The organism is Streptomyces sp. AA4, assembly GCF_000158875.1.
GTDB lineage: Bacteria > Actinomycetota > Actinomycetes > Mycobacteriales > Pseudonocardiaceae > Amycolatopsis.
Genome location: NZ_GG657746.1, coordinates 3700115 through 3757478, shown reverse-complemented (window position 1 = coordinate 3757478; position 57364 = coordinate 3700115). Strand labels below are relative to the sequence as shown.

Genomic DNA, 57364 nt, shown 5'->3' with positions numbered 1-57364 from the left:
ACCGGCGGAACTGCTTCTCGACCTTCGTGGAAGACCACGTCGGACTTCGGCTCGTGGAGGAGCTGAATCTCGCCGACAACTTCATGTGGTCGAACGACTATCCGCACCACGAGGGAACCTGGCCCCACTCGGCCGAGGCCATCGAACGCGGGATGGCGTCGCTCAGCGAGACGACGCGGGCGAAGGTGCTCGGCCTGAACGCCGCGCGGATCTTCAAACTCGAGGTTCCCGAGTCATCCCGCCTCGCGGAGAGTGCCGGCGAGTAACTCAGTCCCCGGTACGTGCTGCGCCCCATTTCCGATCGCACGTACTCGTGGAGCCGCTGGTGGGCACGAGCCTCCCGCCGTGAGCCGCAGCGACTTGCGAAGTGCGGTCTTCCCGGCGACCCCGCCCGCGCTTCAGCGCGAAAGCCGCCGGTAGGCGCGCGCCGACAGCGGAACGAAGATCGCCAGCAGCACCGCGGGCCACCCGACCGCGAGCAGCAGCGGGTAGTCCGCGAGCGGGCCGGACGTGATACCGCTCGGGTTCCCGAACAGATCGCGGCAAGCAGCCGCCGTCGCCGACACGGGGTTCCACTGCGCGAGGAACCCCAGCCACGCGGGCATCGACTCCGGCGAGACGAACACCCCCGACAGGAACCCGACGGGCCAGACGAGGATCTGCACGGCCATCAGCGCTCCCTCGCCGCGGAGCGTCAGGCCCAGGTAGATCCCCAGCCAGAGCATCGCGAACCGCAGCCACAGCAGCAGCGCCGCGGCGGCCAGCACGGCTCCGGCCGATCCGCTGACCCGCCAGCCGATCAGCAGCCCGCCCGCCATGAGCACCGCGAGCTCGACGGCCGACCTGAGCAGGTCGGCCGCTGATCGTCCGAGCGGCACGGCGACGCCGGACATCGGCAGCGACCGGAAGCGGTCCGTGATCCCCTTCTTCGTTTCGTTCGTGATCGCGCCCATCGTCGCTTCGATCCCGAAAAGCATCGAGAGCGCGAGCATCCCGGGCAGGAGGTACGGCAGGTAGCCGCCGCCGCCGGGAAGACCGATCGCGCCGCCGAGCAGGAACCCGAACATCAGCAGCAGCATGATCGAGAACAAGATGCCGACGATCAGCGGCGACGGATCGCGCTGCCAGAGCTTGAGTTCGCGGAGGGTGATCACCCAGGCGTGCCTCAATGCGGTAGTCACCGGACGGCTCCTTCTCCGGCTGCGGCTTCGGAATCGGACGGCGGCGTCGGCGCCGCATCCCGTCTCGCGTGTTCGCGCGCGGTCAACGGCGGGCGAAGAGCCGGCGCGGCGGGGCGGCGCCGGGTGACGCGGCGGGCGTTCATCGCTTCGCCCCCGCCGACTCCGCCGACGGTTCGGTGAGGTGGAGGAACACCTCGTCGAGGGTCGGGCGGCGCAGGAGGATGTCGTCGACCTCGATGCCCGCCGCGTCCAGCTCGCGAACCGCGGAGATCAGATCCGCGGCGCGGTCCGCCGTCCCGCCTTCGACGACGAGCTGGAGCTGCTCCGGATCCGCGCGGCCGCCGAGGACCTCCTCCATCCGGGCAAGGTCCGCGGGCGTCCGCGCGGTGACGATCACGCGGTCGCCGCCGAGGTCGCCCTTGAGCTGAGCGGACGTCCCCTCGGCGATCACCCGGCCCGCGCCGAGGATGGCGATGCGGTCGGCGAGCTGGTCGGCCTCGTCGAGGTACTGGGTGGTGAGCAGCACGGTCGTGCCCGCGGCGGCCGCCCGGCGCACCGTCTCCCACACCTCGTTGCGCCCGCGCGGATCGAGGCCGGTCGTCGGTTCGTCGAGGAACAACAGCCGCGGCCGGGTCATCAGGCTCGCCGCGATGTCGAGACGCCGGCGCATCCCGCCCGAGTACGTCGACACTTTGCGGTCGGCGGCATCGGCCAGCCCGAACGCGTCGAGCTGCTCGCCGGCGCGCTGCCGGGCGGCCCGCTTGGAGAGGCCGTGCAGCCTCCCGAACAGCACGAGGTTCTCGCGGCCGAAAAGCTTGTCGTCGAGCGCCGTCGCCTGCCCGACGAGGCCGATCGCCTCCCTGACCCGGCGCGGCGACCGGCGGACGTCGTGGCCCGCGACCGTGACCTCCCCCTCGTCGTGGCGCGTGAGCGTCGCGAAGACGTTGACCGCCGTGGTCTTGCCCGCCCCGTTCGGGCCGAGCAGGGCGTGGATGGCTCCGGGCGCGATCTCGAGGTCGAGTCCGTCAAGGGCTTGGGTGTCGCCGTATCGCTTGCGGACTCCGCGAGCGACGAGTGTTGGCGTCGTCATCCCACTCCGATCCTGTACCGGCTGTTCGGTTTCGCAGTTCGGCTCCATCAGCCTCGGCCCGGGTCTTCCGCGGCTGTTCGTTCCTCACCGCCGGACCCTCGCGTCGACACTTCAGATAAAGATAGCAACTCGTGTTCCGGCGACCGGCCGGGCATCCGGCAGACCCGGTGCACCGCTTCGGTGTCGTCGTCAGCGTTTTCGGCCTGCGCGGGCAAGAACGTCGCGAGGAAAGCGGTCCTCAGTTGCCCGTCGGCGCCTGCACGACCGAAAACGCGCCGCCCCAAGGATCCTCGAGCACCGCGAGACGCCCGACATGGGTGTCCACCCGGCCCGCCGTCACCTTGCCGCCCGCTGCCTCGGCCTTGGCGGCGGTTTCCTCGACGGACCCCGTCGCGAAGCAGACGAGCCATCCCCGGGGCAGGCCGGACTCCCGCCCGCCCACGCCGCCGGCCGGACTGCCGTCGACGGCGAAGGTCGCGTGGCCTTCGCCGTCGGAAGCTTTGTCGAAGGTGTGCCCGAAGACCGCCGAGTAGAACTTCCGCGCGGACACCGGGTCTTCGAGGATCGCCTCGTTCCAGATCAGGGAGCCGGGCTCGTTGTAGAGCCGGACGCCGGTGCGCTCCCCTGCCTGCCACACGCCGAGGCCGCTGCCGTCGGAGTCCAAGGCGATCAGCATCTTGCCGATCGGGCCGAGGTCCATCGGCTCCACCACTACCGAACCGCCCGCCTGCCGGATGCGCTCGGCCGCGGCCTCGACGTCGTCGGCGGCGAGGTAGGTCGTCCACGCCGGCGAATCCTCCGGGGTCGACAGCGGGGCGAAACCGCACACCTGCTCGCCGTTCTTCGTCGCCAGGTGGTACGTGGCGAACTCGGCTCCGCTGTCTTCGAACTCCCAGCCGAACAGGCTCCCGTAGAAGTCCTCGGCGGCTTTGACGTCGGAAGCGCCGTAGTCGATCCAGCACGGGGTGCCGTTCGGCCACGGGGTGCTTCGTGTGGGCATCTTTCCTCCTCTTGTTCGCCATGCACGGGGCAGACAGTGCCCAGCCACCTTAGGGACGGCTGCCCGCTCTGGCAACTTGAGAAATATCTAGAATATTCTCGTCACCGGGCGCGCCGGCGCCACCGGATCCGGCTGTCCGGAAAAGCATCGAGGAATGCGTCGGAGCCCGGGATCGAAATCGGCGCCGCCGCGGGAAAGCGTCCGGCACGGCAAGGAGGAACGCGGTGGGCGAAATGGTCTCGATCCCGGCCGGAAGTTTCCTTCAGGGCAGCCCTCCGTGGGTCCTGCGCTGGCTGGACGAGTCCGATCAGCCGCTGCCGCCGGAATGGTTCGGCGACGAGACGCCGCAGGTCTCCCGCCGCCTCCCGCCCTACCGGATCGATCGCCGTCCCGTCACGGTCGCCGAATTCGCCGAGTTCGTCCGTGCCACCGGATACCGCACGGACGCCGAGTCCCGCGGGTACGGCATGCTGTACGACCGCGGCTGGACGGAACGCGAGGGGGTCGACTGGCGCGCGCCCGCCGGTCCCGGCTCCGGAACGGCGGGGCGCGAGAATCACCCGGTGGTGAACGTTTCCTGGGACGACGCCTCGGCGTACGCGGCGTGGACGGGCAAACGGCTGCCCACGGAGCCCGAATGGGAATACGCGGCGCGCGGCGCCGGGTTCCGGATCTGGCCGTGGGGGAATCGCTGGAATCCCGGCCTGGCCAACACGGCCGAGTACTACGGCGAGAAGATGACCACGTTGGCCGAGTGGCGGAAATGGTGGGCGACGGTCGGCGAGAGCCGCGCCGACCTGCCGTTGACGACTCCGGTCGGAGCTTTCTCCCCCGCGGGCGACAGCGTGTTCGGGTGCGCCGACATGGCCGGCAACGTGTACGAGTGGACGGCCACTGTGTCGGAGCCGTACGCCGACACGGCCCGTTTCGATCCGGCGATCCGCCCGGCGATGGGAAACTACCGCGTCATCCGCGGCGGTTCGTGGATGAACTTCCGTTATCAGGTGCGGTGTTGCGAACGCCTGCACGGCGATCCGCTCGGATGGTCGAACTTCGCGCTCGGTTTCCGGTGCGCGCACAGCGCCTGAACCCTCCGCCGCGCCGCCGGTGAAGCTCTCGCCGGGCGTCCGCGGGAAATCCCGGGGAACGAGCGCGCGGCCCGCTCCCCTCGCCCTCACACGCCGAAGTCTTTCCGGGATGCCTGGGCGAGCCGTCCGACGAGATCGTCCGGAATAGGCCGGCGCACCGAAAAAGTGACGCCGTTCTTGGTCGCCTTGAGGCCGGCCTCGGCGATGTCGTCGGAGAGCGCCGTGATGGCACCGGGCGCCACGTAGAGTCCGCATTGCCGGCTGAACGCCCCGTAACCCGCGACGATGGAGCCGTCCACCTCGAACCCGGGCATGTTGTACTTCATGACTTCCTGCGCGTCCGGAAGGGTTTTCGCGAGCTGCGCGCGCACCTGCTCCAGAAGCGGGCGGAGATCCTCCGGAGACTTGGCGATGTACGCGTCGTGATCCGACATGGTGCACGATTCCTCTCGGCCGACAGTGCTGTTCAACTGCTATTTCAGTGCCATTTCGCGAATTTCAGCGAGGCGGACGCCCTCCACTCTGGCGTGAACCAGCGTGACGCACAAGCCAGCGGGACCGTCGGCACCGGTGTCCTACCCGACCGGGGGCACCGAACACCTTCGCCCTCCGCGCCCGTCTTCGCTTATTCGCCTTGCCCGCCATCGCCACAAAGTCACTTAAGAATCATATGGTATTCTCGGCGTCGTCTCACGGCTGGGGGTTCGACGGAAGCCGCCGGTGGCCGGGCGGGCCGGGGCCAGCCGCGTCGAATCGGCGAAGCACTCGACGGGATCCTGTGATGACGAGCTTGAAACGGTTTCAGGACGGCAATTCCCGGCTGGCCGGCGGAGGTGCGCACGCCGAAGCGGGGCGCACCGGCGACCGGCCGGCGTTCGACGATTCCTCGGCGATCCGGAAGGTCGCCTGCGAGAGCTTGCTCATCATCGGCTGCGGACGCGCCACCGTCCTACAGAACGCCCACCCCGGGATCGCACAGGGCACCGAAGCGCACAGCAGTTTCGCCAGGAACCCTCTCCGCCGCCTCCACCACACGATGATCTTTCTGTACGGCGTGGTCTTCGGCACCCCCGAGGAGGCGAGCAGAGTAAGCCGCACCGTGGTCGCCCTGCACCGGAAAGTCGCCGGTCCGGGCTACTCCGCCGACGACCCGGCCTTGCAGGTCTGGGTCGCCGCGACCATGTACGACACTGCCATCACGCTCTACGAAGGCGCATTCGGTCCTCTCCCGCCCGCCGAGGCCGACGAGTGCTACCAGCAGTACAGCGCGCTCGCCACGGCGATCGGCTGCCCGCGCGAGGCATGGCCGGCGTCGCGGCAGGATTTCGCCTCGTACTGGCAGAGCATGATCGCCACCATGCGCATCGACGACGCGTCCCGCGAGATCGCGCGAGAGTTGCTCTACCCCTCGCGCTTGCCGGTCGCCTGGCGGATCGCCGTCCCCCTGCACCGTTTCGTCACCATCGGGCTGCTGCCGGAACCGATCAGGGACGGCCTCGGCTACTCGTGGACCCCAAGGAATGCCAGGATCCTGCGGTACGGGCTCCGGCTGCTCGCGGTGTTCTACCCGCGGCTGCCCCGGAAGCTCCGGCACGCGCCGATGAAGACCTACGTCGGCATCATCCGCCGCCGGGTCGGCGATCGCCGGAAACTCCGGACCTGAGCACGCTGCCCGACCTCGGCACAGGCGCCGTCCGAGGGAACAGCGTATTGCTGCCGCCCGGACGACGGTCGGGTCGACGAGGTTCTCGGCAACGGCGACGCCGAATCGACCGCTTTCGCTTTCCGGACGGGCAGAAGGTCGGTCACGACACGTCCGGGCGCACGGGATCAGCCCATCAGGCCGGTCAGCCGCGCCGCGACAGTCGCCGGCGTCGGGAGGGCGGCCACCTCCGCCCGCACCTCGGCCGTCGCCCGCTTGAAGGTGTCGTCGGCCAGCAGGCGGTTTAGCTGCTCCGCGGTGACCTCGGACGGAGTCGTCGAGATCCCGAGGCCCCGGTCCTGCACCGCGTCGCCCATGATCTTGCCGCCAGGGTCGCCTTCGCTGCGGACGACCATCTGCGGGACGCCGGCGTCGATTGCCGTCATGATCGAGCCGCCGCCGCCGTGGTGCACGACCGCGGCGCAGGTGCGGAACAGTTCGGTGTACGGGAACCACCCGTCCAGCGACCGCACGTTGGGCGGAACCGAGCCCAGCCGGTCGGTGACGTCCATGCCCAGCGCGATCACGAAGTCGGCGTCGACCTCCGCCGCCGCTTCGATCACCGGTTCGAGCGCGCCGAGGCCGTAGAACTCGGCCGAGAACCCCGATCCGAGCGTGACCGCCACCCGCGGCCTCGCGGGTTTGCCGGGCAGTTCGCTGCCCAGCACCCCGCCCCCGTTGTACGGCCGCCCGCCCAGGAACCATCCCTCGGCCGGCACGCTCAGCATGCTCGGCGGGATCACCTCGAGCGTCATCAGCGGCGGGCGCAGCTGCGGGATCTCGTACTTGGCGCACAGGTCGCCGAGCAGTGCCGCGGTGGCCGGATGCGTGTCGCCCGTGCTCAGGATCGCTATGTTTTGCTGTACCGAAGGAATGCCGAGCCGCGCGGCGACCATCGGCCCCACCGTGGCGGTCTGCTCGTAGACCACGAGATCGGGGCGCCACCGGTCGGCCAGCTCGACCGTGCCGGGAACCAGCGGGCGGTTGACGGCGGCGAACATCGGGGCGCGCGGCGCGATCGTCATCCCGGGGGCGAACGTGACGTTCCAGACGTTCGCGAAGAACGCGGGATCGTCCCGCAGGACCGCGCTGGTCACGGCGATCGAGTCGTAGCCGGGAGCCACGTCGACCACCGGAAGCCCCGCGGCCGCGGCGACCTGGCCGTGCTCGGCCAGCGCGACGAGCACCTCGTGGCCCGCCGCCCGGAACGCCTGGGCCAGCGGCACGACGGGCAGGAAGTGGCCGACAGCGGGCACGGAAGTGACCAGGATCCGCATGCGGTCAACCTAGCTCATCGCTTGACTAACGTATAGTGGGACGCTAGCTTTTTGCGAATGACAAAGGCGACGACGTGAGGCGGCCGGACCTCTCGGACCGGACGTTCGAGGCCGCCGTCGTCCATGACGCCGACGCCTCGCCCGATGCCGTCTTCCGTGCCTGGACCAGCGGGTTCGACGAGTGGTTCGCCGAACCGGGCGCCCTCTGGATGAAGGCCGAGCCGGGCGTCCCGTACTTCTTCGAGACCTTCCACCTGGGAGCACGGCACCCGCACTACGGGCGGATCCTCGCGCACGAGGCGAACCGGCTGCTCGAGATGACCTGGCTCAACGAGGCCGGCACGCACGGCGTGGAGACCGTGCTGCGGGTCGAGATCGCGCCGCGCGGCGACGGTTCCCGCCTGCGCCTGACCCACGCCGGTTTCCGCGACGAGAAGACGAGTGCCGAGCACGGCGAGGCGTGGGAGTTCCTGCTCCGCGACCGGCTCGACCCGTTGCTGGCCCGATCCCGCGAAGGGGACAAGATGACCGCCTCGGTACGGCAGCAGGAGTACGAGCTCCTCTTCGACGCCTTCGACCGCGACCACGACGGGCAGATCGGGCAGCTCGACCTCGACCTTCTCGTCCAGCGCTGGTGCGCGGCCCTGCAGGTGCCGCCCGGCCACCCGGCGTGGAACCAGATCACGCACAAGGCGAACCGGCTGTGGCAGGACCTGATCGGCCACTTCGACGAAAACGGCGACAAGCGGGTCAGCAAGCAGGAATGGGTGGATTCGCACGAGCAGCCCGGCTTCGTCGAAAAGGCCGCCGCGCCATGGGCGATCGGCGTTTTCGACATCGGCGACCCGGACCGCGAAGGCCGCGTCTCCCTGCAGAGGTGGATGACCTGCCAGACGGTGACCGGCTGGGACCAGGCGGAAAGCCTGGAGATGTTCCAGCAACTCGACGACGACCACGACGGCTACGTGCAGCGCGACAAGTTCGTCGCGTACATCGAGGAGTTCTACAGCACCACCGAGAACCGGTGGTGGTCCCAGCAGCGGGCCTGATGAACGCCGCCGACCAGTCCGCGCTGTTCCTCGTCTCGGAGGCGATGAGCTACACCTACGCGGCCGCCCTGCGGGCCGCCGCGGTTCTCGGAGTAGCCGACCACCTGGCGGACGACGCTCGCGACGCGGACACCCTCGCCGAGGCGACCGGGTGCGACGCCGCGGGGTTGCGCCGCGTCCTGCGCCTGCTCGTGGCCCGGGGCATCGTGTCGCCGGATGGCCCGGACCGCTTCCGGCTCACCGCCGCGGGCTCCGCGCTGCGCCGCGACGTCCCGGGGTCGGTCCGGGAGGCGATCCTGATGCTCACCGACGACATGTTCTGGCGGACAAGCCACGTCGTGGGCGACACGCTCCGGACGCGGTCGCCGTCGTTCGAGGCCGTCTTCGGCAGCACCGTAGACGACTACTTCGGCTCAGACCCCGCGAAGGCGGCCCTTTTCTACGCGGGGATGGAAGCCGTGTCCGCCGCCGAGAACCGCCTGATCGCCCGCGCTTGCGAATTGCCCGGCTCCGGCACGGTGGCGGACATCGGCGGCCGCTACGGCGGATTTCTGCACGCCGTGCTGGATGCCAATCCTTCGCTGCGGGGCATCCTGTTCGACCGGCCGGACGAGGTGGTCAAGCACCAGCCGCTCCGCGGGCGGGTCGAGGTCGTGGCGGGCGACTTCTTCGAGTCGGTTCCGCCGGCCGACGTGTACCTGCTGAAGCGGATCATCCACAATTGGGACGACGACCAGAGCGTGCGGATCCTCTCCACCTGCCGGCGGTCCCTCCGGCCGGGCGGACGGGTGCTCGTCATCGACGCGTTCGTGCCGCCGGGCGACGAACCGCACGACAGCAAAGCGATGGACTTCATGATGCTGGGCGCGCTCTCCGGGCGGGAGCGCACCGCGGCCGAACTCGAGCCGCTCGTCACCCGGGCGGGGTTGCGGCTGTCCCACGTCGTGCCCACCGGAACGCCGCTGTCCGTCGCGGTGACCGAGGCGACCGAGTGACGTAGACCGACGACCGGCGCGAGACCTATCCCCCGGCCATCGGCGCGATCAGGATGACGGTGCTGCCGGCAGGCACGACGGTCGCGGCGCGTTGCTTCCGGGGCACCAGCTGGTCGTTCACGGACACGTTGACGAACTGCAACGGCTGGCCGTCTGGCGCCAGCACCCGCTCCCGGCAGTCGGGGCGTTGTGCGACAAATCGCCGGAGGACGTCGTACAGCGGCCCCTCCTCGACCTCGAACTGTGAGCGCCGATCCGCCGTCCACACCGACGGGACCACTATCGTCACCACTGCGAACCTCCTCAGTCGTCGTGCGCCCGCTCGCCGCGTCGCGCCGGGAAGCGGAAGCCGTCGCACCGTCAGCCGACCCGGCTCATACTATAATTTTTTCTAGTTACCCGCACGGCCGTCCTCCCCTTGCCGAGCGACCGGCGCCTCCTCCTGCGACGCGCGAGGGTGCGCGGCGTCGCGACTCGCCGCGGCGTGCGGCAATTCGCCGACGGAGTTAGGGTGTCTCCGCAAGAGGAGTGAAATTCGATTCCGCCGGCAAACCACAACGCACGGAGAGGGCGGAAGCTTCTGTGCCGCTATTCGGGACAGAAGCCGGTCAGCCTCCCTGAAATCAGGCGGCTTTCCCGCTGTGCGGAAACTGCGGCAACTACCGGATAGACTAGTGGTCGCAGGTGGCTCAGGTGCGGTTATAGGCAGCGGAGGTGCGGCGTGACGAGCCGGCGGAGTTATCACCAGTACTGCGGCCTCGCGTCCGGGCTTGACGTCATCGGCGAGCGCTGGACCCTGCTCATCGTCCGCGAACTGCTCATGGGGCCGGCGCGGTACAGCGACATCCTGGCCAACCTGCCGGGGATCGGCACGAACCTGCTGGCAGAACGCTTGAAGTTCCTGGTCGCCAAGGGCGTCGCCCGCCAGGTGGACGTGCGGGGCACCGGCGCGCAGCTGGCCTACGGGCTGACCGAGGCGGGCGAGGAACTCCGGCCGCTGATTCTGGGGCTGGCGCGGTGGGGCATGGAGTTCGTCGGCGATCTCAGCCCCGAAGACACGGTGCGGCCGCACTGGGGTTTCCTCGCGGTCGAGGCCATGCTCGACCAGGAACGGGTGGCGCCGGACACCGCGGAGAGCTACGAGTTCCAGGTCGACGACGAGGTGTTCCACATCGAGACGGCGAACGGCCGGGCGCGTGCGGTGAAGGGCGAAGCGGACCGGCCTGCCATGCATGCCAAGACTGATGCCGCCACCTTCGTGCAGATCGGCGCGGGACGGCTGACGCCGCTGATGGCGATGGTGACCGGCCGGTTGACCCTGGAAGGCGACATGGACGCGGTCGTCCGATGCTGCGATCTGCTGGGTCTGGACGCCGGGACAGACGCCGCCGGCGCCGCCGCAGGAGCCCGATAGCGGTCTCGTCCCGCGCTGCCGATCAGGGTTCGCCTGCTGCGACCAGCGCCTTCTGTGTCACGCGAAACGGCCAGGCAGCGCCGCGGATACCGGAGACATTCGACCTCGCAGCGGCGCTTTCGGCATTCTCCCCGAGTCGAAACTGAGATTTTCGCTGCTTTCTCCGCTGCCGACGATCCGCGTCCTCGACCCGGACCTGGATTTCGAGGAGACGGCCAGGCCGCCGTTTGCCAGGTGGCTATTGGACGCCAACCCGAGAAACGCGGCGGATCCTGTGCGCGCGAATGGGCGGACGCCGCAGCAGCCGCCGCGTAAGGCATGAACGTCCCTGGCGAGCGGTGCAGCACGAGACGCGCCTCCCACCGTAAAGGGGCTTTGCGGCAGATTGCGAAACAGTCCCCGGGGAAGCGTTGAATGCCGATCCGGATCCGCATATCGGGCACGAGAATCGCTATCGCGAGGCGAGCGGAATAAATACCGGAAACGAACGCAACGGCATCAGCGCGAAACCGTGGTAACCGCATTGTCGAGGTCCGGATTAATGGGCATTTCCGATCAGTGAATGGCCCGTTCCTGCTTTTCCCAGTACGGTCGGCGCAACTCGCGTTTGAGCACTTTGCCGATCGCCGACAGCGGGAGCGCGTCGACGACCTCCATCGAGCGGGGCGCCTTGTACCCGGCGATCCGCCGAGCACAGAAGGAGCGCAGGTCCTCCAGGGACACGGCGGCGCCGGCGACGGGGACGACGACCGCGTGCACTCGCTCGCCCCACGTGTCGTCCGGCACCCCGATGACCGCGCACGCGGCCACGGCCGGGTGCGCGGCGAGGCAGTTCTCCACCTCGACGGAATACACGTTCTCGCCGCCGGAGATGATCATGTCCTTGAGGCGGTCGGTGAGGAAGAGGTAGCCCTCGTCGTCCATCCAGCCGACGTCGCCGGTGTGCATCCAGCCGTTGCGCAGCACCTCGGCGCTCTCCTCGGGGCGGTTCCAGTAGCCGAGCATCAGGTTGCCGCCGCGCACGACGATCTCGCCCACCTCGCCCCGCGGCAGCTCGGCGTCGGCCGCGTCGACGATCCGCACCTCGCAGTGCGGCGCTGCGCGGCCCACGGATTTGCGCCGTGCCGAGTCCTCGTGATCGGCGGGCCGCAGGACGGTGGCCGCGGGGGCCAGCTCGGTCATGCCGTAACCCTGGATGAACCGGGCGTTCGGCAGCGCCGTCATCGCGCGGGCGATCAGGGCGTCCGACATCGGCGAGGCGCCGTACATGACCCGCCGCACGCTGCTCAGGTCGAACTCCCCGATCCTCGGGTGGTCTACGATCATCTGGATCATCGTGGTCACCAGCGTCAGATCGGTCGCTTGATATTCCTGTACGGCCGCCGCCGCGGTCAGCGGGTCGTACGCGGCGGTCATCACCTGCGTCCAGCCGAGCACGCCGCTGAAGACCCAGGTGGTGAACGCGGCGAGGTGGAACATCGGCGACGCGTACACCAGGATCCCGCCGGGCGAGAAGTCCTCGGTGGCCAGCCAGCCCATGGCCGAGGTCAGCAGGTTGCCGTGGCTCAGCATGACGCCCTTGGACCGTCCGGTCGTGCCGCCGGTGAAGAACACGCCCGCGAGCTGGTCGCCGCCGCGACGGGCGTCCTCGATCGGCTCGTGGCCGGCGACGAGTTCCTCGAAGGCGTGCTGACCCTCGGGCGTGGGGCCGTCGCCGGAGTGGACGACGTGCGCGAGCCGGCCGTGCCCCGCCCGGATCGCGCCGGCGAGCCCGGCGAAGGCGTCGTCGGCCACCAGGATCCGGGCGTCGACCTCGGCCAGCGATTCGGCGATCTCCGCGACGCTCCACCGGCAGTTGACCGGGACGACGACGCCGCCCGCCCACAGCGTCGCGGCGGCGGACTCGTGGAAGCGGTCGGAGTTGGCGGACAGGATCGCGGCCCGGTCGCCGTCGCGGAGACCGAGTCCGCGGAAGGCGGCCGCGAGACGGGCGATCCGGTCGGCGGACTCGGCGTGCGTGCGCACGCGACCGGCGCAGACGGTGCCGATCTCGCCCGGCCGCTGCTGGACGACGCGGTGCAGGCCCTGGGTGAGATACATGGCGGCTCTCCGATCCGCCGGCACGTGCCGGACTCGAGCGTCACGATGTCTGTACTGCCCCCGACCGGAAAAAACGCTATCATAATCTTTAGCGACTGGAGGTCGGCGAAGGGCGCGGATGAGCCGGATAGCGGTGTGCGGCGGCAGTGTGATCGGGCTGGCGGCCGCCATGATGCTCGCGGCCGACGGGCACGAGGTCACCGTGCTGGAGGCCGACCCCGAGGGCGCGCCTGCCGAGGGGCCGGGAACGTGGGAGGCGTGGCGGCGGCGCGGAGTCGCCCAGTTCCGCCAGCCGCACAGCCTGCTGAGCCGGTTCCGCTTGGTGTGCGACGAGGAACTGCCCGGGCTCACCGATCGGCTGCGGGCCGCCGGATGCCTCCCCGTCGACTACGTGCGCCACGCGCCGCGGTCGATCGCCGAACGCGGTCCGCGCCCGGGAGACGAGCGCCTGCTGGCGGTCACCGGGCGGCGGCCGGTCGTGGAGTCCGTGGTGGCCGCCGCCGCGGCCGAGCACCGCGGCGTCGAGGTCCGCCGCGGCGTGCGGGTGGCGGGACTGCGTCTCGGCGCGGAGGTCGTGCCCGGCGTGCCTCACGTCACCGGAGTGCGCACCGAGGACGGTGCGGAGTTCCCGGCCGATCTGGTCGTCGACGCGATGGGCAGGCGCAGCCCGTCGGCCCGTTGGCTGTCCGCGGCCGGCGCACCGAATCCCCAAGTGGCGGAAGGGGATCGCGGATTCGTCTACTACACGCGGTATTTCACCGCGCCGCGGCGCCCGGAACGCCGCGGCCCGCCCCTGCAGCCGATGGGCAGCGTCTCGTTGCTCACGATCGACAGCGACAACGACACCTGGTCGGTCACCGTGTTCGGGCTCAGCGACGACGCGCCGCTGAAAAGCCTCCGGGATCCGGACGTCTTCACGCGCGTCGCGTCGCTCAACCCCCGGATCGCGCCCTTCCTGGACGCCACGCCGATCTCCGACGTGCTGGCGATGGCCGGGATCATGGACCGGCACCGCCGCTTCGCGGTCGACGGCCGGCCGGTGGCCACCGGATTCGCCGCCGTGGGCGACGCGTGGGCGTGCACCAACCCTTCCGCGGGCAGAGGGCTCGCGGTGGGGCTGCTGCACGCGCAGACGCTGCGCCGCGTCGTTCGCGACCGCTTGGACGATCCGGCGGCGTTCGCCGTCGAGTGGGACTCTCGCACCGAGCGGGACGTGGCGCCGTTCGTGCGCGATCAGTTCGACGCGGACGCGGTGCGGGTCGCCGAAATGGACGCTATCCGCCGCGGAAAGCCGCCGTTGCCCGCGGATTCGCCGACCGGGCGGCTGGCCGCCGCCGCCCGCTACGACCCTGACGCGTTCCGCGGTCTGCTCGAGATCTTCCTGTGCACCGCCCTGCCCGCGGAGGTGTTCGCCCGTCCCGGGATGGCCGAAGTCCTCGAGAAGGCCGGCGCGGAGGCGCGGCCGCACCGGGCGGCCGGGCCGGAGGACCGGGCGCGGCTCCTGGCCGCACTGGCGCCCTGACCGCCGGCCCGGCGCCGGGTCAGGTGTCCTCCGTGTTCATCGCGAAGACCTGGATGCGGTCGTTGGCCGGAATGGACACCAGGATCCGTGCCGCCCGCGCGTCGAGCAGGAGGTCGCCGCAGGTCTGGCCGGTGACCGCCAGCACGCCCTCCAGGTCGCCGCTGGCCGCGTTGAAGATCTGCACCCGGTCGTTGCCGGGGTCAGTCACCGCGAAGCTGGCGCCGGCGCGATCGGCGCTCACCGCTCCCGGCATCCGGAAGTTGCCCTCCTCGACGCCCTCGGTGCCGATGCTGCGCTCGAAGACGCCCCGCGCGTCGAAGATCTGGACGCGGTGGTTCCTGCCGTCGACCGCGGCGACGCGGTCGCCCTCGAGCACGGCGACGCCGATCTGGAAGCCGTTGAACTGGCCCTCGCCGTCGCCGTTCTCGCCGAACTGGAACAGGAACTCGCCCGCGGAGTCGAAGACCTGCACCACGCTGTTCCCGCCGTCGCCGACGAGAATCCGGCCCGCGGAGTCCACGGCGATGCCCGAGGGGGTGTTGAACGTGCCTTCGCCCCGGCCCAGGCCGCCGAACTCGAACTGGAACTCCCCGTCCGGCGAGAACACCTGGACCCGCTGGTTCCCGGGGTCCACCACGTGGATGCGGTCCTGCGCGTCGACTGCCAGCGAGGTGGGGATCGTGAGGAAGTGGAACTGGCCGCGGGCCGAACCCAGCTCCCCGAACGCGCGGACGAGATCGCCGTCCGGGCTGAGGACGAGGACGCGGTGGTTCCGCGTGTCGGAGACGAGGACGTTGCCCTTCGAGTCCTGGGCGAGGCCGATCGGGAAGTTGAAGTCGCTCTCGCCGAAGGCGTGCACCGTGCGCTTCCGGACGACCCCGAACTTCGCCGCGTACCGTCCGTCCGGCCGGAAAACCTGCACCCGGTCGTTGCCCGAGTCCGCGACCACGATGTTGTTCTCGCGGTCCACCGCGACGTGGAACGGATAGTTCAGCTCGCCGTCGCCGAGGCCGAGCGAGCCGAACTGGCGCAGATACCGGCCCGAGGAATCGAAGACCTGCACGCGGTTGTTCCCGGCGTCGGCCACGATGATCTCGTCGTCGGCGTTGACCGCCACGCCGAAGGGCCAGTTCAGCTCGCCGTCGCCGGTGCCCAGCGTCCCGAAGTGGGCGACGTGCGCGCCGGAGGAGTCGAAGATCTGGACGCGGTTGTTCCCCTGGTCGGCGACGATGATGCGGTCCTGGCTGTCGGTGGCCACGCCGATCGGCGACTTCAGCTCCCCGGCGTCCGCGCCCAACGGGCCGAAGCTGAAACGGAACTCGCCGTCGCGGTCGAAGACCTTGACCTGTCCGCGCGGGCGCTCCGGCTTCACATGCGGGTTGGCCCCGGCGTTGTCGGTCACGACGATGCGGTTCCGGCTGTCGGTCGCGATGCCGCACGGGCTGATGAAGTCCTGCTCCTCCCAGCCCGAGCCGCCGAACGTGGACAGGTGGTTGCCGTCGATGCCGAAGATCTTGATCACGTGCCCGTCGAGGACGAGCACGCGGCCGTCGGCGTCGACGGCGGAGTCGATGGGATAGCGCCACTCCGCACCGCCGCGACCGTCGGCGTCGCCCCGGAAGCCGCCGTCCTCGGTCCGCTGGCGGGTCTCGAGCCACAGCGGCGCCTGCGTCGGGCCGGGATTGGCGATGTTGTTGCGGAACGTGTACGGCGCCGCCTGCGCCGACCGCTCGCCGCCCGGCCGGAAGACCTGGACGTGCGGCGGCCGGGTGCAGCCCACGATCACCACGAGGTTGCCGTCCTGGTCGATCGAAAGTCCTTGCGGGTTGCGGAACTCTCCCGGTGCGCTGCGCCTTCGCATCTCGATCCCCTGACGTTTCGTAGTCGGGAGCACGCCGGGCGGGGTTGCCACGGCCGGCTTCCCGCCTGGGTATTTTACTATCATTTCCTATTGCGTCAAGGTTGGCCGGCGTTTCGCGCGCAGGTTGCCTCGCCCTGCTGCCAGGCCGGGAGATTCCCGGCGGCGCAACACCTCTCGGCGAGGACTTTACTGATGTATAGTGACCCGAGTGGCGGAATCGGCGTGCCGGATGTGCAGCGGGCCGGTCGAGGAGTTTCTCGACCTGGGGCTCCAGCCGATCTCGCAGCAGTACCGGGAGCCGGACGACACCTCCGACGAGTTCCGCTTCCGGCTCGCGGTCGGGCAGTGCGGCACGTGCACGCTGGTGCAGCAGCTCGACGAGGTTCCGCCCGAGCTGATGTTCCGGGCGGACTACCCGTTTCTCTCGTCCAGTTCGAGCCGGATGAGCCGGCATTTCCTCGGCGTGGCCGAGAACCTGCTCCGCACCGCGCTCGCCGGGCCCGATCCGTTCCTCGTCGAGATCGGCAGCAACGACGGGATAATCCTGCGCGCGGCACAGCGGGCCGGGGTGCGGCACCTGGGCTTCGAACCGTCCGGCGAGGTGGCGGACATCGCCGCCGCACAAGGCGTACGGGTCAGGAAGGAGTTCTTCGGCGAAGACTCCGCCCGGGAGGTCGCGGACGTCGACGGGAAAGCCGACGTGATCTTCGCGGCGAACACGGTGAGCCACATCCCGGACCTGGGCGAGGTCTTCCGCGGGGTGCACGCGCTGCTCGCGCCGGACGGCGTGTTCGTTTTCGAGGACCCGTATGCGGGAGACGTCGTGGAGAAGACGGCGTTCGACCAGATTTACGACGAGCACTTCTACCTGTTCTCGGCGCGGTCGGTGCGGGAAGCGGCGCGGCGGTTCGGCTTCGAATTGGTCGACGTGCGGCGGGTGCCCGTGCACGGTGGCGAGGTCCGGTACACCTTGGCTCGGAGCGGCCGCCGGCAGCCGTCGCCCGCGGTCGGCTCGCTTCTCGCCGACGAGGAGGCACGGAAGCTGACGGCGCCGGCGACGCTGGCCGGTTTCGCCGAGAGAGCTTCGGGGGTGCGGGAAAGGCTCGGCGCGGAACTGTCGGCGCTGCGGCGATCGGGCGCCCGGGTGGTCGGCTACGGCGCGACGGCGAAGAGCGCCACCCTCCTCAACTACTGCGGGATCGGCCCGGAGCTGCTGCCGTTCATCTGCGACTCGACGGCGGGCAAACAGGGCTTGGTGACGCCGGGGACGCACATCCCGGTGCGGCCGCCCGAAGAGTTCGCCCGGCCCTACCCGGACTACGCCCTGCTGCTCGCTTGGAACCACGCGGAGGAAATAGTGGCGAAGGAGCCGGGATTCCGGGAGAGCGGCGGCCGGTGGCTGGTTCATGTTCCCGAGGTGCGCCTGCTATGACCGAGCCGCTGATCGTGCTGCTCGGGGCGACGGGCGTGATCGGTTCCGCCGTGGCCGCGTCGCTTGCGGAACGGCCGGTGCGGGTGCGCGCGGCGAGCCGCCGGTCCGGGGACCTCCGGAACCCGGAAGAGCTTCGCAAGGCGGTGGACGGCGCGGATGCCGTCGTTTGCCTCCTCGCCGACCATCGTACGCCGTCGCTCGATTCCGGGGTGATGGCCGGACTTCTCGACGCCAAGCCGCCGGTCGTGATCTACGCGGGCACGGTCACGCAGGTCGGTGTGCCGCCGCGGAGCCTCCTGGACGGCACCGAGGAGGACAGGCCGGCCACCGCGTTCGAAAGGGACAAGCACGCGGCCGAACGTGCCCTCCTGCTGGCGACCGCGGAAGGCGCCGTGCGCGGGGTGTCCATCCGACTTCCCACGGTCTACGGGCACAGCGCCGCGAACGGCCGATTCGACAGCGGAGCGCTCACCTCTGTGCTCCGCCGCGCGATCGCGGGCGAGCCGTTGACCATGTGGCACGACGGAACCGTGCGGCGCGATCTGCTCCACGTGCGGGACGCCGCGGCGGCGGTGCTGGCGGCACTGGACCATGCCGACGAACTCGCCGGCCGGCACTGGCTCGCCGGCACTGGCGTGGGAACCCCGCTCGGCGACGCGTTCCGGACGGTCGCCGAGATCGTCGCCCGCCGGACGGACACCGCGCCGGTTCCGGTGGTCGCCGTGCCGCCGCCGCGCCCGTTGAGCGCCGCCGAGCTGGCGAGCATGGTCGTCGATCCCACGGCGTTCCAGGAGCGGACCGGGTGGGCGGCGCGGATGTCCGTCCGAACCGGTCTGGAGGAAACCGTCGCGGCGGCCCTGCCGTGAGCGAGTCGGCGCGTCGCGAACGGCGATCGGACGCACCTTCGCACTGCAGCGCAATGGTTTCCGGCCCCCTTGTTTCCCGCGAAACCGCGCCGGATACTGGATCGAACGTCTCGCGGCCCGAGCGACGGGGGCCGGGGCGCAGAGGAGGGCCTGTGCCGCAACGAGTCTGGGGATACCTGAACGAGTACGCCGCCGAACGGGACGACATTCTCGACGCGGTGGACACGGTTTTCCGTTCGGGGCAGCTCGTGCTCGGGGCCAGTGTCCGGGGGTTCGAGCGGGAATTCGCGGAATACCACGGAGTCCGGCATTGCGTCGGCGTCGACAACGGGACGAACGCGATCGCCCTCGCGCTGCGCGCCTGTGACGTCGGTCCGGGCGACGAGGTCGTCACGGTGTCCCATACCGCCGCGCCGACAGTGGTCGCGATCGACGCGGCCGGGGCGACTCCGGTGCTGGTGGACATCCGTGCCGACGGCACCTACCTGATGGACGCCGACCAGGTCGAGGCGTCGGTCACGCCGCGGACCCGGGCCATTGTCGCGGTGCACCTCTACGGGCAGTGCGCCGATCTGACGGCCCTGCGCGGGATCGCGGACCGGCACGGGCTGCGGCTGATCGAGGACTGCGCGCAGGCCCACGGCGCGCGCCGCGACGGGGCCCGGGCGGGCACTGTCGGCGATCTCGCAGCGTTTTCCTTCTACCCCACCAAAGTGCTCGGCGCCTATGGCGACGGCGGCGCGGTTCTCACCGACCTCGACGACCTGGCGGGCGCGCTGCGCAGGCTGCGCTATTACGGGATGGCCGATACCTATCACGTGGTGCGGACGCCGGGGTTCAACGCGCGACTCGACGAGGTCCAGGCGGAGATCCTGCGCCGCAAGCTGCGCAGGCTCGACGGCTACATCGCCGCCCGGCGCGCGATCGCCGCGCGCTACGACGCGGCGCTGGCCGGGGTCGAGGCGGTCCGCACGCCGGTCGTCGCGCCGGGCAACACGCACGTGTACTACCTGTACGTGGTCCGGCACCCCGAGCGGGACCGGATCCTCGCGCGGTTGAGCGACGAGGACATCGCCTTGACCGTCAGCTACCCCTGGCCGGTGCACCGGCAGACCGGGTTTCTCCGGCTGGGGTACCGGAAAGGCGATCTGCCGGTCGCCGAGCAGGCGGCGGAGGAGATCTTCTCGCTGCCGATGTACCCGTCGCTGCCGCCCGCCGACCAGGACCGCGTGCTCGACGCACTGCTGCGCGCGATCGGCTGACCGGACATGACGAGCGGAACGAGGGCACGCGCGGCGCCGCACCCGGACGACGTCGTCGATTCGCTGCCCGCTTTCCGCGCGTGGTGGGCGCAGCGGTGCGCGGCGAACCGGATCGACGTCGCCGAAGCGGCGCTCGATGACCTGGCCGGCTGGGAGTTCGAGCCGGACACCGGGAACCTCACGCACGTCAGCGGCCGGTTCTTCTCCGTCGCCGGGCTGGAAGGCGTCCGCGGCGGCGAGGTCGTCACGCGGCAGCCGGTCATCTGCCAGCCCGAGATCGGCATCCTGGGCATCCTCGTGGCCGAGCACCGCGGCGTCACCTACTGCCTCCTGCAGGCCAAGGCGGAACCGGGAAACTGCAACGGGGTGCAGCTCTCGCCTACCGTGCAGGCCACCCGCAGCAACTACACCCAGGTCCACGGCGGGCGCAGGCCGCCGTATCTGGAGCACTTCGCCGGGGTGGCGACGCGGCGGATCCGCGCCGACGCGATCCAATCCGAGCAAGGCTGCTGGTTCTGGCACAAAAGCAACCGGAACATGATCGTGCGCGCCGAGGAACCGGTCGCGGCCGAGCCGAATTTCGCCTGGCTGCCGCTGCGCCTGGTGCGGGCCCTGCTGACCGTGCCGAACCTGGTCAACATGGACACCCGCACGGTGCTGTCCGGCATGCCCGCCGACGTCCCCGAGATCCGGGCCGAGAGGGCCGCCGACCCGTTCCGCGCCGCACTGCTGCGGTCCTGGCGCGGGACACAGGCGCTGCACACCGAACGGGCCGTGCTGAGCTGGTTCGCCTCGGCGAAGGCGGAGTGCGACGAGCACGCCCGGACGATCCCGCTGAACGCGGTCGACGGGTGGCTGCGCGGCAGGCACGAAATCGTCGACCGGGAACGGTCGCGGTTCCGCGTCGTCGGGGTGCGCGTGCGGGCCGCCGACCGGGAAGTCGCCCGGTGGGCCCAGCCGATGCTGGAACCGTACGGCACCGGGGTGGCCACCCTCCTGGTCCGCGTGTTCGACGGGGTAGCGCACCTGCTGTTCCAGGCGAAGCCGGAGTTCGGGCTGCTTGACCGGGTCGAGCTGGCTCCGACCGTCCAGGCGCTGGCGACCGAGCCGATCCCGGACGCCGAACGGTCGTGGTGGCCCGGGCACGGCACGGTCCGGTTCGACACCGTGCTGTCCGAGGAGGGCGGCCGGTTCCGCAACGCGCTGACCCGGTACCGGATAGTCGAGGTGGGCCCGGAGGTGGCGCTGACGCCGTCGCCGCGGCATCGCTGGCTGGCCATGCACCAGGTGAGCGCGCTGATCCGACACGGCCACTACTTCAACGTCGAGGCGCGCACGCTGGTGTCGTGCCTCGGGACGCTGCTCGCCCGGGATCGCACGGGATGAGCGTGCGCAGGCCTTGAGGCACTTCAGCCGCGGCCGACCGCGAGGTAACCGTCATCGACGATTTTCTTCGCCTGATTCGCATACGAGGCCGGGTCGCTCGGCGCGAATGTCGCGAGGCCGTCGACGTAGCGGTTGAACATGCAGAAAGCCGCGGCGATCAACACCGTGTCATGGATCTCCAGGTCCGTCGCGCCAGCGGTCTTCGCGCTGAGGACGGCAGCCGCGTCGACCGAGCGCCCGCCCTCCCGCACCTGCGACGCGATCTTGAGCAACGCCTTCAGCTTGTCCGAGATCGATGCCCCATCGGCGTCCCGCGCCGCCGACTCGACCGCTTCCGCACCGCCGGCGAGCTGCGCCGCGGCCACCGCACCGTGCGCCGAGGCGCAGAAGAAGCACTCGTTGCCCCGCGAAACCACGGCGGCGATCAGCTCGCGCTCGCCGCGGCTCAGCGTGCTCGGCCCGCGCAGCAGCACCTCGGCGAGTTCGGAGAGCGGTTTCGCCGTCTCCGGGCGGAAGGCGAACAATCCCAGTATTCCGGGCTGTCCGGAGCCGAGCTCGATGTGCGCCATCCGCCCCTCCCGTCGCTCGGTTTGACGAATCCGCCGAAGTCACTCCTATAATCGATAGTGACTGGCGACGGTGAAGTCAAGGCCGAAGGGTGCCCGGCGATGATCGATCAGGAGGACCCGTTGCGCTTCCCGCTCTCCCCCGAACGCCCGGCCGAAGCGGTGCGGCCGCGCGAGGCCCGCTACCTCGGGGACCCCGTGCCGCACAGCGCCGAGCACGCCTGGTGGGCGGAATCCGGCGCACCGGTCGTCCCGGACCGCGCCCGCTGATGTCCGCGGGGATTGACGAAGCCTTCCTCGCGCTGCCGCTTTCCGGTCTCGCCGACGCCGCGTTGAGCCGGGCCCGAGAACTCGGCGCGGACCAGGCGTCATTCCGGTTCGAACGCGTCCGGAAGGCGCATTCCGCAGTGCACGACCGAACTGTGCGCGGCAGCGTCGACGAGACGGTCACCGGCCTGTCGGTGCGCGTGCGGCGTCGCGATGGCACCGGGTTCGCCGCCACCTCCGAAGCCACGCCCGACGCGGCGGCGCGAGCTTCCGAAGAAGCTGTCGCGGTGGCCGAGGCTTCCGCCGCTCTCGGCGGACGGACCGCCGAACCGGTGCAAGAACCCGTGTACAGCGGCGAAACCTGGGTCTCCCCCGCGGCTGTCGACCCGTTCTCGGCACCAGAGGCGGAGCGCACCGGCGTCCTTCTCGACTGGAGCAGCCGCCTGCTGTCGGCGGACCCGGTCAAACAGGTCGTCGCCCACCTGTTCGCCGTCAAAGAGAACAAGTTCTACGCAGATTCCGCGGGCACCGTCACCACCCAGCAACGGATCCGGCTGCATCCGCTGGTGTTCGTCACCGGCGCCGCGGCCGCGCTGCGCACACTGGGCCCGCCCGCCGGCCGGGGACTGGAATACCTCGACGGCGACGGCTGGGACTGGGACGCCGAACTCGCCGCCCTGCCCGGGCAACTCGCGGAGAAAGAGCGCGCGACGCCGGTCGAACCCGGAGTCCGCGACCTCGTCCTCGACCCGTCGAACCTGTGGCTGACCCTGCACGAATCGGTCGGCCACGCGACCGAACTGGATCGCGTGCTCGGGCACGAAGCGTCCTACGCGGGCACGAGCTTCGCCGCGCCGGAAAGCCTCGGCTCGCTCCGCTTCGGCTCGTCGCTGATGAACGTGACCGCGGACCGCACGGCTCCGCACGGCCTGGCCACCATCGGTTTCGACGACGAAGGCGTCGCCGCGCAGTCGTGGCCGCTCGTGGAAAACGGCGTGCTCACCGGATTCCAGTCCGACCGCGGCACCGCGCGGGCGATCGGGGCCCGGCGCTCCAACGGATGCTCTTTCGCCGAATCGGCCCGGCATGTCCCGCTGCCGCGGATGCCCAACGTGTCGCTGTGTCCCGTGCCGGACGGCCCCGGCGTGGAAGACCTCATTTCCGGGGTGGGCGAAGGCATTTACCTCGCCGGCTCGGACAGTTTTTCCATCGACACCCGGCGCGAGCACTTCCAGTTCTCCGCGCAGCGCGCCTACCGCATCCGCGGCGGCAGGCTGGCCGGGCAGCTCTCCGGAGTCGCCTACCAGGCACGGACCACCGCGTTCTGGCGCGCGCTCGCCGCGCTCGGCGGGCCGTCGAGCTACCGCGTGTTCGGCGCCGACATGTGCGGCAAGGGCCAGCCGATGCAGACCTCCGCGACGAGCCACGGCTGTCCCGCCGCGGTGTTCGCCGGAATATCGGTCGTCAGGGCCGGGTGAGGCGCCGTGCGGTGGGCGGCGGAACGAGCCGTAGCGGCGAGCCGGGACTGCGATTCGTGCCTCGCCATCGCCGAGGAGACTTCGGCCGCGCACCTCCGCTGGTCACGGAACTCGTTGACTGCCAACGGCTTCACTCGGGCGCAGCGGCTCACGGTCGTCGCGGTCGCCGGGGACCGCGCCGGCGTGGTCGCGAGAGAGGGGGACCTCTCTCCCGAGGCGATCACCGGAATGGTCCGGGCCGCGGAGCGCACCGCGCGCCGGGCCCCGCCCGCGCCCGACGCCCAGCCGCTGCCCTCCGGCGAGTCGCCGGACTGGGCGGAGCCCCCGGTTCGGACGTCCTTCGACGACTTCGGCGGGTTGATCCCCGCGCTGGCGGAGGTGTTCGAGCGCGACGCCCGCTTCTCCGGCTACGCCGAGCGCCAGGTGCGCACGACTTATGCCGCGTCGTCCACCGGCCTGCGGCGGCGCCATGTCCAGCCTTCCGCGATCCTCGACCTCACGGCGGAGAACCGGCGGTCTTCCAGCTGGGCCGGTGCGAGCGCGGCGGACTTCGCGGCGGTGGACCTGGCGGCGACGGCGGACGAGGCGACGGCGAGGCTGCACCGGACGCCGCGGCGGATCCCGCTTCCCGCGGGCGACTACGAGGTGCTGCTGGCGCCGTCGGCCGCCGCCGACTTCATGCTCCGGTTCCACCAGTCGGCGAACGCGCTGGAGGCGCTCGGCGGCGGTTCCGCGTTCAGCGCGCCCGGCGGCGGGACCCGCGTCGGCGAGCGGCTGGCCGGCGTTCCGGTGACGCTCTACAGCGATCCCGCCGAGCAGGGCCTGGAATGCGCGCCGTTCGTCCTCGCGCTCGCGTCCACCGCGGCGGATTCGGTCTTCGACAACGGGATGCCCCTGTCGCGCACGGAATGGATCGGCGGCGGGGTGCTCAGCGCACTGACCCAGACCCGGTACTCCGCGCGGAAAAGCGGCCTCCGGTACACGCCGAAGATCGACAACCTGGTGCTGGACGGCGGCAGCGGCACGCTGGCGGACCTGATCGCGAGCACCCGCCGCGGCCTGCTGGTGTCGTCCGTCTGGTATCTGCGCGAAGCAGATCCGCGGTCGTTGCTGCTCGCCGGGGTCACCCGCGACGGCGTCCAGCTCGTCGAGAACGGCGAGATCGCCGGCCCGGTGCGCGACTTCCGGTTCAACGAAAGCCCGCTGTCCCTGCTCGCGCGGCTCGCCGAAGCCGGCCGGACCGAGCGGACCCTGCCGAGGGAGTGGCACGGCTACTGCACCCGGACCGCCATGCCGCCGCTGCGCGTCTCGGACTTCGGCGTCGGCCCGTGACCCCGGACGAATTCCCGGCCGCGCTGCCGAAAGCCGAACTGCACGTCCACCTCCTGGGTTCGGCGAGCCCCGGCACCGTCGCGGAACTGGCCCGCCGCCATCCCGGACGCGGCGTGCCCGCCGAACCCGCCGAAGTCGCGAAGTACTGCGAGTTCACCGATTTCGCCCATTTCCTCGCGGTCTACACCGCCGTGAACCGGGTGGTCACGACCGGAGCCGACATCGAAGCACTGGTCGCCGGGCTCGCCGCCGACCTGGCCCGCGACAACGTGCGCTACGCCGAGGTGACCGTCACCCCGCTCTCCCACCGCAAAGCCGGGATCGCACCGCGCGAACTCGCCGAGGCACTCGGCTCCGGCCGCCGGATCGCGCGCGGCCTCGGCGTCGAGCTGAGCTGGGTGTTCGACGTCTCCGGAGACGACGGCCCGCCGGGCGCGGAGGCGACGCTGGACTGGGTGTTGCGCGAAAGCCCTTCCGGCACCGTGGGATTCGGGCTCGGCGGGCCGGAAGCCGGTGTCCCGCGGCGGCTGTTCCGCGACGTGTTCGCCCGAGCGAAGGCAGCCGGGCTGCACAGCGTGCCGCACGCGGGCGAGACCACCGGACCGGACGAGGTCTGGTCCGCGGTCAGGGACCTCGGCGCCGAGCGCGTCGGGCACGGAATCGCGAGCGCGCGGGATCCCCGGCTGCTGCGGCACCTCGCCGACCACGGCATCACCCTCGAAATCTGCCCGACCTCCAACCTCCGCACCCGCGCCGTCCCTTCGCTCGCCGAACACCCGCTGCGGCGGATACTGGCCGCGGGGGTCCCGGTCGCGCTCGGCACCGACGACCCGGGGCTGTTCGGCACGTCGCCGAACGCGGAATTCCGGACGTGCCGCGACCGCCTCGGCCTTTCCGAGGCCGAACTCGCGACCCTCGTCCGGCACAGTGTCGCCGCCGCGTTCTGCGCCCCGGAGGTCGCCGCCGGGCTGCTCGGCGACTTGGACCGGCTGGTCCTTGCCCGATCGATTTAATTTCTTATATCCTCTTTCGGTGGCCGGGCCGATCACCGAAAGCAGCTGGCGGGCGGTGCGCGGTTCGCTCGCCCGAACGGCGGAAAGATTCGCCCGGCTCGTCGAGACGGCGGAGCATCCGGAGGCCGCGGCGATCGGCCGCTGGACGGTGGCCGAGACAGCCGCGCACGTCGCGACCGTGGCGGAGCTTTACGCCGCGGTGCTGCCGGGCGTGTCGCCGCCCCGCCCGATCCCCGGGGCAGCGGCGCGAGTCGAAGCCACCGCGCTGGACGAACTCGGCGACCTCAACGCTCTCGCCCTCGACCAGCTGACCGAACGCGCTCCCGCTGCCCTGGCCGAGCGGGTCGCCGAGGATGTCGGCCGGCTCCTCGACGCGGGCCGGACCGCCGAACCGGACCAGCTGGTGAGCTGGCTGGGCGGCGCGCGCCTGCCGCTGGCCGGCTGCTACGCCCACCTGCTCAACGAACTGCACCTGCACGGCCGCGACATCGCGTCCGCCATTGGCGCACGATGGCCGATCCCGCACAACGACGCCGCGATGGCTTTCGAGCTCTTCCTCGTCCAGCTGCTCTCGCACGACACCGGACGGCTGCTCGTCCACGAACCTTTCTCCGACCGGCCGGTGTCGGTGCGGTTTCGCTCCCGGTACACCGCGCCCGTCGTGCTGGAGGCGCGGCGCGACCGGATAGCGGTCCTGCCAGGCGACCACCCCGCTGACGCGCAGCTGCACTTCCAGCCCGCGGCGCTGATGCAGGTGCTGTTCGGCCGGCTGAGCGTGGTGCGCGCGGCGTGCACCGGGAAAACGTTGGTCTGGGGCCGGAAACCGTGGTCGCTGGCCAGGTTCCTTGGTGCGGTGAGGTTTCCGTAGCCCGGTCAGTCGACCAGCTGCGGTTCGGCCAGCACCTGCCGCGCGGCCGCGATGTGCGCCGGGGTCGTGCCGCAGCACCCGCCCAGGATGTCCAGACCGTACTCGGCGCGCCAGCGAGCGAGCAGCTCGGCGAACTGCTCCGGCTCCAGCGTCGAGGGCAGCGCGCGGTCGACGTGCTCGCCCGCGGCCAGGCCAGTCCGGTCCTCGAGGTTCGGGCAGGCTCCGATCAGCCCGTACCGGCCCCGGCACAGCGCGCGGAGCGCGACCTCGGTCGCCTCCGGGCCGGTGCAATTGACCAGCACCGCCTCCGCGCCGTCCCGCTGCACCGCGTGCACCGCGCCGGCCACCGGCTCCCCCGACAGCAGCGTCCCGTCGTCGTCGCAGGCGAAGGAAACCCACGCCCGGCCGCCGACGGCGAGCACTTCCCGCACGGCGATCCTGGCCTCGCGGATCGTGTTCATGGTCTCGATCAGGAACAGGTCCGCCCCGGCCCGCGACAGCTGGAGCGCGAGCCAGCCGTGCTCGGCGCGCAGTTCGTCGTCCGGCGGCACCAGGTCCGGGCGGTAGCAGTCCTCGACCGGGCCGATCGACCCGGCGATGAGAGCGTCCGGCACTCGCGCGGCGTTCCTCGCGGCGCCTGCCACGCCGACCGCCGCGTGCACCATCCACGCCTGCCCCGCGCCATCCAGCGTCGTCTTCCTCAGCGCGCGGAGGTTGGCGCGGAAGGTGTTCGCCGTGATCACCCGCGCCCCGCCTGCCAGGTACGCCTCGTGCACCGACTGGAGCAGCCGGCGGTTCCGGTCGGTGAGCAGCGCCCGCGTGGCCCACCACGGGTCGCGCACGGACAGGCCCGCGCGCTGGAGTTCGGTCGCGACGCCGCCGTCGAGCAGGATGGGATCCGTCATGGTCGTCCTTCCAGCGCGTGGTCCAGGTCCTCGAGAAGATCGGCGGCGTCCTCGATCCCGGCCGAGAGCCGGATCAGGTCGTCGGTGATCCCGGCCGCCAGCCGGACCGGGCGGGGAACCGGCCGGTGCGTCATCAGCGCCGGGCATTCGATCAGCGACCGGACGCCGCCGAGGCTCACCGCGCAGGCGAACAACCGCGTGCTCGCGAGCAGCTTCTCCGGGTCGCCGCGGTACCGGAAACTGATCACCGACCCGGGCCCGGACATCTGGACGGCGGCGAGCGCGTGCCCCGGATGCGATTCCAGGCCGGGGTACCGCACGTCCGCCGCCCTCGGCGAGGCGACGAGCGCTTCGGCCAGCGCCCGTGCGTTCTCGACCTGTCGCGCCACCCGCAGGGACAGCGTCTTGACTCCCCGGTGGACGAGGTAGCAGTCGAGGCCGCCCGGCGCCGCGCCGGTCACCGTGCGATGGGCCGCGAAACGACGGTGCAGCTCCTCTTCGCGGCAGATCAAGGCCCCGCCGAGCACGTCGGCGTGGCCCGCGACGAACTTCGTCGTGCTGTGCAGGCTCACGTCGGCGCCGAGGCCGAGCGGCTGCTGGAGGGCCGGGCCGGCGAAAGTGTTGTCCACGACCACTTTCGCGCCGCAGTCGCGGGCCCGGGCGGCGACGCCGGCCAGATCCGTGATCTTCAGCAGCGGGTTGCTCGGGCTCTCGACCCACACGAGGTCCGCGCCCGCCACCGCACGGTGAGCCTCGGCCGGGTCGGCGAGATCCGCGTACTCCACGCGGATCCCGTATCTCTCCGCCTCGGCGAACAACGAGTAGGTGCCGCCGTACACGTCGTCCGAGGACACCAGCCGATCCCCTGGCGACAGCAGCGAAAGCGCCGCGGCGGCCGCCGCCTGCCCGGAGGAGAACACGGTGCAGAACGGCGCGTCCTCCAGCGAGGCGAGACATTCTTCCAGCGCTTCCCGCGTCGGATTCTCGCCCCGCCCGTAGAACCAGCGAGGCGGATCCTGCGAGAACCGGTCATAGGTGGTCGCGACGTGGATCGGCGGCACGAGGTCGCCGGTGCCCGGCTCCGGTCGCTGGCCGCTGTGCACCAGCCTGGTGTCGAAGCGCATCAGGCCGCCGGCGAGACGGCTCGCGCCAGCAACGTCTTGCTGGGCAGGGAAACCCGGCCGTCCGCCCGCCGGAACGCGGCCGCGGCGTCCGCGACCTCGGCCCAGGTGTCCGGGTCGTCCTCGCTGCCGAACCGCTCGCGCAGCAGCGCCTTGAGCCCCGGCGGCGCGACCGCTTTGCTGTACTCGGCATAACGCTCCGGCGAGCTGAGCACGAAAGGCGCCTCGAACGAACCGATCTCGATCTGCCCGAATCCGGCCTCGGCCAGCTCTTCGCGGAGCACTTCCGGATCGCCCATGCTGAACGGGCTCGGCGCGCCCTCCCGCGGCGGCGGCAGTTCCAGCCGCCTGGCGAGCACTCCGAAGCCGAGCGAGGTCATCGGGGCCAGCGACCCCGGCGCCGCCCACGTGGCCGCGGCCAGCACCCCGCCCGGCGCCAGCATCCGCGCGAGCGACCGCAGCGTCGCCGCGCGGTCCACCACGAACATCAGGCCCCACCGGCTCAGCACGACGTCGAACGACGCGGCCGGGCGGTCCAGCGATTCCGCGTCGCCGACCTCGAACGCGACGTTGCCGCCCGACGCCGCCCTGGCGCGAGCGCGCTCGATCATTCCCGGTGCGAGGTCGATCCCGGTCACCCGGCCCCGCGGCCCCACCGCCGCGGCAGCCGCCAGCGCGGGATCGCCGGTACCGGTCCCTACGTCGAGCACCCGGTGTCCCGGCCGCACGCCGCCGAGTTCGAGCAGGAGCGCGGAAACCGGGGCGCCGCCGGTCTCGAACTCGGCGCGGCACGCCTCCCAGCCCTCGCTGATCGCGTCCCAGTTCTCCCGCTGGTCCCGCTTGTAGCCGGCGGCGTCGAACCCGGTGGCCGTCACTCGCCCGCCTCCAGGAACCGTTCTCGCGGATGCTCGGCCGTCCAGAACCCGGGTTCGACCGTCGCGACCGCGCGCCGCACGAGGTCGATCTCGGCTTCGGTGTTGTACACCGCGAACGAGAGCCGGACCGTGCCCACGACGCCGAAGCTGTCGACGAAGACGTTCGCGCAGTGCACCCCGCTGCGCACCGCGACGCCATGCCGGTCGAGGTGCCCGCCCACGTCGTACGGATGGATCCCGTCGACTGCGAAGGACACGATCCCGCTCGGCTCCGCCGCCGGGTCCCCGATGATCCGGACCCGGGACAAGCTGCCCAGCATCTCGGCCGCGGTGCGCACCAGCGTCTCGTCGTGCCGCCGGACCTCGTCCCAGCCCAGTTCGTCCACATAGGACAACGCGGCGGCCAGCCCGACCGCGCCGGCGACGTTCGGCGTTCCCGCCTCGAGGCGCGCGGGGGCGGGCACGTACGCCACGGGTTCCTCGAAGGTCACGCCTTTCACCGTGCCGCCGCCGACCTGGTACGGCTCCAGGCGCGAAAGCAATTCCCGTTTCCCGTACAGCACCCCGGTGCCCATCGGGCCGTAGGCCTTGTGCGCGGAGAAGCAGTAGAAGTCCGCGTCGAGGTCCCGCACGTCGACCCGCCGGTGCGGGACCGCCTGCGCACCGTCCACCAGCACCGGGATCCGCAGGCGATGCGCGTCGGCGATCATCCGCCGGACCGGGTTCACCGTGCCGACCACATTGGACACGTGCGCGACGGCCGCGATGCGCACGCGCGGGCCCAGCGCCTCGGCGAACCTCGCCGGGTCCACCCGTCCGGTGCCCTCCGCGGGCACGACGACCAGTTCCGCGCCGGTCGTCTCGCAGAGCCTGCGCCACGGCAGCAGGTTCGAATTGTGTTCCATGCCGGTGACGACCACCTGGTCGTCCTCGTGCACCGTCGCCCGGCCGAACGTGTCGACGACCAGGTTGACCGACGCGGTCGTGCCCGCGGTGAAGACGACCTCGTCCGGATGCGCCGCGTTGAGCGCTCGCTGCACGGCCGCGCGCGCTCCTTCGTACGCCTCGGTGGCGGCCATGCTCAGCCGGTAGTAGCCGCGGCCCACGTTGCTGTTGGCCTCGGTGTAGTAGCCCAGGATCGCGTCGAGCACCGGCCGCGGTTTCTGCGAGGTCGCCGCGTTGTCGAGGTACACCAGCGGATCGGGGCCGAATCGCCGGGCCAGAATGGGAAAATCGGCGTGGACGGCCGCCCCGAGCCGCCTGGCGTCCATAAGCTCGGTCACCGGGTCAGCATATCTTCTTTAAGTAAGTTTTTCCAGGGCGAACAGTGCCCGGAACTCCTCGACGAAGACCTCCGGGAAGGCGAACACCTTCTGCTCGGGGTACTGGCGCCGCGCCGCGTGCGGCCCGTAGAAATACCAGCAGATCTGCGCGATCTGCTCGGTGAACAGGACCGGGTGCACCGGCTCGGAGTACATGCTCAGGTGGCAGAACGACGCCCGGAACTCGCCCCGCGGCGAAAACCCGGCACCGGACAGCACATGCCCGAACACGTCGTGCACCGCACGGAAAACATCGTTGTGGCACAGCCGCACGCCGTCCGCGACGACCCCGGACGGCTCGGCCATCGGGTGCCCCGCGCGGCGCGTTCCCGGGCCATGTGCCGTGCTGGTCAGGTAGACGTGCAGGACGCCGGTGGCGCGGACGGCGGCCCGCAATTCGGCCGACGTGCGGTACGGCTGCCCCGGCCCTCGCCACGGCCGCACCTCGATGCCCGCCTCGGAAACGAGCTGGAAGTGCTCCCCCGTCTCCCGCTGGAAGCGGCGGTACCGTTCCGCGAGGGCCGCGTCGAGGTCGAACAGCGGGCCCTGGTCGTAGTACGCGGCCACCCGGCGGCAGTACGCGTCGTCCCAGTTCAGTGTCGCCGTTGCCGCGTCCGCGATTCGCGCGCCCGCGCGCCCGCGTCCGTCCGCCTGCGCCTGCGCGAGAACCGCCAGCGCGGAATCCATTCCAGCACCCCCTTGCCTGGCAATATATTATTATAGTGACATCGCGAGGCGGCGAAAGGACAGCACATGGCGACCACAGACTCGGCGCCGGCCGCGCCGATCGTGCGGACGCTGCCGGCCCCGGGCTCCTATTTGTGCGGACTCACCTGGGACGGCACGCTGCTGTGGCATTCGGACCAGGAGGCCGGAACCGTTTTCGCCATCGACCCCGCCGACGGTTCCGTCCGGCGCGAGCTGGCCTGTCCGCGCGCCCGGGCCGACCTCGCCTGCGACGGCGTCTCCCTGCTCCAAGTCGGCGGGCGCCCGAAGCGGATCCTTCAGCTCGACCCCGGCACCGGTCAGCTGCGCGGAGAGAAAGAAGTGCTGCCCGCCAGCGGAAGGCTGACCGGGATCGAGTTCGGGACGGACGGCTTGTGGATGTGCCTGCGCGGCCCGACGGTCGTTCAGCTGCGGAACTACGAGACCATGCTGGTCGAACGCGAGTTCCCGGTGGACGGCGATTCGCCGTCCGGGCTGACCTGCCTGCCGGGCATGGTGTGCTACGGCGATTTCGACGACGCCCTCGTCCGCGCGATCGACCCGGAGTCCGGCAAGCCCCTCGGCGCGCTGCGGGCGCCCGGCAGGCCGACCGGGATGACCTGGGACGGCGAGCACCTGTGGTACTGCGATTTCCCGGCCCGCGCGCTGGCCGCGCTCGACGTCAGCGCGCTGCTCCCCGGCCGGCCCCGAACAGGCCGCGCATGAGCTGCGGCCTCGCCGCTTCCTGGAAGTCGAGATCCGGATCGAGCGCCCGGACAGTGCCCTCGATGACGAGCAGGGACAGCAAGGGAAAGATCAGCTCGGTCGCGGCGTGAATGCCGAAGCGGCGCTGCAGGTCGAACATCTCCGCGGCGAACGCGATCAGGCTGAACTCCTTGGCGGGCAGGCCGTGGCTGCGCTCGACGAGGTCGGCCATCCGCTCGGTGAACCCCGGCACGTCGGCGTTTTCGGTTGTCCCGGCGGCGCTTTCCAGCACGATCCTGGCCGCCTGCTCGCCGCGGCCTATCGCCATGTTCAGGAAGAACTCGGCGAACTGCCGCCGCAGCCGGTCGCTCAGCTGCACGCTGAACCCGGCGTCGAGCACCACCACCTGGGAGCCGCGGGTGAAGTAGAGATTGCCCGGATGCAGGTCGCAGTGCACGAATCCGTCCACGAACAGCATTTGGTACATCGCGGCCATGCCGGAGGCCGCGAACCGCCTGCGCGCCGCGGCGCCGCACCCGTCCGCGGCGTCCAGCACGAGCCCGGGGACGAACTCCATGACGATGCAGCGCGGACGGCACGCCTCCGGGTACACCTTCGGCACCCACACCCGCGGCACCTCGGACAGGTTCTCGCGCAGCCGCCGCAGGCTTCTCGCCTCCCGCTCGAAATCGAGCTGGCCCAGCACCGCGTCGGCCAGGCTGCCGACCACCTCGCGCACCGGAACGTCACGGAAAACCGGGAGCCGCGCCGCGATCGCCGCACCGCGCCGGATCAGCGCGAGATCGTCGGTCATCACGCGCTCGATGCCGGGACGGCGGAGCTTGACCGCCACGTCCTGCCCGGTTCGCAGCCGCGCCCGGTAAACCGAAGCCACACTGCCGCTCGCGACCGGCCGCGGGTCCAGTTCCGCGAAGACCTCGTCGGCCTCGCTGCCGTAAGCCTCCTTCACCGCGCGCGCGGTCTCGGCCTCGTTCAGCGGCGCGACCGAATCCTGCAGGACAGACAGTGCGTCGCACAGCGCGGCGGGCACCACGTCCCTGCGCGTGCCGAGCACCTGGCCGGCTTTGACGAACGTCGGTCCCAGCCTGGTCAGCAACACCGTGACGCGGGCCCAGAAGTATCCGAGCGCCGCTTCCCTCCCGCGCACCGCCGCCCGGAACAAGGTGCGCACAGCCGCCGGACCGAGTACCGCGGCCGCCGTGGCGAGCACTCGCACCGCACGCACCGCGAGGCGGGTCCGCAACGCCATCTCAGCCCCCAACTCGGGATATCCGGCAGTAGTTTCCTGGCCGCCCTTCAGTCCGGCGGATCAAGCCAGAGATTCGCCGCGTCGAGCCATCGGTCGATCTGCGGCATGGGCAGCGCGTTGCGCACGCGCGGGCTCGTCATGTGCGGGATGGTCGGCTCGCAGGCCATCACCGGAACGATCGCGACGTCCTCCAGCACCTGTCGGTCCACCTGGTGCCACAGGCTTTCCGCGCGCGCCGGATCCGGTTCCGACAGCGCCTCCTCGATCAACCGGTCGACCGCCGGGTTGCGGTAGTCGCCGTAGTTCGTGGTGCCCGCGGCGAAATTCGACTGGAACATCGGCTGCACGTAGGCGCGGCCGTTGTTGCCGAACCAGTCCGGGGTCCACGCCGCCGCGGCGAGGTCCCACTCCCCCGCTTCGGCCATGGCCGGGTCCTGCAGGATCCGGTAGAAGTCGTCCGACTGGCCGACCAGCACCAGGTCCACCGTGATGCCCGCGGCCGCCAGGTCCTCCGCGTAGGACTCGGCGATTTCGGCGTGCACGGCGTCGTCGCGGTACACGGCTCTGAGCCGGACGCCGTCCGGATAACCGGCCTCGGCGAGCAGGCGGCGGCTCCGCTCGGGGTCGCCCCGGTCGCCGGGCGTGGGATAGCGGTTGTAGGGGCGGTACCCGAAGTTCCCGCGCGGGATCGCGGTGTGCGCGGGCTCGGTGACCGTGCCGACGTTCATCTCGTCGAAGAACTTCACCTTGGCGGCCTTGTCGACCGCGTAGGCGATCGCCCGCCGCACCCCCAGCTTCCGCACCGCGCCGCCGGAGTTGGGGCTGCGCAGATTGAACACCAGGTACGGGTTCAGCGCGTAGCCGAGGTGCCGGTCCGCGTCCAGCACCCGCCGGTCCTTGCTGATCACCGGGGAACCCCACGACAGGTCCGCCTCGCCGGTCTCGATCCGGCGCCGCACCTCGCTGTCGTCCACCTGCGCCATCTCCACCTCGATGCGTTCCACGTACTGGTGGCGCACCGAGTCGGTTTCCTGGCTCCAGGCGGGATTGCGGGCCATCGACAGGCGCCGGCCCGGCTCGTACGCCGTGACCCGGTACGGTCCGTTCGAGCGCAGCGCACCGGCCATCTCCGGGCTGCCGGGCACGAACCGGTCGTACTCGGCCGGCGCGGCCGAGGCGAACATCATCGACAGGATGTTCAGCATGTCGTTGGCCGGGCGGATCAGGTCGATCCGCAGGACCCGCGGCCCTTCCGCGGCGAGCCCGGAGATCTCGTGGGAGTTCTGGTACTCGGCCAGCTGTGCCGCCGCGGGGTGCGGGACGTCCGCGAACGCCGCGCGGTAGCCCTCGGCGAACTCGGCCATTCCCTTGATCGTGCTGGTGTAGTACGCGACCGCGCCGGCCCCGGCGACCGGGTTGCACATCCGCTTGAACCCGCGGACGAAATCGGCGGCGGTGACTTCGCGCACCGGATCGGTGTCCCAGCACACGCCGGGGCGCAGCCGGATCACGTACGTGCGCCCGTCCTCGCTCACGCCGCCGTTGGCGGTCGTCGGCATCTCGGCCGCGACGTCCGGCACCGGGCGCAGCGCCGTCTCGTCGAGCGTGGTGGGGTAGCTGAACAGCTGCCGGGCGAACAGCCGGATGATCTGGTGGTCGAAAGCGTAGTAGGCGCACGCCGGATCGATGTGGTCCATTCCGCCGGAACCGAAGTACCGCAGCGTGCCGCCGCGGACCGGTCTCGCGCTCTCCATGCCGGACTCCCCTCGGCCGCCGACCCCGGCTCTTACCTTACCATCTGTTTTTAAAGTATTATCGGCGTTTCCGCATCCGAACGAGGGAGTACTCGTGAGCCAGCTCCTGGAATCCGGCCGACCGGTCACGGCGGCCCAGCTCCCGCCGCTTCGGACCGCCTCGTGGGAGGACATCCGGAAGCTCTTCGCGCTCGATCCCGCGACCATCCACCTCAACACCGGCACGGTCGGCGCGATGCCCTACGAGGTGCTCGACACCGTCGACCGGGTCACGCGGGAATGGACCGGCGGGCTGGCGGACGTCTACAAGCCCTCCGGCTACGTCGAGCACCGCACCGCCATCGCGCGCGCGTTCGGCGTGGACCTCGACGAGATGGTCATCTGCCACAACGCGACCGAAGGCGTCGCGCGCATCATCCAGGGTCTCGATCTGCGCGAGGGCGACGAGGTCGTCACCACCAGCCACGAGTGCTATTCCGTGCTGTCCAACTTCAACCTGCTCCGCAACCGCTTCGGCGTCCGGGTCAAGGTGATCACCCCGCCGACCGGGTACGACGTCCGTGCCGAAGAGATCGTCGAACTGTTCGCGGAGGCGATCACGCAGAGGACGAAGGTGCTGTCGTTCGCGGCGGTCACCCTGTTCACCGGAACCCTGATGCCGATGCGCGCGCTGTGCGAACTCGCGCAGCGGCACGGATTGACCACCGTGGTCGACGGCGCGTTGCTGCCGGGCATGCTCGACTGCAACCTGCGCGAACTCGGGGTCGACTTCATGGCCTGCTCCGGCTCGAAATTCCAGTGCGGCCCGCTCGGCACCGGCCTGCTGTACCTGCGCAACAAAGTCTTCCCGGAGCACAACCCGCTCCCGCTGCCGACGTTCTGGCCGGTCATCTCGACCTGGTACCCCATCGTCGGCAGCCCGCCTCCGCGCACCACGACCTCGGTCGCCAGCGACGACACGGCTCTCTACGTCCAGGTCGCGGGCAGCGCGAGCATCGCCAGGGGCGCGGCGCTCGCCAAGGCGTGCGAACTGTTCGACGACATCGGCCGAGCCAGGATCGAACGCCACATCATGGACCTCGCCGACTACGCGCGCGGCCGTCTCGCGGAGACGTTCGGCCAGGACGCCCTGTATTCGCCGGGGGCGGACAAGCGCCTGCGGTCGCCGCTGATCGCCTTCCACCCGTTCCGCGACCGCGAATCCGCGTGGAACATCAAGAAGTTCGCGGCCTTCACCGACCGGCTCGAACAGGAGCACCGGATCTGGACCCGGTGGACCGAGTTCGACGTTCCCGGTTCCCCGCACCAGCATTACGCCGCGCGGATCACGACCCATCTGTTCAACACCCGCGCCGAGATCGACCGGGCGGTCGCGGTGATGGCCCGGCTCGCGGACGAGCTCTCGTGACCGGCTCCGCGACGTTGCGCCTCGTCGGACCGTCCGTTGTGGACGACCTGGATCCGGCGACCGCGCACCACGACAGCACCCGCCAGCTCACCCGGCTGTTCGCCCGCTGCCTGTTCGGCTACCGCGCCGAACCGGATCTCCGGAACTGGCAGGCGATCGCGCCGCTGCCGGACCTGGCCGCGGACATCCCGTCCACGTACAACACCGGGATGGGGGCGCGGCACGTCAACAACGTCGTCCACCTGCGTCCCGGAGTCTTCTGGGACACCGTCCCGCCCCGCCCGGTCACCTCGCACGACGTGGTCCGCGGGCTGAAGAGACTCGGCAATCCCGTGCACCGGCCGGCCGCGCTGCCCTGCTTCACGAGCACGATCCGCGGCATGGCGGAGTTCTGCGCCGGGTACCGCGACGCGTTCGGTCCGGGCGACCCCACCGCACGCGATCTCGCCGATTACCAGAACAGCCACGACATCCCCGGCGTGTTCGCGCTTGACGACGAGAGCCTCGTGATCGAGCTGACCAGGCCCGCGCTCGACTTCGCGCACCTGATGGCGCTGCCGTGCGCCGCACCGGCTCCCGCGGAGTACGACGCTTACGTCCCGGGTAGCCCCGGACTGCGGTGCCACCTCCGCTCCAACGGCCCTTACCGCGTAGTGGAGTTCCGGCCCGGCGAACGGATCCGCCTCGGCCGGAATCCCCGCTGGGCACCGGAAACCGACCCGATCCGCGGCCAAGGCGTCGACGTGCTCGAGGTCGTGTCCGAGCGCGCCGCGCCCGCCGAGATCGAGGCCCGCATCCGGTCCGGGACCGCGGATCTGGCGTGGGACGGTGCGGCTGCCGACCCGTCGAGGACGATCGACGCCGAACCGGGCTACGCGCTGGACCCGTACCTGGTTTTCAACCTGCGCAGCCCGAACTCCGGCGGCGCGATTCGCGAGCGGGGCGTGCGGTTCGCCATCGCGTGCGCCCTCGACAAGACCGCCGTGCTCGACATTCACGACAAGCACCGCCCCGGCACCGCCGCGCTGATCGCGGACCGGGTCGTGCCTCCCGGCGACGGCATTCGCCACGAGCCGGACCCGCAGGGGTCGCCTGGCGCTCGCGGCGACGCCGAAAAGAGCCGTGCCGCGCTCGCCGCGGCTTCCCGCGGCGAACGTCTGTCCCTGCGCGGCGTCCACTCCGACGATCCGCTGTCGATGGCGATCGCGCGCTCCTGTGCGCACGATCTCGCCGCTGTGGGCATCGCTGTCGAGTGGGATGCCTTGCCGAACCACGATTTCCTCCGCCTGCTCGGCAACCCGGACGAGGCCCGCGCCGGCCGCTGGGACCTCGCGCTCGCGTCCCGCGCTCCCGCGTGGCCCGGCGCCGGCAGCCGCGTCTTCTTGCAGACGATGTTCGAGACCAACGACTCGCCCGGCACCGGGAACCACGGTCTCTACAGCGAACCCGCCTTCGACCGCCTTGTCGACCAGGCGCTCAGCGCGGTCGCGGAACCGGCGCGAGCACGGGAGCACTGGCAGGCCGCCGAGCGCCGGGTGCTCGCGGACGTCGCGGTCGTCCCGCTGCTGTTCCGGAAACCGCGTTCGCCGCAACTGCACGCGGACAGGGTGCGGCCGGACGGCGTCCTGCCCGCCGCCGGCTACACCCTCGACCTTTCGCGGGTACGCCTCGCACCGTCCCGGTGACCCGCCGGATCACGGCTGCCGGGCGGTTTCCGGTGCTTCCGCGGCCGTCTCGGGCGCCGCCGGCCGGCCCGGCAGCCCGAGCCCGCACACCGCACCGACCGCGGCGAGGCCGCACATCCACCAGAACGCGGCGCCGAAGGTGCCCGAAACCGCCGTCTCGCTGCCCGTCGCCTTGCCGTGCTGCACCACCAAGGCCACGACCGCGACCGTCAGCGACGCGCCGATCTGGTTGACCACGAACAGCGAGCCGGTCGCGCTCGAAACCGATTTCGGCGGCACCGAACGGAAAATCGAGGCTACCGTGGGAGCGCCGACCAGGCCGAACCCGATGCCGAAGACGAACAGGCACGCGGCGAGCCACGCCTCGTTCGTCGTCGTTCCCGCCTGGGTGTAGACGCCGATGCAGGCGACCACCAGCACCCCGCCGAGCGGGACCAGCCTGTTCGCGCCCGCCTTTTCGGACAGTTTCGCCGCGACCGGCATGCTCAGCAGCGTGCCCAGCCCGAGCGGGGCCAGCAGCAGCCCGGTCTCCACTAGGCCGTGCTGGCGCACCTGCTGGTAGTACAGCGGGATCAGGAACAACGCGCCGAACAACGCGCCGCCGGCCAGGAAGATCACCACGACGCTGGCGGCGAACCCGCGGCTGGCGAACAGCCGGATGTCGATCAGCGGATTCGCGGCGCGCAGCGCGTGCGCCGCGTACCCGCCGAGAAGCAGAACGCCGAGGACGAGACCGGCGACGACCGGCGTCGCGCCGAACCCGCCGCCCGCGGCTTGCGCCAGGCCGTACTCGACGGCCGCGAACCCCGGGCACAGCAACGCGATGCCCGCGATGTCGACCGGACGCCGGTCCGCCTCCGGATGCCCGGCCGGCACCAGCGGCAGTGCCAGCACGAACGCGGCCAGCCCGAGCGGCAGATTGACCAGGAACAGCCACTGCCAGCCGAGATACTGCAGGAGCAGGCCGCCGACGACCGGGCCGAGCACCGGGCCCAGGTTCAGCACGAGCGCGAGCAGCCCGACCAGCTTGCCCGCCCGCCGCTGTCCCGCCTCCCGGCCGAGCACCGTCATCATGACCGGCTCCAGCATCCCGCCGCCGAACCCTTGCAGCACCCGGAAACCGATCAGGGCGCCGGGCGACCACGCCGACGCGCACAGCGCGGATCCGCCGAGGAACAGCCCGAGCGCCAGCAGCCACACCGCCTTCCCTCCGAAGCGGTCGACGGCCCAGCCCGCGACCGGCGCCGACACCGACACGGCGAGCAGGTAGCCGGTGGTGACCCATTCGATCGTGGTGAGCGCGACCTCGAAGTGGCCGGCGAAGCTGTTCATGCCGACATTGACGATGGTCGCGTCGACCATCGGCAGGAACCCGCCGAGCAGCATGACCAAGGCGAGCCGGATCAGCGGGCCGCCCAGCCGCGTGCCGTCCGCCTCCGTCCGCGCCACGCCTGTCCCGCCGCTCACGCGACCGGTTGCTCCGCGCGCTCGCGCAGCGCGCCGAGCTCGTGGTCCCACCCTTCGATGTTGCCCCGCAGCGATTCGAGGCGGCGGTCTTCCTCGCTGTCCAGCTCGGCGAACCCGCTCTCCACGACGCGAACGCGGGTGTGCTCGCGTTCGCGCAGCACGGTGATTTCGATCAGCGTGGAGTTCCCCTCGCGCGGCTCCTCGCCGGGAAACGTGCTCGCCCACCGGTACGAGACCTCGGTCTCCGGCCGTACGTGCTCGACCCGCACGGGGAACGACCCTCGCTCCTCGTGCCTCGGCACGGCCAGCGCGCCAGGCTTCAGCTCGCATTCCGCGTCCGGCAGGTCCGCAACCCAGAAACCCGGCCGCGCCACCAGCGACCAGACCCGCTCCGGCGGAGCCTCGACCACGATTTCGCGTTCGATCCGGTTGTTGTCCATGGTGGATGCCTTCCGTGTGTGGGGACCCCAGCGTGGCACACGCCCGGCATTTCACGCAACCTGCAGGTTGCCTATCCTCCCGATGGCCGACTCGTGCCCGCGAACGTGCTCTCGCTTCATTTAGGTGCAGCCGTTCGCCGGTCGCGTGCGTTATCGCCGCCACGAATGCCTGTTGCCGTGAGCGGGAACCGTCGACCGTCAATCTCGCGACACCCAGCTAACTTACTTAACGTATAGTTTAAGCGGCTCCACGGCCCGAAGGGAACGCGTCATGTCCGCACCGGGGTTCGACATCGTGAAGTTCAAGAACGCTCAGCGATCGTTCTGGGACACGGTCACGGACAACTGGAGCGCGCTGCCGCCCGAATTCGCCGAGGGCGCGGCGGAATTGAGCGAGAAGCTGTTGGGGCTCGGGGATGTCCGGGCCGGGCACCGGGTGCTCGATCTCGCGTGCGGAGCCGGGGATCTCGCGTTGGCCGCCGCCGGTCTCGCCGGACCGGAGGGGCGGGTGCTCGGCATCGACCTCGCTCCCGGCATGGTCGCCGCCGCGCGGAAGCGGGCGGGCGGTCGCACCGGGATCGAGTTCGCCGAGGCCGACCTCGACGCGCTCGACCTGCCGCCGGCCTCGTTCGACGTGGCGCTGAGCCGCTGGGGCCTGATGTTCTCGGCGGAACCGGGCAAGCTGTTTCGTTCGCTGCGCGAACTCCTCTCGCCGGGCGGGGTGCTGGCCGCCGCGGTCTGGGGCCCGGCGGAGTCCGCGCCGATGATGGCGCTCGGCGGCGCCGTGTTCGCCGCGAAGCTCGGCCTGGCCGCCCCGCCGGCCGGCGCGCCGGGGCCGTTCGCGATGGCGGATGCCGGCGAGGTGCGCGAGCAGCTGGTCGCGGCCGGGTTCCGCGCCGTCTCGGTGTCCGGGACCGTCGTGCGGTTCCGGCTCGCCTCGACGCGCCGTTACGTTGAATTCACCCGTGCCATCACGCCGCCGGGGATGCTCGGCATGATTCGCGAGACGTTCGGCGACGAGGACGCTCCGGAGATCTGGGACGCCGTGGCCGAAGCCGCCGAGCCCTACGCGGCCGCGGACGGCGTCGTCGCCATGCCGAGCGGCAACCTGCTCATCCGCGCCGAGCGATGAGGCGGCCGAGCGCCTTCACCTCTCGCGCGCAGCGGCTTCGATCGTCCGGCTGTCGGCGGGCAGCGACAGCGTGTCGCCGGTCTCCAGCAGCGTCTTGAGGTTCGAGACGATTTCCGGCCAGCCCTTGCTGACCGATTCGTACATCGCGGTCCGGCCTTCGAATCCGTCGTGCGTCACGGTCAGCCGCACGGCGGAACCGACCGGTTCGAGGTCGAAGGTGACCTGGGTGATCGCTTCGCGCCGCCGCCGCGCGAACGCCTCTTCGGACCAGCCGAACGCTTCGGCCGCCTCCGGCGGATAGTTGTGCCAGGTGTAGGCGAGCCTGCGGCACGGCTCGGCCACGAGCACGCGCTGCCCGAGGTCCGCCGGCTCCCCGCCGGGGGACGTCCGCCACCGCACCGGCGCTCCCTCGGTCCACGACGATTCGGGACCGCCCTGGAAATACCGGGCGATGAAGGCGGGAGTCGTCAACGCCTGCCACAACTGTTCCGGAGTGGTCTCGATGTAGGTGACGTAGACGAACGGGTCTTGCGGCATGCGGTTTCCTTCCAGCGCGCGTTTGAGGTCGGACAGCAGACCGGCCCGCTCCCGGTCGTACCGGTCGATCCAGCGCTCGGCGATGTCGTTGATGGGGGCGACATTGAGATAGTGCAGCTTCTCGCGGCCCCGGCGCGCGGTCGTCACGAGGTTCGTTTCCTGCAGCACCAGCAGGTGCTTGGTGACCGCCTGCCTGCTCATCCCGAGGCCGTCGCACAGTTCGCGGAGGTTCTGCCCGTTCCGGTGGTTCAGCCGGTCGAGCAGGCGCCGCCTGCTCGGATCCGCGAGCGCCCTGAAAACGTCGTCCATCTCGTTACCCGCCGGGCAAAGGTGCAGTCACGAACTCGACATTAGGCAACCCGCGGGGTGCCAGTCAAGGCGGCCTGGCCCCCGGCTGTCGCGCCGAGCTGATCCGGGGTGCGCCGGGTAGGACCGTCCAGTCCATTATGGAGGGTCGCGACCGGCACATCTCGCGGGTCGCGGTCCGCCCCCTGCCGCGGTTCGCGGGACGGCCCGGCATCAAGTGCCCTTGACGGCCCGGGCGAATCGGCAGCGAGCGAACACGCGGATCACCGCCGAACGGTCGAAGGACTGACCGGCGAGCACCCGGCCGCGGCCGCTTCCGCGGCCAGCCGAGACGGCAGCACGGCCTCGTCGAGCAGGATCCGGAACCGTTCGGCCGGCGAGACTTCCGGCGGCCGGGCGGCCAGCCACGCCGCGACCAGCCGCGATCCCTCCGGGTACGTGACGGAGTAGGCGCGCCAGAGCGGGTCCGCCGCGAACCGGGCCAGTCGCGCGGCGCGATCCGCGGGCAGCAGCAGCCAGCGTTCGAGATAGCCGGTCACGTCGTCCGGATCGGCGCCGCGGTCGTGCAGCAGGACGGCGGCGTCCTGTCGCACCGGCAGCAACTGCCGGACGAGGTCCGTCACGGCCTCGACAAGCGCGCCGTCGATCGTGATCCGTTCCGCCGCAAGGAGTTCCGCGGTCCACTCTCCCCAGCCGGTCCCGAGCAGAACGCGCACCCCGAGTTCGGCGGTTCCTTCCGCTACCAGGCACTGCGGAGTGTTCACCACTGCGACCCTGTGTTCGTCCCAGCCGAACTGGTCCACCAGCACCGCTTCCTTGCGGCAATGTTCGGTGTGGTGCCCTGGATACGACTCGTGCGCCGGGATCAGCGGCAGCGCCGCGATCGTGCCGCCCGCTTCGGCGTCGAGCGCGACCGCGGACCGGAAGCCGCCCAGGTACCGGTTGAACGCGTTCCACGGCTTGTCGTGGACGATCTCGTACTCGACCCGTTCCCCGGCGGGCAGGCCGAACAGCGGCACGGCCCGCGCGCGGAGCTGGTCCGAAACCGCTCGCACGGCGCGGCCGAACCGGTCCGGCGGCACGAGATTGCGCGCGTAGAACTCCTCGATCCGCCGGCGGAGTCCGCCGGAACCGGGCAGCAGCCGCGAAATCGCCCGGTGCACGTCGGCGTACCGGTCCGGGTCGCCGGGTTCCGGGTCCACGCCGAAGCAGGTCCGCACCTCGTCCCGGAACGGGACCGGCTCGCCGGCCAGCCGCCGCGCCGTGCACGCCATCGCCGCGAGTTGCGCGTCGAGGAACCCTTGCCGGAGCAGCGAAAGGTCCGTGTCCGGCAGCCTCGACCGCAGCCGGTCCGCCCGCGCGGCGAGATCGGCCGGATTCACCGGGCCCTCGGCCGCCGCCCGGCGGGACAGGCGCGGATCGCCGTACCAGCAGTCGACGAACCCCTCGGCCAGCTCGCCGAGGCTCAGCGCGACGAGCAGGTATTCGCGGACGGCTTCGTGGTACCGCGCCGCTTCACGCATGGCTGATGCCCGGCAGTTCGATCGCCCGCAGCTGCAGCGTCGTGTGGTCGCAGTACCAGATCCGGCTGCCGTCCCAGGTCAGGCCGGTCGGGTTGCCCGGCGCGTCGTACCGGGCGACCTCGCGGCGGCTGCCGAGATCGACGAGGTTGATGGTGCCGCCCCGGTAGTCGGCGTAGGCGAGGAAGTCGTCCGTCACGGTGACGCCGGCCGGCGGGTGGCGGACCGGGAAGCTGTCGATCAGCGACAGGTCCGCCGCGTCGCGCAGATCGACGATCCGGCGGTCCTCGTAGCCGAACCAGACCCCGTGCTGGGTCGCTTCCAGCCCGCACAGCAGTCCGCCCGGACGCGGGTTCCGCAGCTCGGTCACCACCGAGCCGTCGGCGGGGTCGAGCACCCGCAGCGCCCGCGCTTCCCCGGCCACCTGGACCAGGCGGCCGGACATCGTGGTCAGGTCGGTGCGCACGCCGGGACAAGCGAGATGCTGCCCGGCCTCGCCGCTGACCGGGTCCACCGAAGTGATCCGGTTCAGCACGCCTTCGGAGAACCACAGCACTTCGCCGGACCAGGTGAGCCCGCACAGTTTCAGCGCCCGCACCGGAAGGTCGCGGACCGTGCCGACGGCGAACGGCATCACTCCCCCTTTCGGCGGGAAATCGCGCAGTCCAGCCGCCATTCCGTGGCCAGCCGCGCGTGCGCGCGCTCCGCCGGGCGGCGCACCCGCACGCGGACCGCATCGCCCGCGGCGACCGGCGAGTGGCGCAGCGGCCAGATCCAGACCGCCCAGTTGCAGCCGGGGTAGGACGGGAAGTTCGACAGGGAAACGCCTTCGGCGAGGTCCGCGGTGAAATAGCCGAGCACCGCGTGCAGTTCGCCGGACCGGACGATGCCGAGGCGCACTTCGTCCGCGATCGGGACGGCTTCGGAAAGCAGCCGCGGTTCCCGCTGGAAGAAATGCAGCTGCGCGCGCTGCTCGGCGAATTCGCGGACGGCGTCGAGACGGTAGCCGCGGAATCCGGAATTCCAGATCCCCCAGCCCTCGTCGTCGAATTCGAGCGCGGCGAGGGTGGTGGTGACGCCGCGCGGAACGATCTTCCCGCCGGGGCGCAGGTTCCTCCGCGCGAAGACCTCGAGGACCCGGCTCATGTCTTCTTCCGGGCCGAGGTTGCCCATCATCTCCGAGACGACGACATCGGCCTTCCTCGGCAGTTTCGCGACCCGGGCGTCGCCCTGGATCAGCGTGACCTTTTCCTTGAGGTCGTTGTCGGCGACGATCCGTTCGGCGAGCGCGGCCGTTTCCGGATCGGCCTCGACGGCGTACACGTGCCCCGCCCCGTGTTCCAAGGCGAGCAGCGACAACGCCAAAGTGCCCGCGCCGACGTCGGCCACCACCGCTCCGGGTTCGACCGTCCGCGCCAGCGCCCGGTCGTACGCGCGCATCCGCGGCCGATCGGCCAGCATCGCCTGGTGCATGAGCAGCAATCGCTGATCCACGGCCGCCTCCCGGCACCGGCGCCCGTCCCCTTCTCGACGGAAAGGGACGAGTGCCGATTTCACTATCGATAACACAAGTTACCCCACCCGGGCGGGCGGCGGCGAGCTTCACCCGCCCGGGGAAGTGCGCGCGCTCAGACGTTGACGGCCGCGTGCTCGCCGACGAACGCGTCCCGCATGACCAGCTTGAGGCCGGTCAGCCTCGCCTTGACCTCGTCGGCCACGGTGACCAGTGCGGCGTCGGCCCCGTTCATCTGCAGTTCGGTGCCGGTCGCCTCCATCGTGGCCATCTTGCCGAACACGTGCACCGGGTTCGACGCGTACAGCGCGCCGTCCGCGGTGACCAGTTCGAACTCGGTGTCGACGTGCAGTTCGCTCGGGTAGCGCACCCGGCTGAGGCTGTCCTCGCTGCCTTCGCCGAGCGTGCCGCCGGACGGCTTCGGCCAGCTCACCCGCAGCATCACGCGGCCGCCGAGCTCGGCGCAGCGGCCGGTCACCGCGATGCGGGAGATCTGCGCCAGCACGCCGGTGCCCTGGTCGTGCTTGTCCGGCCCGAACAGCAGGATCTCGCTGCCCGCCGCCTTCTTGTAGTCGCCGGCCAGGTCGATCTTGACCTCCTTGCCGCCGACCTCGAGCGTGGCCTGGCCCTCGAGCGAGACCTGCATGATCATCGAGGGGTCGACCAGCATCGACATGCACGGTCCCGCGCTCGGCAGGAAGAACATGGTCGGCGTGTCGCCCACCGGCTCGTTCTCGTCGTTGGCCGGGTACCAGGCCTCGGGCAGCGTGGTGCCGCGCGCGACGTTCGGCGAGGGCACGACGTCGAACGGGCCGTCGCCGCGCGGCGTGCCGAGGTACGGGCTCTGCAGCGGCTTGATGAACGGCGGCACGCGGTCCACGACGCCGTGGATGTCGATCACGTCGCGGTGCGCCAGGCGCAGCGTGCTCGACTCCAGGATGCCGAAGCGCCGGATGTAGAACTCCGCGGGGAAGTTCTTGCCGGGAACGATCTGCCGCACGTGCCCGGTGTTGGGCAGGAACGGGTTGGACAGCACCTGGATGCGGTCGTCCAGCTCGTAGCTGAACCCCTTGATGCCGACCTCGGGAGCGGAGATCAGCTCGGTCTCGAACTCGGCGTAGCCCTTCTCGTCCACGCGGTGCTCGAAGCCGGGCATCGGCCACTTGTTCAACTGGACGAAGCCGGAAAGGTTGATCGTTTCCTTGCGCCCGTTGTAGTAGTCGTCCCCGAACGCCACGGTCGCCGCGGCGAGGATGTGCGGGCGGATGGGCTTCGGCTCCAGGTTCAGCGACTCGTAGTTCTCCTTGAGAGCACTCAATCCAGACACCTCCAGCGTCTGTGCGGTAGTTGAGTCGACGATCTCACTATATATTTCTTAAGCATTGAGTCAATGAGTTTCGCCTCGGTTTCCGCCGCCGGCGCAGAAGCGCGGATTTCCGCCGGGCACGACGATTCCGCGCGGCCCGCCCAGGCGTCGCGCGGAATGCGTTTCCCGGTATTTTCAGGTCAGCGAGACAACCCGGCCGCCCGCCCGGAAGACCAGGTCCGCCTCGTCGTCGCGGTCGTCGGTGTTGCCGCTCCAGCCTTCGACGTCGACCACGATGATCTGGCCCGGCTCGACCTCGCCGAACAGGATCTTCTCCGACAGCTGGTCCTCGATCTCGCGCTGGATCGTGCGGCGCAGCGGCCGGGCGCCGAGGACCGGGTCGAAGCCGCGCTTGGCCAGCAGCGCCTTCGCCTTCTCGGTCAGCTCGATCTCCATGTCCTTGGCCTTGAGCTGCGTCTCGACCCGGCCGATCATCAGATCCACCATCTGGATGATCTGTTCCTGGTTGAGCTGGTGGAACACGATGATGTCGTCGATCCGGTTCAGGAACTCCGGGCGGAAATGCTTCTTCATTTCCTCGTTGACCTTCTGCTTCATCTTCTCGTAGCGGTTCGTCGAATCCGCTCCGGAGGAGAAGCCGAGGCTCACGGACTTCGAGATGTCCGAGGTCCCCAGGTTCGAGGTGAAGATCAGCACGGTGTTCTTGAAATCGACCGTCCGGCCCTGCCCGTCGGTCAGGCGACCGTCCTCCAGCACCTGCAGGAGCGTGTTGTAGATCTCCTGGTGCGCCTTCTCGATCTCGTCGAACAGCACCACCGAGAACGGCTTGCGCCGCACCTTCTCGGTCAGCTGCCCGCCCTCCTCGTAGCCGACGTAGCCCGGAGGGGCGCCGAACAGCCGCGAGGCGGTGTAGCGGTCGTGGAACTCGCCCATGTCGATCTGGATCAGCGCGTCGTCCTCGCCGAACAGGAACGACGCCAGCGCCTTCGACAGCTCCGTCTTACCCACACCGGACGGGCCGGCGAAGATGAACGACCCCGACGGGCGCTTCGGGTCCTTCAGGCCCGCCCGCGTCCGGCGGATCGCCTGCGAGACGGCCTTGACCGCGTCCTCCTGGCCGATGATGCGCTTGTGGAGCTCGTCCTCCATGCGCAGCAGCCGGGTGGTCTCCTCCTCGGTGAGCTTGAACACCGGGATGCCGGTCCAGTTGGCCAGCACCTCCGCGATCTGCTCGTCGTCCACCTCGGCGACGACGTCGAGGTCGCCGTCCTTCCACTGCTTCTCGCGCTCGCCCTTCTGGCCGAGGAGCTGCTTCTCCTCGTCGCGCAGCCGCGCGGCCCGCTCGAAGTCCTGCGCGTCGATCGCGGACTCCTTGTCCCGGCGCACGTCGGCGATCTTCTCGTCGAACTCGCGCAGGTCCGGCGGAGCGGTCATCCGGCGGATCCGCATCCGCGCCCCGGCCTCGTCGATCAGGTCGATCGCCTTGTCCGGCAGGAACCGGTCGTTGATGTAGCGGTCGGCCAGCGTCGCCGCCGCGACCAGCGCCGAATCCGTGATCGAGACGCGGTGGTGCGCCTCGTACCGGTCGCGCAGCCCCTTCAGGATCTCGATCGTGTGCTCCAGCGACGGCTCGCCCACCTGGATCGGCTGGAACCGGCGCTCCAGCGCCGCGTCCTTCTCGATGTACTTGCGGTACTCCTCGAGCGTGGTCGCGCCGATCGTCTGCAGCTCGCCCCGCGCCAGCATCGGCTTCAGGATCGACGCCGCGTCGATCGCGCCCTCGGCCGCGCCCGCGCCCACGAGCGTGTGCAGCTCGTCGATGAACAGGATGATGTCGCCGCGGGTCTTGATCTCCTTGAGCACCTTCTTCAGCCGCTCTTCGAAATCGCCGCGGTAGCGCGAACCGGCGACCAGCGAACCCAGGTCCAGGGTGTAGAGCTGCTTGTCCTTGAGCGTCTCGGGCACCTCGCCCTTGACGATGCTCTGCGCCAGGCCCTCCACGACGGCGGTCTTGCCGACGCCCGGCTCGCCGATCAGCACCGGGTTGTTCTTCGTCCGGCGGGACAGCACCTGCATGACCCGCTCGATCTCCTTGCCGCGCCCGATGACCGGGTCCAGCTTGCCCTCGCGGGCCAGCACGGTCATGTTGCGGCCGAACTGGTCGAGCACCAGCGACGACGACGGCGTGCCCTCGCCCCGGCCCGAACCGCTCTCGGTGGACTTCTCCCCGGTCTGGTAGCCCGACAGCAGCTGCAGCACCTGCTGGCGCACCCGGTTCAGGTCCGCGCCCAGCTTCACCAGCACCTGCGCCGCCACACCCTCGCCCTCGCGGATCAGGCCCAGCAGGATGTGCTCCGTGCCGATGTAGTTGTGGCCCAGCTGCAGCGCCTCCCGCAGCGACAGCTCCAGCACCTTCTTCGCCCGCGGCGTGAACGGGATGTGCCCGCTCGGCGCCTGCTGACCCTGGCCGATGATCTCCTCGACCTGCTGGCGCACGCCCTCGAGGGCGATGCCCAGCGACTCCAGCGCCTTGGCGGCGACACCCTCACCCTCGTGGATCAGACCCAAAAGGATGTGCTCGGTGCCGATGTAGTTGTGGTTGAGCATCCGGGCCTCTTCCTGGGCCAGGACGACCACCCGCCTCGCGCGGTCGGTGAACCTCTCAAACATGCGCACTCCCTCCGCGCAGGCTGGTCGCTTTAATTTCCAATAGTAATGCTCTCCCTAGGAGAAACAAGCCTCCGCGCGCCTTGAGCCGCACGGCCGGGCGGTTCTACGGTGGTCCCGTTCGCCCGACCGATCCGGAGGGGAGACCGGCACCCATGAGCGAGGCCGAACCGAAGACCGTCGAACCGATGTGGCCCGCGGGCGCGAGCGAGGAGTACGTCGCCGCCCGCATGGAGCTGGCGAAGGCGGAGCGGGCCCTGCGCGACCGGATCGAGGAGGTCGCGGCCGCCCGGCGCCGCATGCCGCCGGGGCGCGTGCTCGGCCGGTACTCCTTCGCGGAAGGCCCGGCGGATCTCGGCCGCGCGGAGCCGGTGCGGGAAACTGCCCTGCGCGAGCTGTTCGGCGAGCACCGCACGCTCGTGGTCTACCACCTGATGTTCCACCCGGACGACGACGAGGCGTGCCCCATGTGCTCGATGTGGGTAGACGGTTTCCGGGGCGTGACGCACCACCTCGCGCAGCACGCCGGCTTCGCGGTGATCGGCAAGGCGCCGCTGCCCAAACTCCGGGCGTGGGCGGCGCGCCGCGGCTGGTCCGGGCTGCGGATCCTGTCCAGTCACGGCACTTCGTTCAACGCTGATCTCCACGCCGAACGCGCGAACGGCGACCAGCGGCCGATGATCAGCGTATTCACCGCCGAAGGCGAAGCCGTGCGGCATTTCTACTCGCTGCCGGCGAACTTCCTCGACGACAGCCAGCGCGGCATCGACCTGCTCTCCCCGGTCTGGAACGTGCTCGATCTCCTCCCCGGCGGCCGCGGCGAGTGGTACGCCGGAAACGACTACGCCTGACCGGACGCCAGCCGGAGGGCGTCGGCCGCCAGCGCGGTTCCGCGCACTCGCGCGGCGATCTTGCCGAACGCGATGTCGCGGGAGGTCGACGCGTCGTCGGCGAAGGGAGCGAATCCGCAATCGTCGCAGGTGCCGAGACACTCGACCGGAAGATGCTCGGCCGCTTCGAGCACCCGGTCGCACACCTCCCCCGCGGTCTCGACGCGCGGGTCGAGCGGATCCGTGACCCCGACGAACACGCGCTGCCCGTCCCGGCGGTGCCGGGCGATCTCCGCCAGCACCTCCCGGCGCCCGGGCTCGCCGGCGAGCGCGACATAGAACTTCCCGGCGCGCAGGCTGAACAAGGCCGGGAGGAGCGCGGCGTATCCGACATCGAGGCTGTGGGTGGAATCGAGGTCGCCGCCGGGGCAGCTGTGCACTCCGATCCGCTCCCGTTCCCCGGGCGAAAACCGGTCCAGCACCCGGTTGTTGAGTTCGACGAACGAGCGCAGCAGACCGCCGGACGGGTCAAGTTTGAGGGAGAGCCTGCCTTCGGTGAAATCGAGCTGAACCGTCTCCGCGCCGGCGTCGAGGCACCGCCGGATGTCGGCCTCGCTCCCGTAGGCGAGATCCTCGAGGAAGTCTTCCCGCGAGTAGCCCGCGATCCCCGTCTCGGGATAGAGCAGGCTCAGCGCCGACGGGGCGATCACCGCTTGCTTCACCGGTCGCCGGGTGCGTTCCCTCGCCGCTCGCAGGTATTCGTCGGCGTACACCTGGTAGGCGAACGGGCCGGCGGTCAGCCGCGGCAGCTGCCGCGTGTGCCCGTCCGCGAAGGGGATGACCGCTCCGTCCGGGGCGAGGGCATGCAGCCCGTCCAGCGGATAGGTCACGAAGCTCGGTTTGGCCTGCTCGCCGTCGGTGACCACCGGGGATCCGGTGGCCTCGAACCGTTCCAGGGTGTCCGCGAGGGCGGTTTCCCGAAGCTGGTCCAGCCGCCGCTGCCCGATCTCCCCCTCCGCGAACGCGCGCAAGCCGCGCACCAGGTAGTCCGGCCGGGGAATGCTGCCGATCGGCTCGGTCGGGATCTGCGGTGTCATCGGGGGCCTGCCTCTCCGTCCAGTCGCGCCGTTTCCCGGAGCGCGATCCGTTGCCGTCTGCCGATCCAGCACGCGGCCACAGCCGAACACAACGCGAGCGCCGCCACCGCGACCAGGACGTCCGACGCCGAGTAGACGAACGCCGCGATCAGCAGCGGCCCGCAGAGCCCGCCCAGCCGGTTGCACAAGGACACCGCACCGGTCGTCCGGCCCCGGCCGGCGGGATCGGCGAGATCCGCGGCGATCGGCAGGAACACCGCGGCCATCGTGTTGACCGAGAACAAAGCCGCGACCAGCGCACCGGCGCACACCCACGCGATCGACGACACCGCGCCGGTCCCGGTCAGCACGAGCAGCAGCACGGCCGTGGCGGCGGCCAGCCCCGCGCTCAGCCGGACCGGGCCGAACCTCCGGTGGCACCAGGTCAGCAGCAGCGCGCAGGGCACCATCACCACCGCGGCCACGCTCAACCACAGATTCGCCGCGGACACCGTGAGCCCGCCGGACCGCGCGAGGCTCGGCACCCACGTCGTCAGCCCGAAGGTGAGCACTCCGATCAGGAACGCGTAGCCCCGTTGCAGACCGGAGCCCAGCGCGCGGACGTGCACTGGTTCGGCGGTCCCGGCGTCGAACCGCGCCGCGATCCGGTCCGGCACCCACGGCGTGAGCGCCGCGAGCGCCAGCCCGGTCGGCGCGCCGATCAGCCACAGCACCCGCCAGCCGAAGACCGGTTCGAGCCACAGCGCCGAACCGGCCGCGACGAGGTAGCCGACCGCGCTGGCCAGCACGGAAAGCGCGAGCACCGCGGAGCTTCGCGAGCTGCTGCGCAACGCGTCGGTCAGCATGACGATCAGCAGCGGGGCCAGTCCCCCGACTGAGGTGCCCATGAGCGCGCACATCACGACATTGCCGGCGAACGTCGGCATCGAACCGCACATGCTCGTCGCCGCGAAGGCCAGTGTCGCGACGAGGTAGCTGCCGCGGCGGCCCCAGCGGTCGGCGAGGACGCCGAAGACGACCGCCCCGATCGCGGTGCCGGTCAGTCCGGCGACAGCGAGGAACGACGCGGTTTTCGCGTCCAGTCCGTACTCGCCGCGCATGCCGGGGATCACGAACCCGAGAGTGGAGGTCTTGCTGACGTCGACGGTGAGCGCGGCCGTCCCGATCACGGCGACGAAGAGGCGTCGCTTGCCGTCCGGCGGCGGCTGCGGCCGGCGTCCGGTCCGCAGGGCCGTGCCCACGATCACGAGCAGCAGTCCCGCGGCGGCCGCGAACATCTCCGGCATCTCCGACAACGGCATGCCCTGCAACGGCATTCGCGCAGCCGGTTGCGGCATCGCCATGCCGGGGTCCATGGCGAACGCCCGCACGACGCCGATCACCGAGCAGGCGAGCACCACCGCCGTTCCCCCGGCGACCGCCCACCTCCAGTCTGGTTTGGACACTGGTCTCCCTCAGCCGTAGGGTCGCAGTGCGGCGGCCAGTTCCGGCGGAATCTCGACCGGCGTCACCTCGGAACCGGTCCGCTTCACGCAGGCGACCGACTGGGCGCCCCGGGCGGCGAGCTGCCCGGCGCGCCGGAACTCGAAGTCCATCGCTATCCGGTTCCCGTTCTGGGCGCGCAGGGTCATCGCGATGTCGATCTCGTCGAGCGCGAAGCATTCCGCGTAGTAGTCCATCGAGCACGACACTGTCACCATCGCCAGTTCGCCTGCCTGCAGCGCTTTCAGCACCCCCGGCGAGCGCGCGGCGAGGAAGTGCTCCCGGCAGTGGCCTTGCCAGTGCAGGTAGTGCGCGAAGTACACATTGCCGACCAGGTTCGTCTCGTCCAGCGTGACGACGTGGCGATGGTGGAAAGCGCGCATCACCGGCCCCCCGCGGCGATCGTCAGCTTCACCGGCTCCAGGAACCCGAGCACCCGCGTCGTGGCGGTGATCACCGGACGCCCGCCGGAGTCGTCGGCCGCCAGTTCCCGGTCGGCCGCCGTCCCGGCCGAAACCGTGACCGTGCCGGACGAAACCTCGGCGACGAGGTTCCGCCCGGCGCCCGAGGTGACGATCTCGAGGTCGTCGGCGAGCCCGGTTTCGATCAGCCGCCGCGACAGCCAAGGCCCGACGAGACGCGCGGGCAGCCCGTCCGGCCACGGAAGCTCTCCGGTCGCCCGCAACCTCAGCCCCTGCCAGTGCGCGACCGCGGCGCCGTCCGGCCGCGCCAGCACGGCGTCGAACTCGTATTCGTCCGCCGTGTGCCCGGTTTCCCGCGCGTGCACGACAAGCGGACCGGAGGGCTCCGCCCACACGCTGAACCGCGCCACGCCGACCGGCAGTGCGCGCCGATGCGGAACGCAGGCCAGCAGCGCGTGGATGGTCGCGTCGTGCGCGGCCGGATCGCCCAGCACCAGGCTGCCGCTGTGGAACGGCGAGAACCACGGCCCGGGCTTGCCGGGATTGATCAGCGCCCGCACCCGGAACGCCGACAGCTCCCCGTAGTCCGACACTCGCCGGAACCGGCCCGAATGGAAGAAAAGACTGCCGTACCAAGGGTTTTCCCGACCGGCGGCGACCGGCGAGGCCGGCTGGTCCGGCGGACGGCGGCCGGCCGCCCGCACCTTGGCGGTGAACCGCTCGGCGTCGTCGGACAGCACGACGTCCACTCTGTCCTCTTCGGACAGTGCGCGGACGCGGACGGTGCGCTCGCCGGTGACCGGCGCGCGGAACTCGACGTCCTGCAGCGAAAGCGGCCGCGCCGGGCCGCCCGCGAACGAGGCCGCCTGCGCCATCGCCTCCATTCCGACCACCGCGGGGAGCACCGGGATCCCCTCGATGCGGTGCTCGTCCAGATACGGGTCGGAGCCGAGTGCCAGATCGGCTTCGAGCACGGCCTCGACGCCGGGCACGTGCGCCGGAGTCCGCTCGGCGAACCGGGCCATGGCCGCGGGCTCGCCGACGCTGAGGGTGGGGCTGGCCGGGAACCGCGAGGCGAGCAGCACCGTGCACGGCGCCCCCGGATCGGCCAGCACCTCGAACAGCGCACGGACGCCCAGTTCGGGTTCGATCGGTTCGACGCCGCGGCGGCGCAAGGCGTCCACCACGTCCATCCGCGCACCCATGCCGAGTTTCGCCCACAACGACCATTCGAGGACGTGCGTGCGGCAGGACGGATGCCCGGCCGCCCACCGTTCCAGTTCGACGCGCAGCCAGTCGTTGGCGACGCAGTACTCCGACTGCCCGGCCAGTCCCTGGCGGCCGATGATCGAACCGAACCCGAGCACCAGCCGCAAGCCGGGCAGCTTGTCCAGCAGCGCGCGCAGCCCGCACACCTTCGGGCGCAGGGTCGCCGCCAGCGACGCTCCGCTGACGTCGCCCATCAGTTTCGGTTCGTTGACTCCCGCGCCGTGGATCAGCGCGCGCACCGGGCCGAATCCGCCGGCGGCTTCCACCAGCCCGGCGGGGTCGGCGACGTCGGCGCACACGTAGTGCGCGGGGACCGGCAGCGCGGCGAGCGCCTCCGCCACCTCCGGGTCCCGGGCCGGGGTCCGGCCGGCCAGCACGAGGACGCAGCCGGTTCGCCGGGCCAGCGCGGCGGCGACGTACGCACTGATCCCGCGAACTCCCCCGGTCACCAGGCAGACGTCGTCCTTCGCCAGCGGAAGCGGCGCGCCGCCGGAACGTGCCGACGGCGCCATGACCGCTCGCCGCAAAGAACCGTCCGGCTCGCACCGGAGTTCGAGGTATCCGTTGTGTCCGGCCAGCGCGGCCGGGTCGACCCGCTGGTTCTCGTCCCGCGTCTCGACGACTGTCACCGAGCACGGATCGGCTTCGGCCGAAACGCTTCTGGCCAGTCCCGCGGCCGCCGGGTGTCCGGTGTGGACGACGAAAAGATGCCGGGGGCGCCGGGCGTCGATCTCGCGAAGCAGGGCCGCCACCGTGCCCGGCCCGGCTCCGGTCCGCAGCGCCACGGCGATCCCGGAAGCCTCGCCCTCGGCCGCCGCTTCGTGCAGCCAGTGCCCGGCGCCGGCCCGCACCTCCCAGCGCACCGGCGCGGGTTCGCCCGCTTCGAACGGCACCCATCGCGGCTCGAACGACCGCACCCAGGGGCGAATCGGCGCGACGGTCCCGGTCCGGCTCCCGGCTCCGGAGAGCCCGGCCAGCAGCCGCGCCGCGTCGCCGACCGTGGCGTCGGCCAGCGACAGGGGCGTGTCCGGCGGCTGCCGGTCCAGCGCCTCCGCGACGCTGCTGACCAGCTGGACCACCTGCAACGAGTTCAGGTGCAGATCGCCGAGCAGCGTGGCGTCCGGGGCGATCGCGCTGGGCGGGAGTTCCAGCGCGGCGGCGAGGTGCCCGGTCAGCGCCGCCAGCGGGTCGGTTTCGCCGCGGACGGGCTCGGTGCGGGCCGGCTCGGCCGGGCTTCCGGCCCGGTCGCGCGGCCCGGCCAGAAGCTCGGCCGCGCTCGTCCATCCTTTCCGCGTCTCGCACGGGTTCGCGACGAAGGAGGGCCGGGCGTCCAGCGGCAGGGTCCGGAACGCGCGCCCGGCGAACCACGGGTCCAGGTCCGCCGCCCCGGCGGCCGCGAGCACGGCGGTGGCGAACGCGTGCCGCCGCTCGTCGCCGCCGCAGTCCATGCTCACCGCGCGGATTCCGCACGCCGCGGCGAGACCGGTCAGCATCGTGCCGGGACCGGCTTCGACCATCAGCTCGCAGCGGCGGGACAGTTCGGCGATCGCGTCGGCGAACAGCACCGGCCGGGTGAGCTGGTCGACCAGCAGTTCGCGGATTCCGCCCGCGGTCGCGGAAATCTCCTTGCCGGTCACGGTCGACACCACCGGACGGACCGGCTGGCCGAGGCCGCCGAGCGCGGCGCGCAGCGGACCCTCCGCGGCACGCATCGCGGGACTGTGGAAACCGTGCGACACGGCCAGCTCGACGGCGCGCACGCCCGCGGCCGCGGCCCGGTCCAGGACGGCCCGGACCCCTTCCCCCGGGCCGGACACCACGATCTGCTCGGGCGCGTTGTACCCGGCGATCACCACGTCGGTGCCGGACAGCAGCGGGCGCGCGTCGTCGGCCGCGACGGCCAACGCGGCCATGGTGGTCTTCCTGATGCCGTACTCGGCCATGATCCGGCCGCGCGCCGCCGCCAGCTCCAGCACCTCCGCCGCCGAACACGCGCCTGCCCAGTGCAAAGCCGTCAGCTCGCCGAGACTGTGTCCGCAGGCAGCGTCGACCACGGTGCCGAGTTCCCGCAGCCAGGCCAGCGCCGCGAGCGACTGCCAGACGATCACCGGCTGCGCGACGGCAGTGTCGGCCGAGGCCGTGAACTCGCCGGGCAACGGCGGGAACGTCACCCGCTCCGCCCAGCGCGCCCGAGTCGGCCGCACGGGTGCGGCCTGCCCGGGAAACAGCAGCCCCACGCGAGGTGCCGGCCCGGCGCCCAGCGCATAGCCTTCGCGCTCGGCGAAGCGGAGACCGCCGTCCCAGTCCGCGGCCGCCCTCGCGGCGGCCTGTGCCGCCGAGGCGAGTTCGTCGGGCGTACGCGCCACGAGCGCCGCTCGTACTCCTTCGCCCCCGCCGCTCGTCCGCCAGGCGGTCGCGGCCAGATCGCCGACTTCCGCGGCGGAAAGCTGAACCGCTGTGCCCGCGAGCGCGTCGAGCCGCCGCGCGAGCCCCGCGCTGTCGCCGGCGCCGAGATACACGATCTCGGCCGCTCCGATCCGCGCGGACCAGCGGCGCACGCCCGCGGAGAGCACCGGAGGAGCTTCCGCCCGCGTTCCTTCGAGCACGACGTGGGCGTTGATGCCGCCGAACCCCATCGAAGACACGCCCGCGACCGGCAGCGGGTCCGTCCACGGCTCGGGCTCGTCGAGGACCCGCAGCCGCGCTCCCCGCAGCAATTCGTTCGGCCGCACGCAACCGGTGGTCGGCGGCAGCACGCGGTGGGCCACCGCCAGCACCGCCTTGATCAGCCCGGCCACCCCGGCGGCGGCCTTGGTGTGCCCGATGTTCGCTTTGACCGTGCCGAGCGCCGCGGGC

48 protein-coding genes and 1 pseudogene (1 of these 49 only partly in view) are annotated in these 57364 nt (G+C 71.0%); 21 read left to right on the top strand and 28 right to left on the bottom strand.

Annotation, left to right across the window (positions count from 1 at the left end; genetic code table 11):
* On the top strand, positions 1-266 hold the end of the coding sequence (locus SSMG_RS17295) for an amidohydrolase family protein (RefSeq protein ID WP_009077930.1). It extends 976 nt beyond the left edge of the window; only the last 266 of its 1242 coding nucleotides appear in the window; the start codon falls outside the window, past its left edge; the stop codon is at positions 264-266.
* 132 nt (positions 267-398) lie between these two features.
* Here the strand turns inward: SSMG_RS17295 and SSMG_RS17290 are convergent, their stop codons facing one another.
* From SSMG_RS17290 to SSMG_RS17280, 3 genes are all read right to left on the bottom strand, one after another.
* Positions 399-1181: an ABC transporter permease gene (locus SSMG_RS17290; RefSeq protein WP_009077928.1), complete on the bottom strand. Its 783-nt coding sequence runs from the start codon at positions 1179-1181 to the stop codon at positions 399-401.
* Positions 1182-1320: 139 nt separating this feature from the next.
* On the bottom strand, positions 1321-2271 hold the full coding sequence (locus SSMG_RS17285; RefSeq protein ID WP_009077925.1) for a daunorubicin resistance protein DrrA family ABC transporter ATP-binding protein: 951 nt from the start codon (positions 2269-2271) through the stop codon (positions 1321-1323).
* Between the two features lie 238 nt (positions 2272-2509).
* Positions 2510-3271: a VOC family protein gene (locus SSMG_RS17280; RefSeq protein WP_037713983.1), complete on the bottom strand. Its 762-nt coding sequence runs from the start codon at positions 3269-3271 to the stop codon at positions 2510-2512.
* Between the two features lie 233 nt (positions 3272-3504).
* Here SSMG_RS17280 and SSMG_RS17275 point away from each other — a divergent pair, with 233 nt between their 5' ends.
* Positions 3505-4359, top strand: a complete 855-nt coding sequence (locus SSMG_RS17275) for an SUMF1/EgtB/PvdO family nonheme iron enzyme (protein WP_234392876.1) — start codon at positions 3505-3507, stop codon at positions 4357-4359.
* 86 nt (positions 4360-4445) lie between these two features.
* On the opposite strand, the gene SSMG_RS17270 is transcribed toward SSMG_RS17275, so the two are convergent.
* Positions 4446-4793: an iron chaperone gene (locus SSMG_RS17270; RefSeq protein WP_009077920.1), complete on the bottom strand. Its 348-nt coding sequence runs from the start codon at positions 4791-4793 to the stop codon at positions 4446-4448.
* A gap of 347 nt (positions 4794-5140) precedes the next feature.
* Between SSMG_RS17270 and SSMG_RS17265 the strand changes: the two genes are divergently transcribed.
* Entirely contained in the window at positions 5141-6022 is an 882-nt protein-coding gene (locus SSMG_RS17265) for an oxygenase MpaB family protein (protein WP_100266816.1), read from the top strand.
* 167 nt (positions 6023-6189) lie between these two features.
* On the opposite strand, the gene SSMG_RS17260 is transcribed toward SSMG_RS17265, so the two are convergent.
* Positions 6190-7338 carry a glycosyltransferase gene (locus tag SSMG_RS17260; protein WP_009077915.1) on the bottom strand — a complete coding sequence of 383 codons (1149 nt, stop codon included), beginning with the start codon at positions 7336-7338 and terminating at the stop codon, positions 6190-6192.
* Between the two features lie 74 nt (positions 7339-7412).
* Between SSMG_RS17260 and SSMG_RS45410 the strand changes: the two genes are divergently transcribed.
* Entirely contained in the window at positions 7413-8387 is a 975-nt protein-coding gene (locus SSMG_RS45410) for an SRPBCC domain-containing protein (protein WP_009077913.1), read from the top strand.
* A complete protein-coding gene (locus SSMG_RS17250; RefSeq protein ID WP_037717411.1) occupies positions 8387-9382 on the top strand; it encodes a methyltransferase in 996 nt (331 codons plus the stop codon). The genes SSMG_RS45410 and SSMG_RS17250 overlap by 1 nt, the downstream gene beginning before the upstream one ends.
* A 25-nt stretch (positions 9383-9407) precedes the next feature.
* Here SSMG_RS17250 and SSMG_RS17245 read toward each other — a convergent pair whose 3' ends face one another.
* Positions 9408-9674: a MoaD/ThiS family protein gene (locus tag SSMG_RS17245; protein ID WP_009077910.1), complete on the bottom strand. Its 267-nt coding sequence runs from the start codon at positions 9672-9674 to the stop codon at positions 9408-9410.
* A 429-nt stretch (positions 9675-10103) separates the two neighbouring features.
* Between SSMG_RS17245 and SSMG_RS17240 the strand changes: the two genes are divergently transcribed.
* Positions 10104-10796, top strand: coding sequence for a crotonobetainyl-CoA--carnitine CoA-transferase (locus SSMG_RS17240; protein ID WP_009077908.1), 693 nt, complete (start codon positions 10104-10106; stop codon positions 10794-10796).
* A 555-nt stretch (positions 10797-11351) separates the two neighbouring features.
* Here SSMG_RS17240 and SSMG_RS17235 read toward each other — a convergent pair.
* On the bottom strand, positions 11352-12896 hold the full coding sequence (locus SSMG_RS17235) for a long-chain-fatty-acid--CoA ligase (protein ID WP_037713980.1): 1545 nt from the start codon (positions 12894-12896) through the stop codon (positions 11352-11354).
* Positions 12897-13014: 118 nt separating this feature from the next.
* Here SSMG_RS17235 and SSMG_RS17230 point away from each other — a divergent pair, with 118 nt between their 5' ends.
* Positions 13015-14418 (top strand): NAD(P)/FAD-dependent oxidoreductase, encoded by a 1404-nt coding sequence (locus tag SSMG_RS17230; RefSeq protein WP_009077904.1) that lies wholly within the window; start codon positions 13015-13017, stop codon positions 14416-14418.
* A 19-nt stretch (positions 14419-14437) separates the two neighbouring features.
* Here the strand turns inward: SSMG_RS17230 and SSMG_RS42465 are convergent, their stop codons facing one another.
* Positions 14438-16279, bottom strand: a complete 1842-nt coding sequence (locus SSMG_RS42465) for a 6-bladed beta-propeller (protein WP_050788210.1) — start codon at positions 16277-16279, stop codon at positions 14438-14440.
* Between the two features lie 208 nt (positions 16280-16487).
* Here SSMG_RS42465 and SSMG_RS17220 point away from each other — a divergent pair, with 208 nt between their 5' ends.
* The 4 genes from SSMG_RS17220 (at position 16488) to SSMG_RS17205 (ending at position 21225) form a co-directional block, all read left to right on the top strand.
* Positions 16488-17711 carry a class I SAM-dependent methyltransferase gene (locus tag SSMG_RS17220; RefSeq protein ID WP_286156961.1) on the top strand — a complete coding sequence of 408 codons (1224 nt, stop codon included), beginning with the start codon at positions 16488-16490 and terminating at the stop codon, positions 17709-17711.
* Positions 17708-18577 (top strand): NAD(P)-dependent oxidoreductase, encoded by an 870-nt coding sequence (locus tag SSMG_RS17215; RefSeq protein WP_037713976.1) that lies wholly within the window; start codon positions 17708-17710, stop codon positions 18575-18577. Before SSMG_RS17220 ends, SSMG_RS17215 begins: the two co-directional genes overlap by 4 nt.
* Before the next feature lie 152 nt (positions 18578-18729).
* Positions 18730-19839: a DegT/DnrJ/EryC1/StrS aminotransferase family protein gene (locus SSMG_RS17210; RefSeq protein ID WP_009077896.1), complete on the top strand. Its 1110-nt coding sequence runs from the start codon at positions 18730-18732 to the stop codon at positions 19837-19839.
* A 6-nt stretch (positions 19840-19845) separates the two neighbouring features.
* Positions 19846-21225 (top strand): NDP-hexose 2,3-dehydratase family protein, encoded by a 1380-nt coding sequence (locus SSMG_RS17205; protein WP_009077894.1) that lies wholly within the window; start codon positions 19846-19848, stop codon positions 21223-21225.
* A gap of 23 nt (positions 21226-21248) precedes the next feature.
* On the opposite strand, the gene SSMG_RS17200 is transcribed toward SSMG_RS17205, so the two are convergent.
* Positions 21249-21794, bottom strand: coding sequence for a carboxymuconolactone decarboxylase family protein (locus tag SSMG_RS17200; RefSeq protein ID WP_009077892.1), 546 nt, complete (start codon positions 21792-21794; stop codon positions 21249-21251).
* Between the two features lie 99 nt (positions 21795-21893).
* Between SSMG_RS17200 and SSMG_RS17195 the strand changes: the two genes are divergently transcribed.
* From SSMG_RS17195 to SSMG_RS17175, 5 genes are read left to right on the top strand one after another with little or no spacing between them, the layout of a single operon-like run.
* A complete protein-coding gene (locus SSMG_RS17195; protein WP_158688045.1) occupies positions 21894-22061 on the top strand; it encodes a hypothetical protein in 168 nt (55 codons plus the stop codon).
* The gene (locus SSMG_RS17190) at positions 22061-23536 is read left to right on the top strand and encodes a TldD/PmbA family protein (protein ID WP_009077890.1); all 1476 of its coding nucleotides are present in this window, start codon (positions 22061-22063) and stop codon (positions 23534-23536) included. Before SSMG_RS17195 ends, SSMG_RS17190 begins: the two co-directional genes overlap by 1 nt.
* A gap of 6 nt (positions 23537-23542) precedes the next feature.
* Positions 23543-24868 (top strand): metallopeptidase TldD-related protein, encoded by a 1326-nt coding sequence (locus SSMG_RS17185; protein ID WP_009077888.1) that lies wholly within the window; start codon positions 23543-23545, stop codon positions 24866-24868.
* Positions 24865-25881, top strand: a complete 1017-nt coding sequence (gene add / locus SSMG_RS17180; protein ID WP_009077885.1) for an adenosine deaminase — start codon at positions 24865-24867, stop codon at positions 25879-25881. The genes SSMG_RS17185 and add overlap by 4 nt, the downstream gene beginning before the upstream one ends.
* A 19-nt stretch (positions 25882-25900) precedes the next feature.
* On the top strand, positions 25901-26749 hold the full coding sequence (locus SSMG_RS17175; protein ID WP_050788209.1) for a maleylpyruvate isomerase N-terminal domain-containing protein: 849 nt from the start codon (positions 25901-25903) through the stop codon (positions 26747-26749).
* Between the two features lie 5 nt (positions 26750-26754).
* Here the strand turns inward: SSMG_RS17175 and SSMG_RS17170 are convergent, their stop codons facing one another.
* The 5 genes from SSMG_RS17170 to SSMG_RS17150 are packed head-to-tail and all read right to left on the bottom strand — an operon-like array spanning position 26755 to position 31659.
* The gene (locus tag SSMG_RS17170) at positions 26755-27654 is read right to left on the bottom strand and encodes a homocysteine S-methyltransferase family protein (protein ID WP_009077881.1); all 900 of its coding nucleotides are present in this window, start codon (positions 27652-27654) and stop codon (positions 26755-26757) included.
* Entirely contained in the window at positions 27651-28778 is a 1128-nt protein-coding gene (locus tag SSMG_RS17165) for a PLP-dependent aspartate aminotransferase family protein (protein WP_037713972.1), read from the bottom strand. Before SSMG_RS17165 ends, SSMG_RS17170 begins: the two co-directional genes overlap by 4 nt.
* Positions 28778-29650 (bottom strand): class I SAM-dependent methyltransferase, encoded by an 873-nt coding sequence (locus tag SSMG_RS17160; protein WP_009077878.1) that lies wholly within the window; start codon positions 29648-29650, stop codon positions 28778-28780. The genes SSMG_RS17165 and SSMG_RS17160 overlap by 1 nt, the downstream gene beginning before the upstream one ends.
* The gene (locus SSMG_RS17155) at positions 29647-30933 is read right to left on the bottom strand and encodes an aminotransferase class V-fold PLP-dependent enzyme (protein ID WP_199785919.1); all 1287 of its coding nucleotides are present in this window, start codon (positions 30931-30933) and stop codon (positions 29647-29649) included. The genes SSMG_RS17160 and SSMG_RS17155 overlap by 4 nt, the downstream gene beginning before the upstream one ends.
* Before the next feature lie 18 nt (positions 30934-30951).
* On the bottom strand, positions 30952-31659 hold the full coding sequence (locus SSMG_RS17150) for a crotonobetainyl-CoA--carnitine CoA-transferase (protein WP_009077875.1): 708 nt from the start codon (positions 31657-31659) through the stop codon (positions 30952-30954).
* 66 nt (positions 31660-31725) lie between these two features.
* Between SSMG_RS17150 and SSMG_RS17145 the strand changes: the two genes are divergently transcribed.
* The gene (locus SSMG_RS17145) at positions 31726-32403 is read left to right on the top strand and encodes a hypothetical protein (RefSeq protein WP_009077873.1); all 678 of its coding nucleotides are present in this window, start codon (positions 31726-31728) and stop codon (positions 32401-32403) included.
* Here SSMG_RS17145 and SSMG_RS17140 read toward each other — a convergent pair.
* Positions 32360-33652 (bottom strand): AarF/ABC1/UbiB kinase family protein, encoded by a 1293-nt coding sequence (locus SSMG_RS17140; protein WP_009077870.1) that lies wholly within the window; start codon positions 33650-33652, stop codon positions 32360-32362. The two genes, SSMG_RS17145 and SSMG_RS17140, sit on opposite strands and share 44 nt — an antisense overlap.
* A 47-nt stretch (positions 33653-33699) precedes the next feature.
* Positions 33700-35406, bottom strand: a complete 1707-nt coding sequence (locus tag SSMG_RS17135) for an ABC transporter substrate-binding protein (RefSeq protein WP_009077867.1) — start codon at positions 35404-35406, stop codon at positions 33700-33702.
* 94 nt (positions 35407-35500) lie between these two features.
* On the opposite strand from SSMG_RS17135, the gene SSMG_RS17130 reads away from it, so the two are divergent.
* A complete protein-coding gene (locus tag SSMG_RS17130) occupies positions 35501-36814 on the top strand; it encodes an aminotransferase class V-fold PLP-dependent enzyme (RefSeq protein ID WP_009077865.1) in 1314 nt (437 codons plus the stop codon).
* Positions 36811-38499: an ABC transporter substrate-binding protein gene (locus tag SSMG_RS17125; RefSeq protein ID WP_009077863.1), complete on the top strand. Its 1689-nt coding sequence runs from the start codon at positions 36811-36813 to the stop codon at positions 38497-38499. The genes SSMG_RS17130 and SSMG_RS17125 overlap by 4 nt, the downstream gene beginning before the upstream one ends.
* Positions 38500-38508: 9 nt before the next feature.
* On the opposite strand, the gene SSMG_RS17120 is transcribed toward SSMG_RS17125, so the two are convergent.
* Both SSMG_RS17120 and SSMG_RS17115 read right to left on the bottom strand, forming a co-directional pair.
* Positions 38509-39966 (bottom strand): DHA2 family efflux MFS transporter permease subunit, encoded by a 1458-nt coding sequence (locus tag SSMG_RS17120; protein WP_009077862.1) that lies wholly within the window; start codon positions 39964-39966, stop codon positions 38509-38511.
* Positions 39963-40406, bottom strand: a complete 444-nt coding sequence (locus SSMG_RS17115) for an SRPBCC domain-containing protein (RefSeq protein ID WP_009077860.1) — start codon at positions 40404-40406, stop codon at positions 39963-39965. The genes SSMG_RS17120 and SSMG_RS17115 overlap by 4 nt, the downstream gene beginning before the upstream one ends.
* 271 nt (positions 40407-40677) lie before the next feature.
* Between SSMG_RS17115 and SSMG_RS17110 the strand changes: the two genes are divergently transcribed.
* On the top strand, positions 40678-41538 hold the full coding sequence (locus SSMG_RS17110; RefSeq protein ID WP_009077858.1) for a class I SAM-dependent methyltransferase: 861 nt from the start codon (positions 40678-40680) through the stop codon (positions 41536-41538).
* Between the two features lie 15 nt (positions 41539-41553).
* Here the strand turns inward: SSMG_RS17110 and SSMG_RS17105 are convergent, their stop codons facing one another.
* The 6 genes and pseudogenes from SSMG_RS17105 to SSMG_RS17080 all read right to left on the bottom strand — a co-directional run.
* Positions 41554-42384, bottom strand: coding sequence for a metalloregulator ArsR/SmtB family transcription factor (locus SSMG_RS17105; protein ID WP_009077857.1), 831 nt, complete (start codon positions 42382-42384; stop codon positions 41554-41556).
* Positions 42385-42644: 260 nt separating this feature from the next.
* Positions 42645-43904 (bottom strand): hypothetical protein, encoded by a 1260-nt coding sequence (locus tag SSMG_RS17100; protein WP_009077855.1) that lies wholly within the window; start codon positions 43902-43904, stop codon positions 42645-42647.
* Positions 43897-44535 (bottom strand): hypothetical protein, encoded by a 639-nt coding sequence (locus SSMG_RS17095; protein ID WP_009077853.1) that lies wholly within the window; start codon positions 44533-44535, stop codon positions 43897-43899. The genes SSMG_RS17100 and SSMG_RS17095 overlap by 8 nt, the downstream gene beginning before the upstream one ends.
* Positions 44535-45395: a methyltransferase domain-containing protein gene (locus SSMG_RS17090; protein WP_009077850.1), complete on the bottom strand. Its 861-nt coding sequence runs from the start codon at positions 45393-45395 to the stop codon at positions 44535-44537. The genes SSMG_RS17095 and SSMG_RS17090 overlap by 1 nt, the downstream gene beginning before the upstream one ends.
* 134 nt (positions 45396-45529) lie before the next feature.
* The gene (locus SSMG_RS17085; RefSeq protein ID WP_234392835.1) at positions 45530-46741 is read right to left on the bottom strand and encodes a DUF6004 family protein; all 1212 of its coding nucleotides are present in this window, start codon (positions 46739-46741) and stop codon (positions 45530-45532) included.
* Positions 46742-46999: 258 nt separating this feature from the next.
* Positions 47000-49411: pseudogene (locus SSMG_RS17080) on the bottom strand (ATP-dependent Clp protease ATP-binding subunit); the annotation flags it as partial.
* Positions 49412-49563: 152 nt separating this feature from the next.
* On the opposite strand from SSMG_RS17080, the gene SSMG_RS17075 reads away from it, so the two are divergent.
* Positions 49564-50259 carry a DUF899 family protein gene (locus tag SSMG_RS17075; protein ID WP_037713966.1) on the top strand — a complete coding sequence of 232 codons (696 nt, stop codon included), beginning with the start codon at positions 49564-49566 and terminating at the stop codon, positions 50257-50259.
* On the opposite strand, the gene SSMG_RS17070 is transcribed toward SSMG_RS17075, so the two are convergent.
* The 4 genes from SSMG_RS17070 to SSMG_RS42460 all read right to left on the bottom strand — a co-directional run.
* The gene (locus SSMG_RS17070; protein WP_009077842.1) at positions 50250-51335 is read right to left on the bottom strand and encodes a cobalamin-independent methionine synthase II family protein; all 1086 of its coding nucleotides are present in this window, start codon (positions 51333-51335) and stop codon (positions 50250-50252) included. The genes SSMG_RS17075 and SSMG_RS17070 overlap by 10 nt on opposite strands.
* Entirely contained in the window at positions 51332-52780 is a 1449-nt protein-coding gene (locus tag SSMG_RS17065) for an MFS transporter (RefSeq protein ID WP_009077839.1), read from the bottom strand. Before SSMG_RS17065 ends, SSMG_RS17070 begins: the two co-directional genes overlap by 4 nt.
* Positions 52781-52789: 9 nt before the next feature.
* A complete protein-coding gene (locus tag SSMG_RS17060) occupies positions 52790-53200 on the bottom strand; it encodes a thioesterase family protein (protein WP_037713964.1) in 411 nt (136 codons plus the stop codon).
* Positions 53200-57364, bottom strand: a 4165-nt coding sequence (locus SSMG_RS42460) for an SDR family NAD(P)-dependent oxidoreductase (RefSeq protein ID WP_050788208.1), incomplete at its 5' end; no start/stop codon positions are given. The genes SSMG_RS17060 and SSMG_RS42460, both read right to left, overlap by 1 nt.

What these genes read in the sequence shown, in the direction of transcription:
- SSMG_RS17100 (WP_009077855.1), bottom strand. Translation starts at nt 43,904, where the DNA reads ATGCGTGAAGCGGCGCGGTACCACGAAGCCGTCCGCGAATACCTGCTC.
- SSMG_RS17095 (WP_009077853.1), bottom strand. Translation starts at nt 44,535, where the DNA reads ATGCCGTTCGCCGTCGGCACGGTCCGCGACCTTCCGGTGCGGGCGCTG.
- SSMG_RS17205 (WP_009077894.1), top strand. Translation starts at nt 19,846, where the DNA reads ATGACGAGCGGAACGAGGGCACGCGCGGCGCCGCACCCGGACGACGTC.
- SSMG_RS17165 (WP_037713972.1), bottom strand. Translation starts at nt 28,778, where the DNA reads ATGCGCTTCGACACCAGGCTGGTGCACAGCGGCCAGCGACCGGAGCCG.
- SSMG_RS17275 (WP_234392876.1), top strand. Translation starts at nt 3,505, where the DNA reads ATGGTCTCGATCCCGGCCGGAAGTTTCCTTCAGGGCAGCCCTCCGTGG.
- SSMG_RS17115 (WP_009077860.1), bottom strand. Translation starts at nt 40,406, where the DNA reads ATGGACAACAACCGGATCGAACGCGAAATCGTGGTCGAGGCTCCGCCG.
- SSMG_RS17110 (WP_009077858.1), top strand. Translation starts at nt 40,678, where the DNA reads ATGTCCGCACCGGGGTTCGACATCGTGAAGTTCAAGAACGCTCAGCGA.
- SSMG_RS17250 (WP_037717411.1), top strand. Translation starts at nt 8,387, where the DNA reads ATGAACGCCGCCGACCAGTCCGCGCTGTTCCTCGTCTCGGAGGCGATG.
- SSMG_RS17215 (WP_037713976.1), top strand. Translation starts at nt 17,708, where the DNA reads ATGACCGAGCCGCTGATCGTGCTGCTCGGGGCGACGGGCGTGATCGGT.
- SSMG_RS17150 (WP_009077875.1), bottom strand. Translation starts at nt 31,659, where the DNA reads ATGGATTCCGCGCTGGCGGTTCTCGCGCAGGCGCAGGCGGACGGACGC.
- SSMG_RS17265 (WP_100266816.1), top strand. Translation starts at nt 5,141, where the DNA reads ATGACGAGCTTGAAACGGTTTCAGGACGGCAATTCCCGGCTGGCCGGC.
- SSMG_RS17195 (WP_158688045.1), top strand. Translation starts at nt 21,894, where the DNA reads ATGATCGATCAGGAGGACCCGTTGCGCTTCCCGCTCTCCCCCGAACGC.
- SSMG_RS17270 (WP_009077920.1), bottom strand. Translation starts at nt 4,793, where the DNA reads ATGTCGGATCACGACGCGTACATCGCCAAGTCTCCGGAGGATCTCCGC.
- SSMG_RS17170 (WP_009077881.1), bottom strand. Translation starts at nt 27,654, where the DNA reads ATGACGGATCCCATCCTGCTCGACGGCGGCGTCGCGACCGAACTCCAG.
- SSMG_RS17135 (WP_009077867.1), bottom strand. Translation starts at nt 35,406, where the DNA reads ATGGAGAGCGCGAGACCGGTCCGCGGCGGCACGCTGCGGTACTTCGGT.
- SSMG_RS42465 (WP_050788210.1), bottom strand. Translation starts at nt 16,279, where the DNA reads ATGCGAAGGCGCAGCGCACCGGGAGAGTTCCGCAACCCGCAAGGACTT.
- SSMG_RS17235 (WP_037713980.1), bottom strand. Translation starts at nt 12,896, where the DNA reads ATGTATCTCACCCAGGGCCTGCACCGCGTCGTCCAGCAGCGGCCGGGC.
- SSMG_RS17075 (WP_037713966.1), top strand. Translation starts at nt 49,564, where the DNA reads ATGAGCGAGGCCGAACCGAAGACCGTCGAACCGATGTGGCCCGCGGGC.
- SSMG_RS17285 (WP_009077925.1), bottom strand. Translation starts at nt 2,271, where the DNA reads ATGACGACGCCAACACTCGTCGCTCGCGGAGTCCGCAAGCGATACGGC.
- SSMG_RS17230 (WP_009077904.1), top strand. Translation starts at nt 13,015, where the DNA reads ATGAGCCGGATAGCGGTGTGCGGCGGCAGTGTGATCGGGCTGGCGGCC.
- SSMG_RS17145 (WP_009077873.1), top strand. Translation starts at nt 31,726, where the DNA reads ATGGCGACCACAGACTCGGCGCCGGCCGCGCCGATCGTGCGGACGCTG.
- SSMG_RS17140 (WP_009077870.1), bottom strand. Translation starts at nt 33,652, where the DNA reads ATGGCGTTGCGGACCCGCCTCGCGGTGCGTGCGGTGCGAGTGCTCGCC.
- SSMG_RS17200 (WP_009077892.1), bottom strand. Translation starts at nt 21,794, where the DNA reads ATGGCGCACATCGAGCTCGGCTCCGGACAGCCCGGAATACTGGGATTG.
- SSMG_RS17060 (WP_037713964.1), bottom strand. Translation starts at nt 53,200, where the DNA reads ATGCGCGCTTTCCACCATCGCCACGTCGTCACGCTGGACGAGACGAAC.
- SSMG_RS17070 (WP_009077842.1), bottom strand. Translation starts at nt 51,335, where the DNA reads ATGACACCGCAGATCCCGACCGAGCCGATCGGCAGCATTCCCCGGCCG.
- SSMG_RS17105 (WP_009077857.1), bottom strand. Translation starts at nt 42,384, where the DNA reads ATGGACGACGTTTTCAGGGCGCTCGCGGATCCGAGCAGGCGGCGCCTG.
- SSMG_RS17280 (WP_037713983.1), bottom strand. Translation starts at nt 3,271, where the DNA reads ATGCCCACACGAAGCACCCCGTGGCCGAACGGCACCCCGTGCTGGATC.
- SSMG_RS17190 (WP_009077890.1), top strand. Translation starts at nt 22,061, where the DNA reads ATGTCCGCGGGGATTGACGAAGCCTTCCTCGCGCTGCCGCTTTCCGGT.
- SSMG_RS17260 (WP_009077915.1), bottom strand. Translation starts at nt 7,338, where the DNA reads ATGCGGATCCTGGTCACTTCCGTGCCCGCTGTCGGCCACTTCCTGCCC.